The organism is Peterkaempfera bronchialis, from assembly GCF_003258605.2.
Classification (GTDB): domain Bacteria; phylum Actinomycetota; class Actinomycetes; order Streptomycetales; family Streptomycetaceae; genus Peterkaempfera; species Peterkaempfera bronchialis.
The window spans coordinates 507,808-565,478 of the sequence record NZ_CP031264.1; the positions used below are offsets into that span (position 1 = coordinate 507,808).

The window sequence follows — 57,671 nt, forward strand, 5'->3', positions numbered from 1 at the left end:
GGTGTCCGATCATCGTCAGGCCGTCGGCCGGGTACTCGACCGTGCGCGTCGTAATCGTCATGAGACTGGACGGTAGTGATTGTCGAGCTCGGTCGGGCCGGTGTTCTCCGCTGGCAGAAAAGCGCGGGTGTGCCTCTGAAATGCGGCGATGGTTGATTACCTGCCCTGGGCGCGTTGCTGGAGGTGGACCTGCCGGGTCTTCCGCCGAGGGACCAGCGCCTACACGACGAACAAGTCGGATGCGAAGGGGTTCGCGGAAGCGTTCGCTGAACTCGACGGCCAGTAGAGGGAGCCCCCGCGAGCGCAGAGCTGGGGCGAACCCAACTGGCGACAACATCGCGTGAGAATCAGTCTCCCCCCGGCCAACTGCGACAATGTCACCTGAGACGAGCCGCGAATCCAACAAGGTCACGTGAGACAGCGAGAACATCGCGAGAGACGGGGACAGTTCAAACCGTTTATGCAGGTCAGGAGCCACGGGGAAGTCACTTCACGGACATGGCGTTCGGCTGGGTGTCACGGTGACGGCGATCCGAACGCCATGCGAGGCGAATGGTGGATACTTGATCGGTGATCGATATCACCGCCGACCTCGTCCGCTCTCTGGTCCGTGCCCAGTTCCCGCAGTGGAGCGATCTGCCAGTGCGGCCTGTGCAGCGCCAGGGCTGGGACAACCGGACATTTCGGCTGGGCGACGAGCTGAGCGTCCGTTTGCCCAGTGCAGAGGGTTATGCAGCGGGCGTGGAGAAGGAGGACCACGTCCTGCCTCTCCTCGCCCGGCACCTGGCGGTTCCGGTTCCGGTACCTGTCGGAACGGGCCGGACGGCTGCGGGCTACCCGTTCCCGTGGTCGGTGCGGCGCTGGCTGCCAGGCGACACGGTGGATGCGGCGACGGACCTCGACCGCGTCCGGCTCGCCCGTGACCTGGGTGCTTTCCTCGTAGCGCTGCGGCAGACTCCGACGGAAGGCGGGCCGGTCGGCGGCAGGCACTCCTGCTTCCGGGGCTGCCATCCCAGCGTGTATGGAGACGAGGTCGAGCATGCTCTGGCCCGGCTCGGCGACTCGGTTGACGCCGATGCCTGCCGAGTGGTCTGGGCACGCGCGTTGACATCGGCGTGGCCGTCGGCGCCGGTGTGGTTCCACGGCGACGTGGCGGTCGGGAACCTGCTCACGACGGATGGGCGACTGTCGGCGGTCATCGACTTCGGCACCTGCGGTATCGGCGATCCTGCCTGCGACCTCGTCATGGCCTGGACCTACTTCACGGGTGAAGAGCGGCAGACCTTCCGTCAGGCCGTGGACCTTGACGATGACATCTGGCACCGCGCCCGCGGTTGGGCCCTGTGGAAAGCACTGATCACCCTGGCCGAACTGCCCGGCCCCCAGCCCGAGGGCTTCCACGAGCGTGTCCTGACCGCAGTGCTCAGCGATCCGGTCGTGCGCTGAGCCGCAGACCCATGCCGCGAGTGCGATTTCGGGTTGTGCGGTCGTTCCGGTGGTGCGGGTGAGGCGGCGGAGCATGAGGGTGATGACGCTCCACCGCAGGTGGGCTTCGGCGTGGGCGAGGAGGCGTTCGTAGTCTCGGCAGTTGCGGCGGGCGCGCATCGGTCCGCCACGGCGGAGGGAAATCAGCCGGCAGGGAGCGCCACTTCGCGCCGTTGTCGACCGCTCCGGAGGGCGGCCGCCACCCCCGGGCTGGGGCGGCTCCGTGGTGAAGGTGCGCTGGTCGCGTACGAGGGCCCACAGGACGTCGAGGGACGCCCGCCAGGCGGGTCGGGCTGCATCGGTCGATGCGCATCCGGCGGCAGGGTCCGCCAGGAGGGCACCGCACCGCCGAGCGCATCCCCCGTGAGAGCTACCGGCGCCGTCCGCTCGCGGGTGAATCGCGGATGCCGCGGTGCTCCTAGCGTGGTTGCCGGGTCGCCGCCTGGGCGGCCGACTACCAAGGGGAGGCCATGATGCACATGCCATCCGCCACGCACCACGAGGCCGGCCACGACCGGCTTGCGGACGTCTCCGGTCCGAGCGATGCCACCGGTCCGAACGTCGGCCGCATCGGCCGCATCGGCCGGATCTGCCGCTCTCCGCTCGGCTGGATGCTGATCGGAATCGTCGGCGTCGGCGCGGTCTCGGCTGTGACCACGACCGGCCCCGGACCGGTGCCGGTGCTGGGAGCGGCCGTTGCGGTGGCTGTCTACTGGGCGGTCATGCGCTTCGTCGCGCGACGGCCGATGCCGGAGATCGCCCGGCGCGGGGCCATGCGGGAAGCTTTGCTCGGCGGCGGGATCGGCCTGGGCTTCATCCTCGTGTCCGCCCTGTTGGTCACGGCGTTCGGAGGCTACTCGTTCTCCTGGGGCGGAAACGGTTTCTGGCGCGTCGTGGCGTCCGCGGTCGCCGTGTCGGCGTGCGCGGCGGTCACGGAGGAGCTGATGTTCCGCGGTCTTGCCTTGCAGGCCCTGGAACGGCTGTTCGGCAGCCGTGCCGCTGTCGGGATCACCGCGCTGTTCTTCGGCGCCGCGCACCTGGCCAACCCCGGTGCCACCGCGTGGAGCACACTGGCGATCGCCATCGAGGCGGGCACACTGCTCGGAGCGGCGTTCCTGTGGCGGCGCAGCATCTGGTTCGCCGCAGGTCTGCACTTCGCCTGGAACGCCACCGAGCAGCTGCTCGGCATCCCGGTCTCGGGCGACACTGCCAAAGGCCTGCTGTCCATGCACGCCAGCGGTTCAAGCCTGCTGACCGGCGGCACTTTCAGTCTGGAGGCATCGATCGTTACCGTCCTCATCGGTGCGGCGCTGGTGGTCCCGATGTTCGTCCTCGCCCACCGGCAGGGCGGTCTGCTGCCCCGTCAGCGCGTCGCACGCTGAGCTCTGTGCGCGGCACCACCCCGGCTGACCGCAACGGAACGGAGACGGAAGTGATGATGCGCAGGTGGTCTCGGAGACCACCGCTGCTGCGGAGGCCGGGTTGGCCGGCGGGACAGCAGCAAGGCACCTGGGACGCCGTTGTGGCAGTGGTTCTCACCGTGCTCGCCTTTGTACCGACCCTTTCGCAGGTCGGGGCGCAGATCGGCGACCTGTCCGGTCACCCGTCAAGCCTGGTGGGCCTCGGGCTGACCCTGGGGCAGACGCTGCCGCTGGCGGTACGCACCCGATGGCCCGCGGCCTGCCTCGCCCTCGTCGGCTGCTCCTTCGCGGTGCATCAGGCCCTGGGCTGTTCGGCGACGTTCGGGAGCGTCGGACTCTATGCGGCCCTGTACTCCGCCGGAGCCCACCAGACCTCCTTGCGTCGCACGCTCGCCGCCGCGGCGAGCGCGGGCTACGCCGTGCTGGCGGTCGTCCTGCACCGCCTCGGCTCACCGGGGCGGATCCCGGACTACCTCGCGTTCTTTCTGGTTCTGGCCGGGGTCTGGCTGGTGGGCCGTGCCGTACGCAGGCGTCGGGCGGAGGAGGCCGAGCGGCGGCGGCTGGCCGCCGGGGTGGCCGCGGCCGCCGAGCGCGCACGCATCGCACGCGAACTTCACGACGTGGTGACCCACCATGTGACGGCCATGGTGGTCCAGGCCGACGCGGCGCACTTCCTGCTCACGTCCGCGCCGGAACGCGCCGGTGACAATCTGACAGCTGTCAGCGACACCGGTCGCCGGGCACTCACCGAACTGCGGTACCTGCTCGGCGTACTGGAGGCGACCGGTCAGTCCGCCTCCGCCACCGCGGACCGGGCACCCACCCTGGGAAAGGTGGGGGACCTGGTTGCGCAGGCCCGCATGTCGGGCCAGCCTGTCGAGTTCACCGAGCGGGGCGAGTGGCGGGCGCAGAGCGTGGATGTGGAACTGGCCGCGTACCGCGTGGTGCAGGAGGCGCTCACCAACGCGATGAAGCACGCGGCCGGGCAGCGGACACAGGTCCTGGTCCAGCACGGCGACGACCACCTCGAGATCGAGGTGGCCACCGAGGGATCCGCCCCTTCCTCAGCGACCGCACCCGCCGCCCGAAAGGTGGACCGTGATGGCGGACGAGGACTGGCCGGGCTGCGTGAACGGGTGCGGATGCTCGATGGTGAACTGGTGGCAGCACCCCGGCCCGACGGCGGGTTCCGTGTCCGTGCCGTGATCCCCACCCAGCCCGCGCAGGAGTGACCCGTGAGCGACGCACCACCGCCGATCCGCGTACTCGTCTGCGACGACCAGGCATTGGTGCGCACCGGCTATGTCACCATCTTCTCCTCCCAGCCCGACCTGGAGGTCGTCGGGGAGGCCGAGAACGGGCACGCCGCAGTCGAGGCCGCGCGGCGGCTGCGCCCCGACGTGGTCGTGATGGACATCCGGATGCCCCTGCTCGACGGCATCGAGGCGACCCGCCGACTGGCCGGCCCCGGCGTCGTGGCACCACCGAAGGTGCTGGTCGTGACCACCTTCAACGTCGACGCCTACGTCTACGACGCGTTCCGGGCCGGAGCGAGCGGCTTCCTCCTCAAGGACTCGCCCCCTGCGGAGCTGGTGGCCGGGATCCGGACGGTCGCCCGGGGCGAGGCACTGCTGACACCGGCCGTCACCCGCCACCTCATCGGCCACTTCGCCGAACGGCTGCGCCCGGCGGACACCTCCCGGCCGGTCAGGGAGGAAGTCATGAGCGCGCTGACCGGCCGCGAACTGGAGGCGCTCCGATTGATCGCCGAGGGGCTGTCGAACGCGGAGATCGCTGCGGCGATGTTCATCACGCCCGAGACGGTGAAGACCTATGTGTCGCGGATCCTGACCAAACTCGACCTGCGCGACCGCGTCCAGGTCGTCGTCCTCGCCTACCGGATCGGCCTGGTATCCGCCACGTCCTGAGCCGTCGCGGCATCAGGAGTCCGTCACGCCTATCTTCTTCCCGGCGTGCCGCCCCTTCTCGAAGTGGCGGTAGACCGACGGCTGGGCCCGCCTCGGCGATCAGGTGGCCTGGCCTGAATCGTCGGTCAGAGCAGCCGCGGTCAGGGTGAGGTGCTGAACCAGGACCGCAGCTGCGGCCTCCTCCAGCCTGCGGTGTTCCTTGGTGCCGTCCCGGTCGGGGCTACGGTGCGCCGACCAACGGCGGGCCAGCTCGCTCGCGGTCCACAACCGGTCGAAGGTCTCCAACAGTGCGCGGTTGCCGCAACCCTCCAGCATCATTTGCTCCCTCGGAGGATACGCACCCTTCCGAGACTCAGGACACTAGACCTCGACGGGTCTGATGGGCCGACACGGATTGCCCACGGCGACGACGCCGGAGGGAATGTCCTTCGTGACGACCGAACCGGCACCGACGATGCTGTTGTCGCCGATCGTCACGCCGGGGGTAATGGTGACCGATCCCCCGAGCCACACGTTGTCTCCGATCACGACCGGTTCCGGGAGCTCCCACCCGTCGAGCCGACGCGTGATGTCCTGTGCGTGGTTGGGCGTGTAGATGCCGCAGCGCGGTCCGATGAGGCAGTCTGCGCCGATCGTGACCTGCCCGCCACCGATGATGAGGAAGTCCGCGTTGATGAACGTCCGGTCACCGATGACGAGGCGCATCCCGTAGTCGATGCTGATAGGCGGCCGGAAGTCGATGCCTTCGCCTGCGCCGGGGACGAGCTCGCGGAACAGCCGCCGCGCTTCGGCGGGGTCGTCGTAGAAGACCTGGTTGATCTTCGCGCACGTCGAGTGCGCTTCCCATGAGAGCTCCTGGAGCGCCGGGGACGTGCGGTAGCGGATCCAGTCGCCAGCGACCAGGCGCTGCAAGTCTTCATCGGCCGCGAGCAGGGCCTCCATCCTCTCATCGGCACGTCCGAGTTCGCGCTGAGTCATGCCGCCTCCCCTATTTGTTAATCCACCAAACTTATTGGCGCGGCCCGCTTGCGTCAAGCCTCGGTCGACATGGTCGACATGGTCGACCGCACCGTGACCTACATGGATATGGCGTGCCGCCAGGGGCGTGAGACCTCGGATGGTCGTGGTGGTCTTGGTCAGTGGTGCCTGCGGAGGGCTGCTGGTGGTTCCGGGATGGGCTGGGCGAGGATCCTCTGCACTTCGTCGTCGGTGAGGTCACCGCAGTCCCGGATGATGGCCAGGGCAGCGTGCCAGTGGGTGCGAGCGGCATCGGATTCGCCGAGGTCGTACAGCGCCTGTGCCAGCCCCCAGAGTTGCTGGGCCTCTCCGGAGCGATTGCCGACCTCACGGATGATGCGCAGGCTGTCCTGGTAGCGGCCAAGAGACTCGCGGAGGCGGCCGGCGAGCCGGACGGCCTCAGCAAGGTCGCCCAGGACGAGCCCGAGACGATACTGGTCGCCCAGCGCCCGGAAAGCCTCGGCCGCCCTCGCGTGTGCGGTGATCGCCCGGTCGTGGTCGCCGAGACGCTGATGGACGACGCCCAGGTTGGTGAGCGCCCGTGCCTGGCCGTTGGAGTCCCCGGCCTCCTGGAACAGCAGAATGCTGCGCTCATGGCAGCGCACCGCCTCGGGCAGGTCGTCGCGTAGCCGCGCGAGGACTCCTAGGTTGTTGGAAGCCCTGGCCATCTGCTGGCGCTCACCGAGCTCCTCCCACAGCCCTAGCGCATGCCCGAACTCGGCGAGACTCTCGGCAAACTGGCCGGTCTGGCCGTAGGCCAGACCGAGGACATTGCGGGCCCGTGCCTCCAGTACCGGCTGGACACTGCTGCGCGCCGCCTGGACGCCGACGGTGCTCAGCCGGATCAGCTCCGACCAGCGATCACGGATCACCAGCGCGGGATAGGCATCCAGCGCACACCGGGCGATATCGGCAGCAAGCTCAGGACGGTTGGCCAACCCTGCCATGAACACCGGCAGATGCGGGGCTGCGAAGTCGATCCAGGCACACGCCGTTGGGCGGTCAGCAAGCGTGAATCCCGCCGGATGGACGATCGGCGAAGCCGCCCCGACAGCGGCCCACTCCTCCGGGTCCAGCAGGCGGCTGGCTTGTCCTGCGAGGCTCAGGTAGTGATCCACCACGCGACGTCGGACGGCTTCTCGCTCTGTGGCGGCGACATGGAGACTTGCCTGCTCGCGGGCGTAGAGCCGGACCACGTCATGCATCCGGTAGTAGCCGGGCTCCGGTGAGTCGACGAGGCGGGCGTCGACGAGCTGCTCCAGGACTTCCTCGGCGTCAGTCGAGGACAGGCCCGCGAGCGAGGCTGCCAGCGGCAGGTCGATTTCCGTCGCATCGACCACCGCGAGCAGCGCGAAGACCCGTGTTCCCTCGTCACCCGCCTCACGTAGGCTCACCGCGAGACTCGCCCGCACACTCAACTCGCCGACCTGCAACTCGTTCAGACGCTGGTGCTCTTGGGCCAGCCGGTCAGCGATCGCGCGGACCGACCATCCGGGACGGGAGGCCAGTCGCGCGGCCACGATGCGTACCAGCAGCGGAAGGCGCTCACAGTAGCCCACGACGGCCCTGGCAGCTGCTGGATCGCAGGCCAGCCGCTCCTCGCCCGCCAGCCTCCCGAGCAACGCCACCGCCTCCGGCTCGGACGGTGGCTCCAGGTGCACGAACTCCGCTCCGTCCAGAGTCGACAGCACACTCCGGCTGGTCACCACGACCGCACACCCATGCTCCGCCGGAAGCAGCGGACGGACCTGCTCCGCCGAGGAGGCGTCGTCGAGCACCAGTAACAGGCGCCGTCCGGCCAGGAGGGAGCGCCACCGTGCGCTCGCCGCCCCCGTCTCCACGGGCACCTCGGAACCCGGCACGCCGAACTGCGGCAGCCATCGCACAAGGACCTCATGCGGTGTCAGCGGCACTGCCCCGGCTGCCGCCGCACCCTGCAGGTTGATGTAGAGCTGCCCGTCGGGGTACCGCTCAGCCACCCGGTGGCTCACATGGATCGCCAGCGCCGACTTCCCCACCCCGGCGACTCCGTCCACAGCGGCGACCCGGACATACCGCGCCCCGTCGGGGTTGAGTGCCTTACAGAGGACGTCCGTCTCCGCGTCCCGTCCGGTGAACATCGGCGGCGGTGCGGGGAGCTGCCGTGGGGCGCGTACCGGTTCGGCGGTGGTTACGGATCGGGGTGCGGGTGTGATGAGAGCCGGGTCGGCCATGAGGATCTGCTGGTGCAGCTGCCGCAGTTCGGGACCGGGGTCGGTGCCCAGCTCCTCCGCTAGTCGCCGCCGGACGCTCTGGTAGTGGGCCAGAGCATCGGCGGCTCGTCCGCTGCGGTACAGCGCCAGCATGAGCTGGCCGGCCAGCCGCTCGTCCAGCGGATACGCCTCCACCCGGGTGGACAGCCCGACCAGCAGCCCGGCGTGTCGTCCGAGCCGCAACTGCACGTCACCCAGGTCCAGCTCAGCGGTGAGCCGCTCTCGATGCAGGGACTCCCGCATCGCGTTGAACCACGGCGTGTCCAGTGCGGAGAAGGCATTCCCACGCCACAGCCCAAGTGCCTGCTCGAACAGCGCTGCGCCACGGCAGTCGTCCTCGGCTCTGCGGGCCCGGGCGAGCAATTCGCGGAAGCAGTGCAGGTCCACGGCAGAGGACTCGACCACGAGGGAGTAGCCGCCGGACCGCCGGTCGATGCCGACTTCCCCCGCGCCAGGAGCGAGCGCCTGCCGTAGGCGGGATATGTAGCTGTACAACGTCGCCTGGGCTCGCTGCGGAGGATGTTCTCCCCACACCCGGTCGACCAACTGATCGACGGACACCATCCGGTTCGCATCGACCAGCAGCACCGCCAGCACAGACCGCTGCCGCATGTGTCCCACGTCGATCGGCTCGACGCCGATACACGCCTCGATGCTGCCGAGCAAGCCGAACTCCACAGCCACCCCGGTCACCCCCTGACACACAGAAGCCTAAAGGCCAAGGCCGTGAGGGTACGGGCTGATCGGATCAAGGTGCCAATGGTGGCTTTTTCGGTGCGGCGGTCGACGCGGAGACCTGTACGCGTAGCGGGACACCCTCTGGCAGTCTCGGCTGAGACGCCCGGTATATCGGGTTGGTCTGTGTTGGCACGGCAGGAGCAACCCCCGGCATGGCCAGTGCCACCGACCCCGAGGTCGCCGGCCGGTACGTCGGAACGGTGTTGCGGATTCGCCGGTTCCAGATGCGATCCCAGAGGCGACAGTGCCCGTCCACGACGCTGCTCGGAAGGCGGAGCGCGCTGAAGCACCTTGACCGAGATATCTGTGAACGCAAACAATGACTGAATCAGGGAACGGAGAGCCATGACGCAGCCCCCGCAGGCCGCCGGACCGCGCCGGGCCCCCACCATGGCCGACGTCGCCCAGCGGGCGGGAGTGTCGCACCAGACCGTGTCGCGGGTGCTCAGCAGTCACCCCAACGTACGCGATTCCACCAGGGCCGAAGTGCAACGGGCGATCGAAGAACTGGGCTACCGGCGCAATTCCTCGGCGAGGGCGCTGGTGACGCGGCGCACCCTCACCCTGGGGGTGGTGGCATGCAATCCGACGCTGTTCGGACCGGCGAGCACACTGTTCGGGCTGGAAGAGGCGGCTCGCGACGAGGGTTACATGGTCTCCGCCGTGACCTTGCGCCGGTACACGGCCAAGGCACTGGAAGATGCCATCGACCACCTCAGCGACTGGGGGGTGGAGGGGATCGTGGTGATCGTCCCTCACCGGGCAGCGGTCGCCGCGCTGGCGGAACTGCGGCTTCCCTTCCCGGTCGTGACTGTGGAGGGCGGTCATGCGTTCCCCATCCCGGGGGTGTCGGTGGATCAGGAACTGGGCGCGTGCCTGGTGACGGGCCATCTGCTGTCCGGCGGACACCGTACGGTGTGGCACGTGGCCGGGCCGCCCGACTGGCTGGAGGCCGAGGCCCGTGTCGCCGGCTGGCGTGCCACTCTGGAAGAGGCGGGCGCCGAGGTCCCTCCCCCACTGGTGGGTGACTGGACTCCGCTGTCGGGTTACCGGGCCGGCCAGGAGCTGGCGGGCCGGGTCTCCGCGCGGATGTCCCGCCACGGTAACCCGCACGTCTCCGCAGTGTTCGTGGCGAACGATCAGATGGCCCTGGGCGTCATGCGGGCATTCCGGGAGGCCGGTCTCTCCGTGCCGGGTCAAGTGGCCATCGCGGGGTTCGACGACATTCCGGAGGCGGAGTTCTTCGCTCCCCCGCTGACCACGGTTCGGCAGGACTTCGCCGCCGTCGGCCAGGCCAGTATCCGTCTGCTGGTGAGCAGGGTGGGTGCCGGCCCCGACAGTAGCGACGAGCGGGTCGTGATCGAGCCACGGCTGATCGTCCGCAGCAGCAGCACACCTTCCTGACACCCGGTCCTGAATGTCCCGGCGGTCGGCCGCGACTTCTCATCGCTAACAGGAGACCCGGATGACGGCCGATCCACCCGCCGTCACCGTTGGTGTCGACTTCGGGACCCTGTCCGGCCGGGCCCCGGTCGTCGCCGTTGAGGACGGCCGGGAACTCGGCAGCGCGGTGCGCGAGTACACCCTTGGTCACGGGACCTGCGGCTCCCCATCTGCCAACCGGGCCGCGCGCGCCGCCAGTCTGCGCAGGCCGGCGTCATGCCGTCAGGGGAGGCGCCCGGTCGACGCACGGGGCCGGGTTGGCGGGAGCCTTGGCTTCGGGTCGTGCCGTCAGCGGCGCTCACTGCCTGCCAGCGAGGCGGCGGTGGCGGTGACGTCGATCGCGCCGGCAGACGTCTTGAATCCCCTGCTGATGAGCCAGATGGCCAAGGTCAGCTCCCAGGCGAACACCGGGATCGCGGTGAGCGCCCCCGCCCCGGAGACCTGCTGGTAGAGGCCGAACAGCTCGGCGATCGCGGAAGCGAAGATCAGCGGGCCGCCGACCAGCCCCAGCACAGCGATAAAGCGCGGCACGAGTTGCGAGCGGTACATCAGGTACGCCGCCACAGTCGTGTTGGCTCCGCAGACGAAGTTGGGCCCGAGCAGGAACGTCCAGTCGTGGACTGCGACCAGCGCTCCGCCCATGGCGAGGAGTGAGCCCTGATCCGCCCCCTGCGGAGGATGCTGGCGCAGCGTCACGACCGCGAGAAGGCTGACGATGCCGACGGTGATGACGGCGGCTTCCAGGGTGCGAAGGCCGACGTAACCGACGGCGAGGCCTTCACTGTGCCGCCGCGCGACGGGGAACAGCGTGAACGCGGTGCCGATGATCGCGATGGCGAGGACCACCTCGAATAGGGCGCCCAGGAGCACCCTGGTGTCCGCTCCGCGGCCGGCGATGTAGTCGGCGTTGTGCAGCACCGGGCTGTACAGGATGAGTCCGCCGATCGAGGTGACGTGGGTGATGAGGTAGCACACGCCCGCGACTGTCGCGAGCTTTCTCGGTGAGGCCACCAGGACTCCTTGGTTGATGGGTCGAGCCGCTCAGGTGTACGCCGTACGCCTTTGGTCGTGACGGTATTGTGTACTGCGTACACCCGTCAAGAACGGATCGGCCACGACCGATCGAAGGGAGGCGGTCAGCAGGTGACCCGACAGTCAGGACCGGCGCGCCGGACGCCCCTCAACCGGGACCGCGTGCTGCGTGCGGCCGTCGCGCTCGCCGACCGCTCCGGCAACGAGGGGTTCAGCATGCGCAGCCTGGCGCACGAGCTGAGCGTCGTGCCGATGGCGCTCTACAAGCACGTGGCCAACAAGGAGCAGCTCCTCGACGGCATGGTGGACGTCATCGTCGGCGAGATCGGACCTCCGGTTGGCGACGCGGACTGGAAGAGCGCGATCCGCCACCGCATCCTCTCGGCACGACGAGTGCTCCTGCGCCACCCCTGGGCCTCGCGCGTCATCGAGTCCCGGACCAGCCCCACCCCCGGTGTACTCGACTACCTGAACTCGATCATCGGCGTGTTCCGGGCCGGCGGCCTGTCCGCCGACCTCACCCACCATGCGATGCACGCCCTGGGCGGCCGCGTATGGGGGTTCACCCAGGAACTGTTCCCCGCCCCGCCGGTACCGGCTCCGGCCGACGCCCACCCGCAGGCGCCAGCGGCCATGCTCGGTGAGATGGCAACCCGGTACCCCCATATCGTCGAGATCGTGTTGGCTCGGCAACACGACAGCGGATCGGTCGTGGGCCAGGGCTGTGACGACCAGTTCGAGTTCGAGTTCGCCCTGGACCTCCTGCTGGACGGCTTCGAACGACTCCACCGGCAGGGATGGACGTCTGCCGAGCGATGCTGACGCGACGGCAGCACCTGCCCGCCACCCGGCAGCCCTCTGCCGTAGAAGGCTTCGGCGACACGATCATCACCGTCCATAGCCTGATCTGCCGTGCCTGGACCAGCCACCTATCTGCGTGGCTTCTTAAGCTCTGAGTTTCGAGGACTCTGCCACGCCCTCCGCCGGCGGCAGCCATCATCACGGCTTCTGCGCACTGCAGGTCCTGCCCCGCGCCGAACTCCCGTCCCTGTGGGATGTATTGACGCGCCCGGGTGGCCGTCCTATGGTTTTCCGAAACCTTCGCCACAATGACGAAACTTTCGGTACCGATTGAGTCGCTGTTCCGCCGATCGCGCTGGGGCTGAGAGTCGATCATTCCTGGCTCTGTGAGGCAACGCGAAGGTATCGGTTCCCCCTGCCCGCCGTCGGTCATATCACTCACGGGATGGGAAGCGCCAAAGATGTTATCGCTCACACCGAGGCGATCCCGGTTCCTCTACGAGCCCGGGCGTGCGGGCCGAGGACGCATCGCCGGAGCCACGGAGGCGCACACTCGGCCCCTGATATGGCCTATGAACCGCTGTGCCTGGGCATGGAGGCAGGTGACGCGCCCTCCCCATCCTGCTCCGCTGGCAGATTGTTAGCGCTAACTGCGGATAGCGCATACGGCCATCGCCGTCGGATACCGCCTGGGGCGGAAGGCGGTCGCGCCGACCGATTCCCGCGCTGACCCCGGCGTATGCGAGCGACTTCCGCCGCAGCCGCCCTCCCTTCACGCCGGAGTGCCCTGGCTTGGGCGGCATCTCCAGCGCGTCGGATGCAGTGCGGCACTTCCTTCTTGGTGGTGCCTTTCCGCCCCACACACAAAAGGAGAGCAATTCGTCATGTCGTGGCTCAACAGAGAACGAGGCCTCCGTAGGAGAGCGGTGGCGATGGTAGCCGGAACGGCGGTCGGCACCGCGATCGCGTTCGTCGGGATGACGACGGCTGCGACGCATGCGGTAGCGGGGACCGGGACGGGGACAGTCAAGGGTGTCGGCTCCGGGCGCTGCCTGGACGTGCCCAACTCCAGTACCGCCGACGGCACCCTGGTGCAGCTCTACGACTGCAACAGCAACAGCAACCAGCAGTGGACGTACACCGCGGACAATGAGCTGAAGGTCCTGGGCAGCAAGTGCCTTGACGCGGCAGGCAGCGCCAGCGGCGCCAAGGTGCAGACCTACGGCTGCTGGGGCGGCGACAACCAGAAGTGGCGCATCAACGCCGACGGAAGCATCGTCGGCGTCCAGTCCGGACTGTGCCTGGACGCCATCTCCGCAGGCACGGCCAACGGCACAAAGCTTCAGCTGTACTCCTGCACATCAGGCAGCAACCAGAAGTGGACCTTCAGCGGCGATGCCTCCACCACGACCGGAGGGACGACGGCGGGCACCACCACCGGGACCACCGGCGGCGGTACCGGCGGTACGGGCGGCACGTGTTCTCTTCCGTCGACGTACCGGTGGACGTCGACGGGCGTGCTGGCGGAGCCGAAGAACGGGTGGGTCGCGCTGAAGGACTTCACCAACGTCATGTACAACGGCAAGCACTTGGTCTACGCGTCGAACGTGTCGGGATCGACCTATGGCTCGATGGCGTTCACTCCCTTCACGAACTGGTCGGACATGGCCTCGACCGGCCAGACGGGGATGAGCCAGGCCACGGTGGCACCCACGCTGTTCTACTTCGCGCCCAAGAACATCTGGGTGCTGGCCTACCAGTGGGGTTCGTGGCCCTTCATCTACCGCACGTCCAGCGACCCCACCAACCCCAACGGCTGGTCCTCGCCGCAGCCGCTGTTCACCGGCAGCATCTCCGGCTCCAGCACCGGCCCGATCGACCAGACCCTGATCGCCGACGGCCAGAACATGTACCTGTTCTTCGCCGGTGACAACGGCAAGATCTACCGGGCGAGCATGCCGATCGGGAACTTCCCGGGCAGCTTCGGCTCGTCGTACACGACGGTCATGAGCGACTCGCAGAACAACCTGTTCGAAGCGGTGCAGGTCTACAAGGTTCAAGGCCAGAACCAGTACCTCATGATCGTTGAGGCGATCGGTGCGAACGGGCGCTACTTCCGCTCGTACACGGCCTCCAGCCTGAGCGGTTCGTGGACCCCGCAGGCCACCAGCGAAAGCAGCCCCTTCGCAGGCAAGGCCAACAGCGGTGCCACCTGGACCAACGACATCAGCCATGGTGACCTGGTCCGCGACAACCCCGACCAGACCATGACCATCGACCCCTGCAACCTCCAGCTCCTCTACCAGGGCAAGTCCCCCACCGCTGGCGGCAGCTACGACCAACTGCCGTGGCGGCCGGGCGTCCTCACCCTTCAGCACTGACCTGCCTGATCCGCGGTGACCGCGATCCGGCACCGTCTGCCAGCGCGTGAAGGGGCGGTCCACTACGCGGCAACACCACCTGCTGACCACCACGCACCGCACCCAGGAACCCCGGCCGTGCGTCGGCCGGGGTTCCTGGGCGTGTCCATTTGACGGCCGACTTACCAAAAAGTGCCCCGCCCCCTGCTGTCGCGGCCCTCCGCACCGCGAACCACAGCCTGACTCCGAGGGCCGCCTGGGCACGTCTGGGCACGTCTCCCGGACCGGGGCAGGGTCAGGGTCGGGGTTGTTCGCTGGAGGTGCGGGCTTGGGTCCTCCGCATCGCGGCGTACTCGCCGTCCTGGTGGAGGAAGGCGTCGTGGGTGCCTTCTTCCAGGAGTCGGCCGTGGTCCAGGACGATGACGCGGTCGGCCGCGCGGGCGGACTTCCTGCACCTCGCAGTGCGGTCCCGCGACCTGCTCGGCCGGCCGGTGCCGCCGAGGAGTTCGCCGCGCTGCTGCCCGATCGGAAGCGGGTCCTGGGACCGACCCACCCGCACACCTTCGCTACCCGGTTCAGCCTGGCCAACCTGACCGGCGAAGCGGGAGACCCCGGGCGGGCAGTGATGCTGCTGTCCGCACTCCTGGCCGACCAGACGGCCGCGCTGGGATCGAACCACCCCGACACGCTCGGCGCCAGGCGGGCCTTCGCCCGCTGGCGGGGGTGATTCCACTCCACCGTCGATGAACCGGCCGGTGTCGTGTATCAGCACACCGCCGCAGACTTCGCATTCTGTTGCGATCTTCACGCCATGAGTGATCACCACGTTCCTCGCCGTCGGCCCCTGTGGGTGCCGATCAGCGTCAGGTTGTCGGCACGGGACCCGTTGAGCCGCGAGCGATCAGCTCGGTGGCGAGTTCGACGTGCAGGGTCTCGACCGCATGGCCCTCCATCAGGCGCATCAGGAGGCTGACGGCCATCCTTCCGAGTTCCCCGAGGGGCTGGCGGACGGTGGTGAGCATCGGGACGGTGCTGCTGCTGAGGTAGACGTCGTCGAAGCCGGCGATCGACAGGTCCTCGGGCACTCGCAGCCCCCGCTCGTAGGCGGCGCGCAGGACGCCGACGGCGGCCTTGTCGTTGAACGTCACGAGGGCGGTGGGCCGGTCGGGCAGGTCGAGGAGCTGGGCTGCGGAGCTGTGGCCCCAGCCGGAGGTCGGCTCGATGCTGCTGTACAGCTCCGGGGAGGGCAGTACGCCCACCTCGGAGAGCGCGGAGGCGTGCCCGGCCAGGCGTGCCTGGCTGGCGAGCCAGTCCTCGGGGCCGCCGATCACCCCGATACGCCGGTGCCCCAGGCTCACCAGGTGCGCCGTGACGCTGCGGGCGCCGGAGAAGTGCGCGGCGGACACGGCGGCGATGTCGCGAGGCAGCGGCGTGCGGGGGTCGATCACCACAAACGGGAAGTCCCGGCGGCGAAGGGCCTCAAGGTCGCGGGCCGGCTCGGGCGGCAGGATCAGGATCGCCCCTCCGAGCTGCGCCCGGTCCGGCAGCCCGGCGAGCACCTCGGAGTCCCGCACGGCGTCCCCGGCGTTGAGGATCACCTGCCGCCCGTGCAGCTCCAGGGTCTCGGCCACGGCGGAGACGATGATGCCGAAGTAGTCGGTGAGCAGGTAGGGGCAGCGTACGAACACATCGCGCCCCGGCCTGCCGGAGCTGCGCCCACGTGCCTGCGGGGCGCCGAGGCGTGCCATCGCGCCCTCGACCGCCTCGCGGGTCTCCGCAGTCACGGCCACCTGGCCGTTGATCACCCGCGAGACAGTGGCGATCGAGACCCCCGCTGCGGTGGCGATGTCCCTGACCGTCACCTTCGACGACCTCGGCCTACCCATTTGTTTCATCCTTTTGTTTCATAGGGAGAGTGTCGCCGCCGGGCAACTTCCGCGCCGCTTCAGCGTTCGAACGCTTGACACTACGGCAACCGAGCCGTTTCCTATGACCCACCGAGAAAACCACGCACTCTTGTTACATTCTTTTTCACGGGGCCTTGTCCCAGCTCCGCTTCTCGGCCCGGCCGCCGACCACGGCCGCCCCACCCGGCATCCTATTTTCGAGGAAGCGATGAGAAGACGTGCCCTCGGCACGGCGACAGCCTCCGCCGTCGCCCTGAGCCTGGCCTGCGGCACCGGCGTCCAGGCCGCCGATGCGATACCCCACCAGGGTCCCGCCCGCACCGCCGACCGCGCCGCCGTCCGCACCGCCGTCCGCGCCGACGTATGGGTCACCACACCCGACCGCACCGAGATGCTGCACCAGCGCGACCCGGTCGCCTTCCAGCGCGGCGCCTCCACCCGGACCACCATCACGATCGACCCCACCCGCACCTTCCAGAGCATGGACGGCTTCGGCGCCGCGCTCACCGACTCCGCCGCCGCAGTCCTCTCCGGCCTCCCTGCCCGGACCCGCGACGACGCCATGCGCCGGCTCTTCGACCCCGGACAGGGCATCGGCGTCAGCTTCCTGCGCCAGCCCATCGGCTCCTCCGACTTCACCGCCGCGCAGCAGCACTACAGCCTCGACGACGTCCCCGCAGGCAAGACCGACCTCCCGCTCGCCCACTTCTCCATCGCCCACGACCAGCAGCAGATCCTCCCGCTGCTGCGCCAGGCCAAGCGCCTCAACCCGAAGCTCACCGTGATGGCGACCCCGTGGAGCCCGCCGGCCTGGATGAAGACCACCGACTCCCTGTTCAGCGGCCGTCTCAAGGACGACCCGAAGATCTACGACGCCTACGCCCGCTACCTGGTGAAGTTCCTCCAGGCGTACGCAGCGGCCGGCGTCCCCGTCGACTACCTGTCGGTGCAGAACGAGCCGCAGAACCGCAACGTCAACGGCTACCCCAGCGCCGACCTGCCGGTGGAGCAGGAAGCCGCCGTCATCAAGATCCTCGGCCCGCTGCTGCGCAGGGCCGGCCTGCACACCAGGATCCTCGGCTACGACCACAACTGGGTCACCCACCCCGGCGACGTGGGCACCACCCCGCCCGGCGAGGACCCGCAGACCGACTACCCGTACGAGATCCTCGACAGCGACGCCGCGAAGTGGGTCGCCGGCACCGCCTACCACTGCTACGCGGGCGACCCGAGTGCCCAGAGCGCGCTGCACGACGCCCACCCGGAGAAGGGCATCTGGTTCACCGAATGCTCCGGCTCCCATGCCCCCGGAGACACCCCCGAGCAGATCTTCCGTGGCACGCTGACCTGGCACGCCCGCACCCTGGCCGTCGGCGCCACCCGCAACTGGGCCAAGTCCGTCGTCAACTGGAACATCGCCCTCGACGCCGACGACGGCCCCCACCTGGGCGGCTGCGACACCTGCACCGGCCTACTCACCGTGCGGGGCGACGGCACGGTCTCCGCCGACGCCGAGTACTTCACCATCGGGCACCTGTCGAAGTTCGTGAAGCCCGGCGCCGTACGGATCGCCAGCACCAACTTCGGTACCACCGGCTGGAACGGCCAGCTCACCGACGTGGCCTTCCGCAACCCCGACGGCTCCACCGCCCTCATCGTCCACAACGAGAACGACGACCCCCGCTCCTTCGCGGTCGCCGTCGGCGAGCAGACCTTCGAGTACACCCTGCCCGGAGGGGCCCTGGCCACCTTCACCTGGCCCAGGTCCACGGCGTTGCGGACCTCCACGCACGAGGTGCCGCTCACCGGCGCGAAGGCCACCGCCCAGCCCGCCGGCGACGGCTCCGCCGCCCTGGCCGTCGACGCCGACGCCTCCACCCGGTGGTCCAGCGGCCAGGCGCAGGCACCCGGCCAGTACCTCCAGGTCGACCTCGGCCGCACCACCCGCTTCGACGAGGTCGCCCTGGACAGCGGCGACAACCTCGGCGACTACGCCCGTGGCTGGAAGCTCTCCACCAGCCTCGACGGCACCACCTGGCACGACGTACGCAGCGGCACCGGGACCGGACAGCTCACCACCGTCAAGGTCCCCGGCACCCGTGCCCGCTACCTGCGCGTGACCAGCACCGGCAGCGCCGGAGCCTGGTGGAGCCTCGCGGACCTCCGGCTCTACGGCTGAGCAGGCGTCCTGACAGGCCACTCCCCTCGCTGGCCTCCGCCGCGCCCGGGTGCACCCCCGCCCGCCATGGGTCCGTACGGCCGCGCACGGCCCGCCCGGACCGGCACACCCACCCGATCCCACCCCCGCTAGGAGCCGTACCATGCACGGATCCCCTCGCTCCCGTACCCACCGGGGCAGGCCGGCCGCCGTCGCGGCCATGCTCGCCCTGGCCGGCGCCGGCCTGGCCACCGTCGGCACCGCGCACGCCGCCGACACCACCGCCCAGGTCTGGATCACCACCGCCGACGGCAGCAGCAAGCTCGCCCGAAGCGCTGACGCCTCCTTCTCCTCCGGCAGCCCGCAGAGCACCGACATCAGGATCAACGCCTCCGACGTCCAGCAGCCGCTGGTCGGCTTCGGCGCCTCCTTCACCGAGTCCGCCGCCCACCTCGTCGCCGGCCTGGGCTCGACCACCCGTGCCACCCTGATGAACGACCTGTTCAGCACCGGCAGCGGCATCGGCCTGAACTACCTGCGCCAGCCGCTGGGCGCCTCCGACTTCATCGCCCAGCAGCCCTTCTACTCCTACGAGGACACCCGGGGCTCCTTCAGCATCGCCCGCGACCAGCGCGAGATCCTGCCCGCGATCAACCAGGCGCGCGGCGTGAACCCCGCCATCCGCATCATGGGCACGCCGTGGTCCGCGCCCGCCTGGATGAAGGACAGCAACTCGCTGAACGGCGGCAGCCTCAAGCCGGAGAACTACGGCGACTTCGCCGACTACCTGGTCAAGGCCGTCCAGGCGTACCAGGTGGCGGGCGTGCCGATCACCGACCTCACCGTGGCGAACGAGCCGAAGTTCCAGACCGGCTACCCGTCCATGGGCATGACCGCCAACCAGCAGGCCGACTTCATCAAGGTCCTCGACGCCAGACTCACCGCCGCCGGCCTGCCCACCAACATCTTCGCGTACGACCACAACTGGGACGACACCAACTTCCCGCTCTCCGTGCTCTCCCAGGACAGCGGCATCGCCCGCCTCAAGGGCGCGGCCTTCCACTGCTACGGCGGCCAGCCCGAGGCCGAGCAGTCGGTCGCGAACACCGGCAAGGCCGTCATGTTCACCGAGTGCTCCGGCACCGACTCGGCGAACAAGGCCGCCACCTTCTCCGACACGCTCAAGTGGCAGACCGAGAACCTGGTCATCCGCAACCTGCGCAGCGGCGGTCAGAGCGTCGTGCTGTGGAACATGGCCCTGGACGCGAACGGCGGCCCGCAGTACGGCAACTGCGGCACCGCCTGCAACGGTGTCGTCGAGATCGCCAACGGCACGTACACCAAGAACGCCGAGTACTACCTGCTCGGCCAGATCTCCAAGTTCGCCCGGCCCGGCGCCCACCGGATCGGCTCCACCAGCCAGGGCAGCGGCGGGCTGCAGAACGTCGCCTTCCTCAACACGGACGGCTCCCGTGGCGACCTGGTCCTCAACGCCACCTCCTCCGCCCAGCACTTCTCCATCACCGAGAACGGCCGCTCGCTGAGCTACGACCTGCCGGCCGGCGCGGTGGCCACCTTCATCTGGCCGGGCGCCCCCGCCACCGGCCCGACCACCCCGCCCACCACCCAGCCCAGCGGCCCGATCAACACCGCCGCCTGGTACAGGATCGCCAACACCAACTCCAACAAGTGCGTGGACGACGCGGGCACCGGCAACGGCAGCACCGTGCAGCAGTGGGCCTGCGGCACCGGAAACAACCAGCAGTGGCAGTTCACTGCCACCGACAGCGGCTACTACCGCATCACCAACCGCAACGCGACCAGCCAGGTCCTCGACGTCACCGACGTGTCCTCGGCCAACGGCGCCAAGATCCAGACCTGGCAGTGGGGCGGCGGCGCCAACCAGCAGTTCAAGCCCGTCCAGCAGGCCGACGGCGCCTACACCCTGGTCAACCGCAACAGCGGCAAGTGCCTGGACGTGACCGACGTCTCCACCGCCGACGGCGCGCGCCTCCAGCAGTGGGACTGCACCGGCGGCCCCGCCCAGTCGTTCCGCCTCACCACCGCCGGCTGACCGGCAACCGCGCGGTGGCCGACGCATCGTCGGACACCGCCCCGCCGCTTGGCCTGCTGATGGCCTGCAACAGCGGGGCAGCGGTTCCTCCGGACCGTCGAAGGGCCCCGCTTTGGCCCCGCAGCCTGCCCGCTCGGTGACGAGTGCGGCTTGGACCGGTACGAGGTCCGCCGCTACGTCGGCTGGTAAAAAGGTCCCTGACCAGGGCAAATGGAGAAGCGCGGCTGGAGTAGCGGGGACCGCGGGACAGGAGTGCGCCGGTGCGAGGTTGGCCGTCTCGCCGCCGCCGCGAGGGGCGACACCCAGACGATCGGCCGTGGCAGCACCACGGCGGTGAGCAGGAGTGCATGGCCTGAGGGTCGTAGGCGATGCGCACGGCAGCCAGTACCCCCGCGCCGGCACCGGGCATCCCCGAGCCACCCGACGGGCGGGTGGTCGGGGGCGGGGGCTCAGGTGTAGACGCGTGCCTGGAGGTCGTACAGCTCGGCGTAGAGGCCGCCGGCGGCGGCGAGTTGGGCGTGGGTGCCCAGCTCGGAGATCCGGCCCTGCTCCAGGACGACGATCAGGTCTGCCATCCGGACCGTCGAGAAGCGGTGCGAGACCAGCAGGGTGACCGCTCCGGTGTCGGTGCGGGCCTCGGTGGCGAGGTCCGCGAACCGTTCGAAGAGGGCGTGTTCGGCGGTGGCGTCCAGGGCGGAGGCGGGTTCGTCCAGGGCCACCAGCAGGGGGCGGCGGCGCAGCAGGGCGCGGGCGAGGCCCAGCTTCTGCCACTGGCCGCCGGAGAGTTCCGCACCGTCGCCGTAGCTGTGGCCCAGCAGACCGTCCAGCCCGCCGGGGACCTGGTCCGGGATCGGTCCCGCGTCGGCGGCGTCGATCGACTGCCGGAGCGCGGCGTCGTCGTCCAGCAGGTCGAGGTCCCCGATGCCGACGTTGTCCCGGAGCCTCAGCTCCAGCCGGGCGAAGTCCTGGAACAGCGTGGCGGTGCGCCGCTGCCACTCCTCGGGGCCGCCCTCGGCCAGGTCGACGCCGTCCACCAGGATGCGTCCGCCGGTCGGCCGGTAGAGCCCGCAGAGCAGCTTGACCAGGGTGCTCTTGCCCGCGCCGTTCTCTCCGACCAGGGCCAGCGCGGTGCCGGCCGGGATGTCCAGGGTGACCCGGTCGAGGATCTTGCGGTCGCTTCCGGGGTAGCTGAAGCTCACCTCCTCCAGCCGGATGCCCACGGTGAGCGCACTGGGCACCCCGGACGTCCCGGTGGAGGCCGCAGTGTCCGGCCGGTGTGCGACGCGGAGGCTGTGCAGCCGCTCCAGGGTGCGGCCGGCGCCCTGGAGGATGGTCAGCAGGCCGAGGGTGGTGGAGACCTGGAAGCTCACCTGGGCGGCCAGCGTGATGACCAGGATCACATCGCCGAGGCCGGACCCGCCGGAGAGCGCCTGCCGCACCACCAGGACGATCGCCCCTCCGTACGCGGCGGCGAAGACCAGCTGCCCGACCGCCCGCAGCAGCGCGGCGGACGCCTGGGCCCGCCACAGGGTAGCGGTGACGGAGCGCCAGTCGCGACGCTGCCGCTCGGTCAGCACCGCCTCGGCGCCGGACAGCCGGACCTCCTTGGCGGATGCCTCGGCGGTGGCGAGCTCCAGCAGATGGCGGCCCAGCCGGATGCGCGGGGCGGCGGTCTCCTTCGCCCGGTCGATCAGCAGCTGCGCCCGGTTGCCGGCCGCCACCGGGACCAGTGCGGCCAGGATCAGCAGCAGCAGCCAGGGGTTGAGCAGTCCCAGCAGCACGGTGGTGACGGTCAGTTGGAGCGCCATGCCGCCCAGTTGCAGTACGGCTTCCAGGGCCGCGCGGGTACGCGGCAGCTCCTCCCGGACCAGGGCGAGGGTGTCGGCGAAGCCGGGCCGGTCCAGCTGTTCCAGCCCGGTGGTGCCATGGGCGAGGGAGATCACCTCGTTCTGGAGGGCCAGCTCCTCCAACTCCCCCAGCTCGAAGTAGGAGAGGTGGGCGAAGTGGGTCATCATCAGCTCCAGGACCAGGAGCAGCGCGGTGGTCAGCGCGAGCCAGGTCCCGGTGGCGGCGGAGCGGGCGAGGGCGGCGGTGGTGAGCGACTTGAGGCAGACCGCGATCAGCGGGGTGGAGAGGTATCCCACCGCCAGCAGGGCCACCGCCCGGGTCAGCCGGCGGGCGTCGCAGCGCACCGCCAGCCGGAGCAGTTGCCGGATCGCCCGGAGCAGCGTGGTCATCGGGCACCGTCCAGGTGGGTGGCCAGGTCGTCCCGCTGCTCCTGGGCGAAGCGCTCCGCCTGGATGGTGAACAGCTCGGCGTAGCGGCCGCCACGCTCCATCAGCTGCTCATGGGTGCCGGACTCGGCGACCTTGCCGTCGGCCAGCACCACGATCCGGTCCGCGCGCCGGACGCTGGAGAAGCGGTGCGCGATGATCACGCTGGTGACGCCCCGGGTCATGTCGAGGAAGCGGTCGAAGAACGCGGCCTCGGCGCGGACGTCCAGTTGCGCGGTGGGCTCGTCCAGGATCAGCAGCGTGGCACCGGTCTGCACCGAGAGCAGCGCCCGGGAGAGGGCGATCCGCTGCCACTGGCCGCCGGAGAGGTCGGTTCCGCCGTCGTACTGGGCGGAGAGCACGGTGTCGAGGCCGTGCGGCAGCTTCTCCACCAGCTCCAGGGCACCGGCGCGTTCGGCGGCGGCGCGCAGGGCGTCGCGGTCGTGGAGCCGGTCGGGGCGGCCCATGCCGATGTTCTCCGCAGCGGTGAGCTGGTAGCGGGTGAAGTCCTGGAAGATCACCGCGATCCGGCGGTGCCAGGCGGCGGCCGGCAGTGCGGCCAGGTCCACGCCCGCTGCGGTGACCCGGCCCCGGGTGGGCTCATGCAGCCGGGCCAGCAGCTTGACCAGGGTGGTCTTGCCTGCGCCGTTGAGGCCCACCACAGCGGTGGACCGGCCGGGCAGCAGTTCCAGGTCGAGGCCGTCCAGCACCGCCCGTTCGCTGCCGGGGTAGCGGAAGGTGACGCCCTCGAAGCGGATCGGGCCGTCCGGCGGCGGGAGCACCGGCTGCGACACCGGCTGCGACACCGGCTGCGGCGCCGGGGTGCGGTGCTGCTCGGCGATCTCCTCCAGCCGGGCCAGCGCCTCGTATGCGGCCAGCCCGTCCCGGGTCTGCACATCGCTCTCGGGGAAGTACACCCCGAAGCGCATCGGGATCAGCACGGCCTGGAGCGCGACGGAGAGCTGGAGCAGCGAGAGTGAGCCGTCCGCGCCCCGGTCGGCCAGCAGCACCAGGGTGGTGCCGCCGCCGAGCAGCCCGACCCCGGAGAGCGCCACAAACGGCCAGAAGAGCAGCCGGCGGCGCCCGGCCCAGAGCGGTTCCAGGTAGCCGCGCGCGTCCTGGGTGTGCAGCCGGTGGAGCCAGGGCAGCAGCCCCAGCATCCGGGTCTCCTTGGCGATCGCCGAGCCCCCGGCGGTACGCCGCAGATAGGCGACCTTGCGGCGCTGACCGGCGAGGGAGCGCCGCAGCAGGCCGAAGCGGTCGAGCGACCCGCGCTGCCCGAACCTGATCAGCAGCGCGGTGACCGCCACCAGCGCTCCCGGCAGCGGGCCGAGGACCAGGGCCACCATCACGGCCGCCCCGGCCAGTTGGGCATAGCGGGCGGTCAGCGCGACGGCTCCGGCCGCCGCGTCGCCCGGGGTGGGGGCGACCCGCTCGAAGCCGCCCCGGGCGTCGGACAGGATGTCCAGCACCTCCTGCCGTTCCAGCTCGGCGACCGGCAGGTCGGTCAGCGCGCAGCCCATCAGCCGGGTGATGCAGGCGCCGTCCACCTGACGGGTGATCAGCTCTCCCAGTACCGACTGGAAGGGCGTGAGCAGCTGGTGCAGGACGAAGGCTCCCACCGCGAGCAGCGGTGCCAGGCCCAGCGCGGCCCAGTGGCCGCCCTGGCCGTGGGCCGCCAGGGCGGCGGGGACCCTGGCGATCAGCCGGCTGGTCCCGGCGATGAAGGCGATCGGCAGCAGCCCGACGGCGATATGCAGCGCGACGGTGGCGGTGAGCGTCCCGGGGTGGACGAGACGCAGCAGCCGACCGAAGGCGGTCCAGCGCCTGATGCGACGGGCGAGCGGTCCGACATCCGGGGCGGGATGTGCTGGTGGCACTCTGGAGCCCTTCTGGGTGGGTTCACGGCAGGGTGCGTGTACCTGGGCTGCATGCCGTGGCCGGATCCGCTGCTGCGGGGCGCGAACTCCCGGGGCGGGAGGCAGGGCGCGCGAGGGCAGCGAGGGAGGGTGCGGGTCGGCCGCCGGTCGCCGGACGTCACTGTCCTGGTCGGCGAGAGGTTCCCTACTCTCGATCAGCCCGGCGCGGACGTCAAGGACTTCACCGACTGTTCATCTCGGAGACCTGGACAGGCGGGCCCGGTCGACCCCCGTGCACGGCGGCGGGTCTGGACAGTGACCACGGAAGCGGCTAGCGTCCCGCCCCGGGCTGAGCCGACCTTCGCTGCCAGGATGCCGACCGGCCCGTCGGACGACCCCCGCCCCTGTCGGCCGGTGCACCGTCTGCGGTCCTGTGCGGAGGCCGTGGGGACCGGTCCTGACCTGCGACGGGGTGGTCCAGAATCCCGTTCCTCGCACCGTGTCTCCGTGTTGTGCCCGTCCTCGGCGCCATCCGTACCACGCTCGCCCGATTGGAGAGGAACGCTGACATGAACCGCCACCCCGTCGGCTCGGCACGGTTCTGCGGCAGCCGCCGCGATGGGAGCGCTCCCACAGCACTGTCCGCACCCCTGACCTGGGGCCAGCAGGCCATCTGGAGACCCCTCACCTGGTACGGGGAGAACGCGCACTACTTCAACATCCGCCGGGTGGTGGCCGTCCCCACCGGACGGACGGCCGAGCAGGTCGAGGCGGCACTCGGCGCGCTGCTCTCCCGGCATGAGGCGCTGCGCACCCTGTTCCGGGAGACCGGGCAGGGGCCGGTCCAGGAGGTCCTACCCGAGGGCACCCTGCCGGTCCCCCGCCATGAGGCCGGGCCGGACGGCGCCGACGCGGTCGCCGACCGGCTGCTGGGCGAACTCGGCGGGCGCGCGTTCCGGCACGCCGAGGAGTTACCGGTCCGCTGCGCCCTGGTGCTGGAGCAGGGGCGGCCCGCCTGTGTGGTGCTGGTCTTCTCGCACCTGGGGGCCGACTACTCCGGCAGCCAGGAGGCCCTGCGGGACCTGCGGGAGCTGCTGGCGGGCCGGGCGAGCCCGGCCCCCGCGTGGCAGCCGGTCGACCAGGCGCGGTTCGAGGCCGAGGGCGTCGGCGCGGCACGCGGCGCGGCGGCGCTGGAGTACTGGCGCAGGACCCTGCGCAGGGTGCCGCCGGCCATGTTCCCGATCCCGCCGGAGGACGACCGGCCGGACCGCTTCGTCAAGCTGCGGCTGGACTCCCCGGCCGCAGCGGTGGCCACCACGCTGCTCGCCGACCGCTGCCAGGTGAGCACCGGCACGGTGCTGCTGGCCGCCACCGCCGCCGTACTCGGCGCATACACCGGGCACGGTACGGCGGTGCTCCAGCTCATCGCCGCCAACCGGCACGACGAGCGCAGCCGCCGGCTGGTCGCCGCGATGGCGCAGGACGCGCTCTTCGCGCAGGACGTGGCCCGGGGCACCTTCGACGACCTGGTCCGGGGCACCTTCCTCACCGGGATGAACGCCTACCGCTTCGCCCAGTACGACCCGGCGGCCATGGACGAGGTGCTGGAAGAGGCGCGTACCGAGAGCGGCGGCAGGCTGCGGCTGGTCTGCTACTTCAACGACAAGCGGATGCTCGACCGCTGGGAGGACCTGCCCGGGACCGACGGCTCGGCCGAGTCCCTGCGGGCGCTCACCGAGAAGACCGAGGTGACCCTCGCCGGGACCTGGGAACGCCAGGACTCCGCCTTCTTCGTGAGCACCGGCTACGCGCCCGGGAGCTGCCTGCTCCACCTGCTGGCCGACACCGCGCTGATCCCCCGGCCCGAGGTCGAGCGGCTGCTGCGCGCCTTCGAGACGCTGCTGGTGGACGCCGCGACCGGGACGGTCGAGCTGGGCTCCTACTCCCTCCGGCCTTCCTGACCTTCCGTCAGTCCTCACCGCCCTGGTATGCCCTGCCCTTGCCCACCACAGCCACGGAGGAACCCGCGATGACCGCCCCCGCCCCGGAGTCCGTCTGGGACGAAGAAGTCAGCACCGCCGTGAAGCGACTCACCGCCGCCGCGGAGAACGACTACTACAACCCCTACCAGACCTTCGACTGGCCCGACGCCATCCCGGCGGACGCCCAGTGGATGAGCACCGACCTGATGACCGTGCACGGCACCCCGGCGGCCGAGGAGCTCAGCCGGGAGCAGTACCTGGCCCTGGCCAAGTGGGAGAGCGTCAACTTCTACAGCCTGAATGTGCATGGCATCCGCGAGCTGATGCAGGAGGTGGTGCGGCGCATCCACGCACCCGGCTATGAGATCCCCACGCCCTTCTTCCACCACTTCCTCGGTGAGGAGAACGAGCACATGTGGTTCTTCGCCGAGTTCTGCCTGCGCTACGGCGGGAAGCTCTACCCCAACCGCGCGATGGCGTTCCCCACCGAGGGGCAGTCCGCGCTGCTGGACAACTTCATCGTGTTCAGCCGCATCCTGATCTTCGAGCAGATCGTCGACCACTTCAACAGCCGGATGGCCGCCGACACCGCGCTGCCCGACACCATCCGGGCCATCAACCGGGTGCACCACCAGGACGAGTCCCGGCACATCGCCTTCGGCGCGCAGCTGGTCCGGGCGCTCTGGGAACGGCTCCGGGAGGCCGGCGACGACCGGGAGCTGGCCGCCGCGCGGCAGTACGTCGAGAAGTACATCACCGCCTCCGTCCAACAGCTCTACAGCGTCGACGTCTACCGGGACGCCGGTATCCCGGACCCGTTCGCCTTCCGCTCCCGGCTGCTCGCCGACCCGGGCCGCCGCCCCGTCCATGCCTCCATCACCCAGCGGACCGACGCCTTCTACCGCCGGATCGGCCTCCTCTCCTCCAGTGGCTCCCCCAGCGGCTCCCCCAGCGCCGGCTGACCCGCGCCCACCGTCCGACACCCCAGACAGGACAAGGACCCCGCATGGCACCGCGCACCGCACCGCCCGCCCTGCCCGACGGCGCCGTCACCCTTCAGGACCCCGGACCGGGCCTGGTCGTGCTCGACCCCGCCCGGGCCGCCCTGTTCCAGGAACTCGACGCGCTCTTCACCGGCCTGGCCGAGCAGCTCGGGGCGCCCGCCGTGGTCGGCCCACCGCTGCTGCCTGCCGAGGGCCTGGCCCGGCTGGACTACTTCCGCAACTTCCCGCATCTGGCCGTCTCCGCCGCCCGGTTCGCCGAGGACGCGGTGGAGGAGCTGGCGGCCGGGCGGGCGCCGGCCGAGCAGCCGGTGCGGCCCACCGGGTATCTGCTGCCCTCCGCCACCTGCTACGGACTGCTGCTGGCGCTGGCCGGGCAGGACGTCGGAGCCGAGCTGCGGCTGACTGCGGTCGGCCGCTGCTTCCGCAACGAGGACCACTACGACGGGCTGCGCCGGCTCTGGGGCTTCCATATGCGCGAGGTGCTCCATGTGGGCTCCGCCGACGGGGTCAGGGAGCATCTGGCCCGCTCCCGGGAGTTCATCGAGGGGCTGGCGGACCGGCTGGGCGTGGCGGTGTCGTACCAGCCGGCCAATGACCCCTTCTACGACAAGAGCGGTTCCCGGGCCAAGCTGATGGCCCTGGACCCGGTGAAGTACGAGTTCGTCGCGGTGGACGGCACCGCCATCGCCTCGGTCAACCGGCACCGGAACTTCTTCGGCGAGCGGCTGGGCATCCGCACCGAGGGCGGGACCGCGCACTCCGGCTGCACCGCCTTCGGGGTCGAGCGCTGGGTGCATGCGACGGTGCTGGCCCATGGCACGCCCGAACTGGCGCTGCGGCGGGTACGCGATGTCCGTGGCTGACCCCGAGGAGGCCGCCGCGCGCGGCTGCCGCGCGCTGGGGGTGGACTTCCCGCTGGTCCAGGCGGGCATGGGCGGGATCGCCGGTCCGGCGCTCGCGGCGGCGGTCAGCGACGCCGGGGCGCTGGGCACGGTCGCCCTCTACCGCAGCGACCACGGGCAGGCCGGGGCGCTGGTCGCGGAGACCGCCCGGCGGACGCCCCGGACCTTCGGCGTCAATGTGATCCCGGAGGTCGCCGGGCGGCTGCTGCCGGAGCAGATCCGGGCGCTGCTGGACACCGCAGACCGGCCGCTGCTGCTGAACAGCTACGGTCTGCCGCCGCAGCCGCAGGCGGCGGCGGTCCTCGGGGCGGGCCACCGGCTGCTGGTCCAGGTCGGCAGCGTGGCCGAGGCGGCGACCGCAGCCGCGCTGGGCGCGCATGCCGTCGTCCTCCAGGGCGTCGAGGCCGGGGGCCACCATCTGGGTGACCGTCCGGTCGGCGAGCTGCTGGGCGAGTTGCCGGGTGAGCTGCCGGGTGAGCTGTCGGGTGAGCTGTCGGCGTGCGGCCTGGAGGTGCCGGTGCTGGTGGCCGGGGCCGTCGCCACGGGCGGGGACCTCCACTCCGCGCTGTGCGCCGGGGCCTCGGGAGCGCTCTGCGGCACGGCGTTCGTGGCGACCCGCGAGTCGGCGGCGCATGCCGAGTACAAGCGGGCGCTGATCCGGGCGGAGGGCTCGGACACCGTGGTCAGCGACCGCTTCTCGATCGGCTGGCCCGGACGGCCCCACCGGGTGCTGCGGAGTCCGGTCACCGATGCCGCCGAGCCGCTGCCGGCCGTGTTCGTCGCCTGGACCACGGTGATGGGCGACCGCCGGCCGGTGCCGCGCGGCTCGGCCGCCGCGCCGACGGTGGAGGCGGAGGGGGCGGTCGCCGAGATGGCCCGCTATGCGGGGCTCGGCTGCGGGCGGGTCACCGCGATGGAACCGGCCGGGCAGGTGGTCGCCCGGTTCCGGGCCGAGTTCCGCGCCGCCCTGGCCGACTCCCCGACCGCGCCCGCTCACGGATGACCTCCGTGCCGGACGCCGACGCCGACGCCGAGGCCGCCGAGGGGCAGAGCCTGCGGGCGATGCTGGCCGGGCTCGTCGGCGCCGACCCCGGTGGCCCGCTGGAACCGCTGGTCGGGCTCGACCTGGTGCATGTCCCGCGTGTACGGCGGCTGGTCGAGCAGCATGGTCCGCGCTGGCTGGCGGACCACTTCAGCGAGCGGGAACGGGCCGAACTGTCCGTGGTCCGCGGCGGCCGGGCCGCCACCGTGGCCGGGCGGCTCGCCGCGAAGGAGGCGTTCATCAAACTGCTGGCGCCCACGGACCGCCTGGTGCTCACCCGTGACATCGAAGTGCTCCGCGCCCCGGGCGGGACCCCGGTCGCCCACCCCCGGGCGAGTGCCCTGCGGGAGCTGCGCCGCCGAGGCGTCGGCCGGTGGTCGCTGAGCATCACCCACGAGGGCGACTGGGCCGTGGCCGTCGCGGTCGGCTGCCGCCCCGCTCCCCCGTTGTCCCCGCCGTCCCCATGACCCAAGGAGTCAGCCATGCAGCAGATCGCCGAGTGGATTCGCAGCAAGAACCCCGAACTCGACCGGGAGCCCGGCCCGCAGGACGACCTCATCGAGGCCAGACTGATCGACTCCCTGGACTTCCTGGAGTTCATCTACCTGCTGGAGAGCGTCTCCGGACAGGTCATCGACCTCCAGCATGTGAGCATCGACGACTTCCGCACCCTGGAGCGCATCGAGCAGCGCTTCCTGACCCAGCGGACCGAGGAGGCCGCCCGGTGACGGTACGGTTCGGCAGCTGCGACGCCGAGCGCCACTGGAGACCGACCGGTGTCGCCGTACTGCCCGCGGTCCCCGACCCCCGCACCGAGCAGCTGCTCCGTGGCATGGACGAACTGCTCGCCGTGCTCTGCGGCCCCGAGGACGTCCTGCTCACCCACAACCCCCCGGCTGCGGCGTTCACCGAGCTGATGCGGGCCGCCGGCTTCGGCGCCCGGCACCACGCGGTGCCCGGCGACCCCGCGCTGACGGTCGAGGAACGGCTGGCCGCGCACGGCCTGCCGGGCTTCGAGGGCGGCACGGCGGAACCGTACGCGGTACTCCCGGGGACATCGGCGGCGGCCGGACGGCTGGGGCTGGACGGACCGCTGCCCGACCCGGAGGCAGTCCGGCTGGTCAACTCCAAGAGCTGGACGACCCGGCTCGGACTGCCCGGCTCCGGACAGGTCGTCACCTCGCTGGCGGAGCTGGACCGGGCCGCCTCGGAGCCCTGCGTCGTCAAGGACCCGTACGGCGTCGCGGGGCAGGGCAACATCGTGGTCGACTCACCGGCCAGGCTGGCCCTGGTGCGGCGCGGCCTGGAACGGGAGCAGGGGCGGATCGAGCTGGTGGTGCAGCCGCTGTACCAGCGGGCCGCCGACTTCGCCGCCCATCTGGTGATCGGCCCCGGCGGTGGCATCACCTGGCTGGGCATCGGGCAACTGGAGAACGACCGTCACTCCTTCCGGGGGTCGGGCGCCCCCTCCGGGGAACTGCTCGACCAACTCGACCGGGCGGGGTACCGGCAGACCGTGGAGCAGGTCGCGGCGGCCGTCGCCGAGGAGGGCTACTTCGGCCCGCTGAGCGTCGATTCCATGACCACCACGACCGGCGACCTCATTCCCGTCCTGGAGGTCAACGCCCGGTTCTCGCCGGGTCTGATCTCGTCGATGCTGGCGGGGCGGGCGGGCCGGGCAGGCCGGGCAGGCCGGGCGGGGCGGCTGCGGATGTCCCTGGTCCCGGTGCGGGACGAGGGCTTCTTCGAGCGGCTGGTCAATGCGCTGGCCGAGACCGGCCGACTCGCTGTGGACGGCCGACCGGGAATCCTGCCGCTGGCCGCGAGCACCCTGGCGCCGCCGCGCGGCTGGCTGTTCCATGCGGTCGTCGGTGACGCGGAGCCCGATCTGACGGGCATTCTGGAGAAGCTGTGACCAGCTGGGAACCGAACGGACACTGGAGGACGGACAGATGGCAGGGACCGACTACGACGCCCGGGTCGCCGAGGAGTACCGCCTGGCCCGGGAGGTCCCACGGCAGGGGCTGGGCGCCTGGCGCGAAGCCGTCGCCGACGCGGCGGCCCTCGCCCCGGGGATGACGCTGCTGGACGTGGGCGCCGGGACCGGCGCCTTCGCCTCCGCGTTCCACGACTGGTTCGGCGTACGGGTCCTGGCCGTCGAGCCGGCGGAGGCTATGCGCTCGCTGATCCCCCGGGTCGAGGGCATCGAGGCGCTGGACGGGCACGCCGACGCCCTGCCCGTACCGGACGGATGCGCGGACGCCGCCTGGCTGGGCTCGGTCGTCCACCACCTGCCCGACCTGGCCTCGGCCGCCCGCGAACTGCGCCGGGCACTGAAACCGGGTGCCCCGGTGCTGATCCGCAATGTCTTCCCGGGCCGCTGCGACCGGGATCTGCGGGTGCGCTTCTTCCCCGAGACCGCCCGGAGCATCGACACCTACCCGACCGTGGAACGGACCTGCGACGCCTTCGCCACGGCGGGGTTCAGCCGGGTCGTCCTGCGGGCCGTGCCCCAGCAGAGCGCCGCCAACCTGGCCGAGTTCGCCGACCGCATCCGCCGAGACACCGACTCCAAGCTCCGCAGCCTCACCGACGACGAGTTCAACCGGGGCATGGACCGCCTCCGAGCCTCCGCCGCCATCGTCCCCGACCAGCCCGCCACCAGCTGGATGGACCTCCTCGTCCTGGCCTGACCCGCCCATACCCCCGAAAGGCCCAGGCCGCGCCCTCCCCACCCGCCCCGGCGAACGGCCCTGTAAAGCAGGCCGAACAAAGCCACCATCCCCGCACGCTTCGGGTCATCGGCTCGGAGCGCACGTTCAAGGGCCACTCGCGCAGGCCAATGGGTGCAGCAGGGTCGCCGACTTGCAATGGAAGGCTTCGACAGGCAACCATGCCAGGAATCGAAGCCAGGGACTGGCCCAAGCCTGGGCCTTGCAGGTCGGGCGGAGAACGGGACGGGGCGGTCGGAGTCGCCCGTTCCAGCCGAAGCGACGCGGAAGTCGAATGAACGCACGAAAATCGGGGAACCGGTCGTGCGTCCTCTCGGGCAGTCGGCCGACGGGGCCGTGGGGGTACCGCGAGGAGGAGGATTCGATGAGGGCAGTCACCAGGTGTGCGTCCACCGCCCGGCTTCACCGCAATGCCCGCCGAACCGTACTGCTGCTGGCGACGACCCTGGCCGTGGCCGATTGCAGCAGCCAGCCGGGGCAGGACGGCGGCTCCGCCCCGGCCTCGCGGATCGACGGGGGCGCCACGGCTGCGGCAAGCCCTTCGGGCGTCGGTGCCAAGGACCCCAGGGCGGCCACGACCAGCGCCGCGAGCTGCGTCGACCGGGTGTTCTCGGCCATGACCGTCCCGCAGCGGGTCGGGCAGTTGTTCATGGGCGGTGTCACGGTGCCCACGGCGAACCAGGCGAAGGTGCAGACGCTGCGCACGTACCACGTGGGGTCGGTGTTCCTGGTGGGCCGCAGCAAGGCCGGCACCGCATCGACCAAGACGCTGGTCAGCGGACTCCAGAGCAAGGCGGACCTGGTGTCGGGCAAGCGGGTCGGCCTGCTGGTCTCCACCGACCAGGAGGGCGGCCAGGTGCAGGCACTCAGCGGTCCCGGATTCTCCACCATGCCGAGCGGGCTGGTGCAGGGCGGATGGTCGACCTCCAAGCTGCGCAGTCAGGCGGCCACCTGGGCGAAGCAGCTGAAGTCGGCGGGCGTCAACCTCAACCTCGCCCCGGTCACCGATGTGGTGCCGGCGAGCCTGGGCACCAGGAACCCGCCCATCGGGCGCTACGGCCGGGAGTACGGCCACACGGCGGACGCGGTCGCGTCGCATGTCAATGCGTTCACCGCGGGGTTCACCCAGTCCGGGGTGCTGACCACGCTCAAGCACTTTCCGGGGCTGGGCCAGGTGCTGGCCAACACCGACACCACCGCGAACGTGGTGGACTCGGTGACGACGAGTACCGGAGCGAGCGTCAGCGCATTCCGCTCCGGCGTCAAGGCCGGGGCGCCGCTGGTGATGATCTCGCTGGCCACCTACACCAAGATCGACTCCAAGCACAAGGCCGTCTTCTCCTCGGCGGTCATCAACGGGCTGCTGCGCAAGAACCTCGGGTTCAAGGGCGTGGTGGTCTCGGACGACCTGGGCAACGCGGTCTCGGTGAAGTCCGTGGCCCCGGCGCAGCGCGCGCTCAACTTCCTGGCGGCCGGCGGCGACCTGGTACTCACCGTCGAACCCGCGTACATCCCGGCCATGGTCACCGCCGTGCGGAGCCGGGTGGAGAGCAACGCCGCCTTCCGTACGCAGATGTACCAGAGCGTCCACCGCGTCCTGGCCGCCAAGCAGCGCGCGGGTCTGCTCTCCTGCGGATGACCGCTCGGCACGGGTTGTCCGTAAGCGGCGGCGCCGGAGTGGTCAGCGGAGCGCCTTCACCATCACACCGGTGCCAGTCCGCGAGCCGGGACTTGAAGGCGTGCGGCGCGTCGGCCAGCGCGGCGAGGCGGACCTCCCGTAGGCGCACCATGGCGACGAGTCTGCCGCGACGCCACACCGGACGGCTACCGGGCCAGGAGGGCGCGCAGGGCCTTGACGACGTCGGCGGGGGCTTCCTCGGCCATGAAGTGGCCGCAGGAGACGGTGGTGTGTTGCAGGTCGGGGGCCCATGCCTGCCACCGGGCGGCGGCGTCGAAGCCGAGGGCCGCGCCCCAGTCCTGCTGGAGGACGGTCACCGGCATGCGCAGGCGGTTTCCGGCCCGGCGGTCGGCCTGGTCGTGGGCGACGTCGGCGACGGCGGAGGCCCGGTAGTCGGCGACGATGGAGTCGACGGCTCCTCGGGATGCCTTGAGGTAGGCGGCCCGGATGTCGGCGGGGATCGCCTCCGGATTCCGGGCCCAGATGTCCAGGAAGTGGCCGAAGAAGGCGTCTGCGCCGGCGTTGATCAGCTGCTCGGGCAGGCCGGGCGGCTGGGCCATCAGGTAGAGGTGGAAGCCGACGGCGGCGGAGGTGCCGTGCATCACGTCCCACATGTCCAGCGTCGGCAGGACGTCCAGCGAGGCGAGGTGGGTGATGGTGCCGGGGTGGTCCAGCCCGGCGCGGATGGCGACCAGGGCGCCCCGGTCGTGCCCGGCCAGGGCGAAGCGCTGATGGCCGAAGGCGCGCGCGAGGGCGACGACGTCGGCGGCCATGGTGCGCTTGGAGTAGGTCTGCCCGTCGGTGTCGGCCGGTTTGTCGCTGTCACCGTAGCCGCGCAGGTCAGGGCAGATGACGGTGTGGTCGGAGGCCAGGTCGGCCGCGACGTGCCGCCACATCAGATGGGTCTGCGGGAATCCGTGCAGCAGCACGATGGGGCTGCCCGAGCCTCCCACGGCGGTGTTGAGTGACACGCCTGCGGCGACGGTGACGCGCTGGTAGTCGAATCCGGTGATCCTGGGTTCCACGACGGGCCCCTTTCCTCAAGTCGGCACTCGGGTGCCGGTCGTGGGACCAGCGTCCCCATCGGCGCTGAGCATCCGGTCAGCAGCGACTGAGCGTTGCCTGCACAACGCTGCTGACCAGGGCGTACATCAGGCGGCCGGTACATTGGGGGGCATGACCGGCAAGGCGACGGCACCAGCGGTGACCGGCCCGGTTCCCCATGCACCGGGCCGCCGCCGCCCACCTGGCCGCGACAGCGGCCCGAGGGCCGGTGCTGCTGGTCTTCGACGACCTGCACCGGGCGGCGGAGGAGACCCTGGACCTGCTGACCGCCCTGGTCTCGGACTCCGTGGCCGGGCCGGTGCTGCTGGTCGGGACCTACCGGGCCACCGAGGTCTCCCCCGGTCTGACCGCCGCGCTCGCCCGGTTCGCCGGTGCGGAGCCGACCCGGGTGTATGTGGGCGGCCTGCCCGAGGCCGCCACGGGTGAACTCGTACGGGCCGTCCTCCAGCGGGCCGTGGACCCACGGACCGCCCAGGTCATCCACCGGCGCAGCGGCGGCAACCCGTTCTTCGTCCGGGAGCTGGCGCGGTTGGTCGGCACCGAGGGGAACGCGGCGCTCGGGGCCGTCCCTGCGGGCGTACGGGATGTCATCCGCCACCGGCTGGCGCGGCTGCCGCAGCCGGCGCGGGCGGTGCTGCGGCAGGCCGCCGTGCTCGGCCGCGAGATCGACGTGGAGGTGCTGACCGCCGTGGTGGGCGACGCGGACGGGGTGGTCGACGCCCTGGAGGCGGCGCTGGCCGCGGGCTTCCTGGTCGAGCAGCAACCGGGTCGGCTGGGGTTCTCCCACGCCCTGGTGCGCGACACGCTGTACGACGACATCTCCCGGCCACGCCGAGCGCGCTGGCACGCCGCCGTCGCCGAGGCGATCGAGCAGTTGGATCCCGGTGACGTCGGCTCGCTCGCCCACCACTTCGGCCGTGCCGAGAGCCGGGCCACAGCTGTCCGGGCGGCCCGCTACGCCCGTGCGGCGGCCCTGCTGGCCGAGCGAGGATTCGCCCCGCATGAGGCGGCGCGGCTCTGGTCCGAGGCCGTCGCCGCCCACGACCGGGCCGGAGGGGGCGAGCTGCGCGGTCGGCTGGAGGCGGTCATGGGCCTGGTCCGGGCAGAGGCCGTGACCGGCCGCCTGGAGAGCGCCCGGAAGCACCGTGCGGAGGCGGTCGCCACCGCCGAGGAGCTCGGCGACCCGCAGCTGACCGCCGAGGTGATCAGTGCCTTCGATGTCCCCGCGAGCTGGACCGCCAACGACGACGAGGGCCTTTCCCGGCGGATCGTCGCGGCCACCGAACGGACCCTGGCCGCCCTGCCCGAGGAGCAGGCGGTGCACCGCAGCCGCCTGCTGAGCACCCTCGCCCTGGAACTGCGGGGCGACCCCGGCGACCGTGGAGAGCGGGCGGCGCGGGAGGCGGAGGCCATCGCCCGCCGACTGGCAGACCCGGCGCTGCTGGCCTTCGCCCTCAACGGCCGCTTTATGCAGTCCTTCGCACGGGCCGGAACGGCCCCGCAGCGGGCCCGGATCGGCGCCGAGCTGGTCGAGCTGGCCGCCCGGCACCAGCTGGTGACCTTTGAGGTCCTCGGGCACCTCATCCTGATCCAGGCCCATTCCGCACGTGCCGACTTCGCCACGGCCGACGCGCATGCCGCAGCCACGGACCGGCTCGCCGAGCGGTACGACATCCCGCTCGCGGGCGTGTTCACCCGGTGGTACGCGGCCCTGCGGCTGACCGTTGCCGGCCGCTCCGCCGAGGCGGAGGCGGCCTACCGCGCCGCCAGTACCTTGCTCGCGGGCAGCGGCATGCCGGGCATGGAGCAGGGCCTGCTCCCGCTGGCCCTGCTCTGCCTGCGCATCCAGCGCGGCGGGCGACCGGAGGCGGACGAGCAGCCGGACCGGGGCCCGTACGAGCCCTGGGCCCGCCCGCTGGTCCTGCTCGCCGCAGGGCGCCGCGACGAAGCCGAAGCCGCCGTGAGCGCCGTTCCCGAGTCGCCCCGCGACCTGCTCTACGAAGCCCGTACCTGCCTCACCGCGCTGGCCGCCGTCGGCCTCGGCGACCGGCCGGGGATGGAGCGCGCCTATGCCCGACTGCGACCAGCCGCCGGGGAACTGGCCGGAGCGGGCAGCGGCCTGCTCACGCTCGGCCCTGTGGCCCTCCACCTGGGCGATCTCGCCGCCGCTCTCGGAAAGTACGGCAGCGCCGCAGGCCACTACCGGCAGGCGCTGACGATCGCCGGGAAGGCCGCTGCGCCGCACTGGACGGCCGCCGCCTGCGATGCCCTGGACCGGCTGGGCAGCGGACAGCCGGGCGGCGGTGCGTGACCGGCTCGACTCCGGGCAGACGGGGGCTGGTACCGGGGAGGGACGGTCACGAGATACCTTGATATCAAGACGTTGTAGACGTGAAGCGGAGTACCGGTGACTGACTCGACCATCATCTATACGCACACTGACGAGGCCCCGGCCCTGGCAACGTATTCGTTCCTGCCGGTGGTCCAGGCCTACGCCTCGACGGCGGGTGTCCGTGTGGAGACGCGTGACATCTCCCTGGCCGGGCGCATCATCGCGAGCTTCCCGGAGCGTCTCGACGAGAGCCGGCGCATCGACGACGCCCTCGCCGAGCTGGGCGCCCTCGCCAAGGCCCCCGAGGCCAACATCATCAAGCTGCCGAACATCTCCGCCTCCGTCCCGCAGCTCAAGGCGGCCATCGCGGAGCTTCAGCAGCAGGGCTACGCGCTCCCGGACTACCCGGACGACCCGCAGTCCGACGAGGAGCGGGACGTCCGCGCGCGGTATGACAAGGTCAAGGGCAGCGCCGTCAACCCGGTCCTGCGCGAGGGCAACTCCGACCGGCGTGCGCCCGCCTCGGTGAAGAACTACGCCAAGGCGCACCCGCACCGGATGGGCGCGTGGACGGCCGACTCCAAGACGAACGTCGCCCACATGGAGGCCGACGATTTCCGCTCCACCGAGCGGTCGGCGGTCATCGCCGAGGCCGGCTCGCTCCGTATCGAGCTGGCGGGCGCCGACGGCAGCACCACGGTCCTGCGCGAGTCGGTGCCGGTGCTCGCCGGTGAGGTCGTGGACGCGTCGGTGATCCATGTGGCGGCGCTGCGCGCGTTCCTGACCGCCCAGATCGCCCGGGCCAAGGCCGAGGGGGTGCTCTTCTCGGTGCACCTCAAGGCCACCATGATGAAGGTCTCCGACCCGATCATCTTCGGCCATGTGGTGCGGGCCTTCTTCCCGGAGACCTTCGCCCGCTACGGCGCGGTGCTCGCCGCCGCCGGTCTGAGCCCCAACGACGGGCTCGGCGCCATCCTCAAGGGCCTGGACGCGCTGCCCGAGGGCGCCGAGATCAAGGCGTCCTTCGACGCCGAGCTGGCCGAGGGCCCTGCCCTGGCGATGGTCGACTCCGACCGGGGCATCACCAATCTGCACGTCCCCAGCGATGTCATCGTGGACGCCTCCATGCCGGCCATGATCCGCACCTCCGGCCACATGTGGGGCCCGGACGGCAAGGAGGCCGACACCCTCGCCGTCATCCCCGACAGCAGCTACGCGGGCGTCTACCAGGTCGTCATCGACAACTGCCGCGCGCACGGCGCCTTCGACCCGGCGACCATGGGCTCGGTGGCCAACGTCGGCCTGATGGCGCAGGCGGCCGAGGAGTACGGCAGCCACGACAAGACCTTCGAGATCCCCGCCGACGGCACGGTCCGGGTCGTCGACACCGCCGGTGATGTCGTCCTGGAGCAGCCGGTGAGCACCGGCGACATCTTCCGGATGTGCCAGACCAAGGACGTGCCGATCCGCGACTGGGTCAAGCTCGCGGTCAACCGCGCCCGTGCCACCGGCGACCCGGCGGTCTTCTGGCTGGACGAGGGCCGCGCGCACGACGCCAACCTGATCGCCAAGGTCCGGGCGTACCTGCCCGAGCACGACACCGAGGGCCTGCAGATCGAGATCATGTCGCCCGAGCAGGCGACCGCCTTCTCGCTGGAGCGCATCCGCCGTGGCGAGAACACCATCTCGGTCACCGGCAATGTGCTGCGCGACTACCTGACCGACCTGTTCCCGATCCTGGAGCTGGGCACCAGCGCCAAGATGCTCTCCGTCGTCCCGCTGATCAACGGCGGCGGGCTGTTCGAGACGGGCGCCGGCGGCTCCGCGCCCAAGCACGTCCAGCAGCTGCTCAAGGAGAACTACCTGCGCTGGGACAGCCTGGGCGAGTTCCTGGCGCTGGCGGTCAGCTTCGAGCACCTGGCGCAGAGCACGGGCAACGCGCGCGCCCAGGTGCTCGCCGACACGCTCGACCGGGCGACCGGCACCTTCCTCAACGAGGACAAGTCGCCGAGCCGCCGCCTGGGCGGCATCGACAACCGGGGCAGCCACTTCTACCTGGCGCTCTACTGGGCGCAGGAGCTGGCCGGGCAGAGCGACGACCCGCAGCTGGCCGAGGCGTTCGCCGGGCTCGCCAAGACGCTCGCCGAGCAGGAGCAGACCATCGTCGACGAGCTGATCGCGGTCCAGGGCTCGCCGGTCGACATCGGCGGCTACTACCAGCCGGTCGCCGCCAAGGCGGCGGCAGTGATGCGTCCGTCGAAGACCTTCAACGAGGCCATCGCGACGCTCGGCTGAACCACGGAGTGAAGTGAGCGGAGAGGTCCCCGGGCCGGGTTGGCCCGGGGACCTCTCCGCTGAACTCACAGGTCGAGAAGGAGGCGTTCGCCCCGGCAGCGGGAGACGCAGATCAGCATGGTGCGGCCGGCGGCGTGTTCACCGGGGGTGAGCAGGTCGTCCCGGTGGTCGGGGACGCCGTCGAGCACGGTGGTCTCACAGGTGCCGCAGATCCCGGCCTCGCAGGAGGAGGGGGCGTCCACCCCGGCGTCGCGGATGGCGTCCAGGACGCTGGTGCCGACGGGCACGGTGACGCTCCGTCCGCTGCGCGCCAGCCGGACCTCGAAGGGCCGGTCGCCGTCGTCCGGGGCGGGGGCGGGCGCGGTGAAGCGCTCGGTGTGGACCGGGCCGGGGTGCAGGGCGCGGACGGCGTCCAGCAGGCCGCCGGGTCCGCAGGCGTACACCGTGGCGCCGGACCGGCCGGCCAGGAAGGCGGCCAGGTCGGGGCGGCCCGCCTCGTCCTCGGGGACGACGGTGACCTGGCGCGGGGGGAGTTCGCCGAGGAAGGCCATCGTGGCGCGGGTGCGACCGCCGTAGAGCATCCGCCAGGGCCTGCCGAGGGCGGTCAGCCGGTGGGCCATCGGCAGCAGCGGGGTGATCCCGATGCCGCCCGCCACCAGCAGGTACTCCTCGGCGTCGACCAGCGGGAAGTGATTGCGCGGGGCGGAGACCGCGAGGGTGTGGCCGGGGCGGACCGTGTCATGGACGCGGGCCGAGCCGCCGCGCCCCTCGGGCACCCGCAGCACCGCGATCCGGTAGTGGGTGCGGTCGTCGGGGTCGGAGCAGAGGGAGTACTGCCGGACCAGGTTGGGGCCCAGGTGCAGGTCCACATGGGCACCCGGGGTCCAGGGCGGCAGGGCGGCGCCGTCGGGGTCGGCCAGGGTGAGGGCGAGCACGCCGTCGGCTGCGGGCGCGGTGTGCGCCACCCGCAGCGGGCGGGTGCCATCGGGGTGGTTCATCGCGGTCATGTCCGGGCGGGGCCGCCCTCGCCGGACAGCAGGCGCTCGGTACGGTTCATCAGTTCGCCGAACGCCCGCCGGTAGTTGAGGGTGAAGAGGTCGGCGGGCACCGAGAACTCGGGCACCTCCGCATCCCAGGGCACCTCGCGGGGCTGGAGGTTCGCCACCACCGGCATGTCCTCCAGGTAGACCATCTCCTCGACCCGCAGGCACTCCTCCAGGGAGTCGCCACGGAAGTCGCGGTCGTTGGCCACCCCCCAGAAGATCTTCACCTGCTCATAGGAGACGGGCGAGGGGAAGCCGGCGACCACCCGCAGCCCCGCGTTTGCGTACCGGTAGCTGATGCTGGCGAAGCCGGGCGCGATGCAGTGGTACGCCATCAGGCAGTCGCCCTGGGCCGCCCAGTCGCCGGAGCCGGCGTCGAGCATGCGCTCCATCCGGACGTCGATGCCGTCCCGGCTCACCTCCAGGGGCTCGACGACCTCGGGGGTGGGGCCCATCGAGACCTGGTGGACAAAGGGGAAGTGGGCCACGTCGCGGAAGTTCTCGATCGCGGCGGCGACCCCGGTCGGGGAGTCCAGCGGGTCGGCGGCCAGCCACACCAGGTCGTGGCCGTGCCATTCGGCGGGGTCGTACAGCTCGGTGACCGGCTCCTCCAGCACCGTCCACACATGCCCGAAGCGCTCCACCGCCGGGTATGCGCGGATGGCGGCCTTGGGTGGGATGCGGCTCGGGTCGGCCAGCGACGGCACATGGGTGCAGCCGCCGTCGGCGCCGTCGAACCGCCAGCCGTGGTACGGGCAGCCGATCGAGCCGCCGTGCACAATGCCCAGCGACAGGTCGGCGCCACGGTGCGGGCAGCGGCGCGCGGTCACCCTGGCGGCACCGGAGCCGTCGCGGAAGACCACGAGCTGCTCGCCGAGCAGCACGGCCGGCTGCGGGGTGGCCAGGTCGACAGACCGGGCCACCGGGAACCAGGAGTGGCGCATGGCGCGCTCGGCCTGGTCTCGTCTGGTCAGGGGGGCGGTGGTGGGGGTGGACATGGCGGGCGGTCCTCGCTTCATGGTGAGGGGCGGCTGCGGGCCTGGGCGCGGGCCGGTCGGGGACCGGCTCAGATGCCGACCAGCAGGGCGCCGCCGTTGACGGGGATGGTCTGGCCGGTGACGAAGGCGCCGGTGTCGGCGGCCAGGAACGCGACCACCTCGGCGATCTCCCACGGCTGGCCCAGTCGGCCGACCGGTACGGCGGCGACCTCGGCCTCGTGGTTCTCCGGCGGGACCATGCGGGTGGCCACGGCGCCGGGCGCGACCGCGTTGACCGTGATCCGCTCCGCCGCGAACTCCTTGGCCAGGGTCTTCATCAGGCCCAACTGCGCCGCCTTGGACACCATGTAGCCGTAGCTGTGGCCGTCGGGGACCTGGCCCCACTGCGAGGAGACGAAGACCACGCGGGCGGCCGGGCTTCGCCGCAGATGCGGCAGTGCGGCGCGGGTCAGGTAGAGCGGCGCGCGGACGTTGACGGCGAGCAGCCGGTCGAAGTCCTCGTCGTCGGTGTCGGCGAGGCCGGTCATGGCGAACATCAGCCCGGCGTTGTGAACCAGGACGTCAAGTCCGCCGAAGTCGGCGGCGACCGCCTCGATCAGGGACTCGGCGGCGGTGCGGCTGGTGATGTCGGCGGTGAAGACGGCCGCCCGGCCGCCGGCGGCGGCGACCTCGGCGGCGGTGGCCGCCAGTTCTGCCTGGTCCAGGTCGGCCAGTGCGACCCGGGCGCCGCGCGCGGCCAGCGCCAGGGCGTGGGCGCGGCCCATGCCCCGGGCGGCGCCGGTGATCAGGGCCGTCCGGCCGGTCAGGTCATGGGCGCCGCCAGGGGCGTGCGCGCCGGGGGTCTGCACGGGGGCGGGGGTGTTGACGGCTGGGCTGTTCACGCGGCGGCGCCCTGGTGCGGCTCGGTGATGTAGAGCATGTTGCCGTCGGGGTCGTAGAACGGGCGGTAGCGGTACCAGACGCCGCTGGGGTGCTTCCAGACGATCTGCTCCCGGGTGACCCACTCGACCCTGCCGTCCAGTGCGGCGACGGCCTCGTCCAGGTCGTCCACCTCGAAGGCGAAGGAGTCCAGGCCGGGCGGGTTCTCCGGGTTGACCTCGGTGCGGCGCGGGGCGTGCTCGCCGACCTCGGACTTGAAGACGTACAGGGTGAGGTTGCCGAAGTCGATCGCCGCCCACTCCTCCTCCGCCGCATAGGGCAGCAGAAACGGCAGGCCCAGGGTGCCGTGGTAGAAGTCGACCAGCCGGGGCACGTCATGGGTGAGGATGTCCATATTGTCGATGCGCTTCAGTCGCAGCACGGGGTGACTCCTTGCACGGGGGCTTCGCAATGCGCAGTGAAGAGGAGATCTGACTGCGCATCGCCGCATGCGACTCAACATACGGTGCGCGATAAATCATTTCAAGAGCTTGGCACGCATGTAACGCGAACCCATCCGACACCGGGCTGCGCATTACCCACCCGGAGCCGTCCAGCGACTACGCGATGCGTGGCCACGGCGGGTCGCGGCAGCCCTAGGATCGGTTCCATGACCGAACTGGACGACCTGGACCACGCGATCATCACCGCACTCGAACAGGACGGACGCCGCGCCTTCCGCGAGATCGCCCGCTCGCTGAGCGTCTCCGAGGGCACCGTGCGCGCCCGCTTCCGCCGCCTGGAGGAGGCCGGCGTACTCAAGATCGCCGCCTTCGCCGACCCCGGACGCTTCCGCGCCGGGCGGCTGGCGCTGCTCTTCCTGCGGGTCGCCCCGGAACACCATGACGCCGTCGTCGCCGCCCTGTGCTCCCACTCCGAGGTCAGCTACGTCTCGACCATGCTGGGCCGCGCCGATGTCTTCGCCCAGGTCCTGGTCGCCGACGACAATGAGCTGTGGGCCTTTCTGCAACGCCAGGTCCGGCCACTGGAAGGCGTCCTGGACACCGAGGCCGTCCTGGAGGTCGCGGTGCACAAGCTCTGGTTCGACGGCCGCACCCCCGTGCCGCCGACGCTGGGATGACCAGCCCGATCCCCCGCAGCACACCGCCCGGCGCCGTGCGGGAGACTGCTCCCGCACGGCGCCGGGCACGCACTCAGACCCGGTCGGCAGCCGACTCCACAGCGGGCTCCCCGGCAGGCTCCTGCTGCGCGGTCGCGGCCGACTCGCGCCAGACGAACGTCTCACCGTCCTGGACGATGCGGCGGTAGGCGTAGAGCACCACCGAGAGCGACAGCACGATCAGCCCGATGATCAGCTCCTTGGTGCTGCCATAGCCGGTGATCTTGGCGCTGAGGGCGCCGACCACCAGCAGCACCGTGTCCACGGCGGCGAGCAGGGCGGCCACATAGACCCACGGTCTGCCCAGTCTGATGGGACGTTCGGCATCCGGCTCGTCACGGCGCAGGTGGAGGAACCCGGTGAGCGACAGCACATGGCAGAGGAGGTAGCCGAGGATTCCGGCGACGATCACGGCCAGGGCCTCGCCGACGAAGAGGATCAGGATGACATTGACGACCAGGTCGAGTGACATCGCCCGGCCCGGCACCTTGAAGCGGTTCAGCTCGCCGAGCTGCTTGACGGTCAGCCCTTCGAGGGCACTGCCGTGCAGGACCCGACCGCCGTCGGCGGTGGTCATCACCATGAGCAGCATCAGACCGGCGATGAGGCAGATCGTCATGATGACGTCGCCGCCGGGGAACAGCCGCTGGAAGGCGCCGAGGTAGAACGAGACGGGGTCGGCGGCGACCTTCGCCTGGTCGACCATGCCGCCGACGCCGAACGGCACCAGCAGATAGACGGCGATGACGAAGATGCCGGCCAGCCGCAGGGCGATGCGGCTGTCCCGGACCGTGTCGCGGAACTCGGGGACGAACGACGCCACCGCCTCGATGCCGTAGACCGACCACGCCAGCACAAACATCCAGGCGATGGCCGTGCGCCAGCCGGGGAAGCCGCTCGCGGCCAGGTTCCAGTGCAGATTGCCCAGGGACCAGTCGCCGGAGAACAGCGGCACCAGGGCGAAGACGACGATCGGGACAAGCACCAGCACCCCGGTCACGTACATGATCCACATCGCCGGGCGCATGCCGAGCACATTGAGCAGCCAGCCGAGCACCAGCACGCCGAGCGCGACGACATGCGGAAAGCCGATGTCGGCGAGCCCGGTGGAGAACGTCCAGGTCTGGTGCGGGAACCACTCGGCCTGGACGAGCCTGCCGATCTGGAGGCCGTAGATGGCCAGCGAGCTGGACCAGGCGAACCAGTAGCCATAGGTGGCCAGCGGGCCGACCAGGGTCGAGCGGGTGCGCCAGCCCTGGTGCGCGTACATCGAGATGCCGCCGACCTTGTCGGGGAACATGCTGGCCATCTCGGAGTAGATGTAGTTCTGCAGGCAGGCGATGACCGCGACGGAGCCCAGCAGCGCCAGCGCGGTCCAGGCTCCGATGTAGCCGATGGCATAGCCCATGCCGACGAACAGGGCTGCCGGTATGGAGAGGCTGATGGTGAACCCGTCCCACCACCGCAGGGTCTTCTCATACGCGTGATCAGCGACGATCGCATCGTGAGCACTCATGGCACCAGTTCTCCTTGGTCGAGCCGTCGTCGGCACGAGATCATTCGCATTGCGCATCAGGAGCGCGGAAGTGCCGCGCTACCACCAGAGCGCCGAACCTAGCCCTACGCATCGCGCAGCACAATGGCTTGAACAAGACCGTTTGCGCAGAGCCGGCGCCGATCGCCCGCGCCGCTGTCCGGTTTGCCTGCGTACGGCCCATGGGAACGCCGGCGCCAGGCCTGGGCCGCTCCCGGCGCAAGCTGCGCTGCGCCGGGGGCGCCGATGCGTTTACATGCCTGTCATGCACGGGTAATCTGCCGAAAAAGCTTGCAGCAAGTTGCGCAAGCCGCAGCAACCACCCCTCTGCCCTGCCCCGCGGCCCCACCCCCAAGGAGCACCCCCATGAAAAAAATCAGACCACCCCTGAGGAGACGGACCGGCGCCGTCGTCCTCGTCTCGGCAGCCGGCCTGGTGATGAGCCTGCTGACCGCCACTCAGACCGCCACCCCCGCCGCTGCGGCGGCGGCGACCGGCGAGAGCACCGCGACGGTGTTCTACTACACCAAGACGCGCAGTTGGAGCAGCTACTACCTGCACTACGCGCCCAACGGCGGCGCCTGGACCAACGTGCCGGGCGTGACCATGGAGGCCGCCTGTACGGACTGGGTGAAGAAGACCGTCGACCTGAACGGCGCCAACGGTCTCCAGGCCACCTTCAACAACGGCTCCGGCACCTGGGACAACAACGGGGGCAGGAACTACGACCTGGGTACCGGCACCATCACCGTCAAGGACGGGGTGATCGCCCACAGCGACCCCTGCGGCGGCGACTCCGGCGGCGGCCCGTCGCCCAGTCCGTCACCCGGTCAGGACGGCAACAGCGCCACGGTCTTCTACTCGACCACCAGCGTCGGCTGGCGGACCGTCAATCTGCACTATGCGCCCAACGGCGGTGCCTGGACGGCGGTGCCGGGTGTCGGTATGGAGGCCGCCTGCCCCGGCTGGGTGCGGAAGACGGTCGACCTGGGCAAGGCCACCGGGCTCGCCGCCACCTTCAACAACGGCAACGGCGTCTGGGACAACAACAACGGCAACAACTACGCGCTGCCCACCGGCGTCAGCACGGTGCAGGACCGCAAGGTCACCCAGAACGCCAAGGACCCGTGCGCCGCCGTGGTCCCCGACACCACGGCGCCCACCGTGCCCACCTCGGTGAAGGCCTCGGCCACCGACACCTCCATAGTGCTGACCTGGGAGCCCTCCACCGACGACACCGGGGTGACCGGCTACCAGGTCACCCGCACCGGCGGCAGCAGGGGCACGGTGGTGCTGGACACCGCCTCCACGGTCTACGCCGACTCCGGTCTGGAGGAGAAGACCGCCTACACCTACACCGTCCGGGCGCTGGACGCGGCCGGCAATATCTCCGCCGCCTCCGCCCCGGCCACCGCGACCACCGGCTCCAAGCCGCCGGCGGCCAAGCCCGGTGAGATGATCGGCACCGATCCGCGCAAGGACCCGATCTACTTTGTGCTGACCGCCCGCTTCTACGACGGCGACAGCAGCAACAACCGAGGCGGCAACCAGCATGTGGCCTCCGGCAACGCCGCCAACAACGACCCGATGTTCCGGGGCGACTTCAAGGGCCTGGTCCAGAAGCTCGACTACGTCAAGGGCCTGGGCTTCTCCGCGATCTGGATCACCCCGGTGGTGCTCAACCGCTCCGACTACGACTTCCACGGGTACCACGGCTGGGACTTCTACCGGGTCGACCCGCGCCTGGAGTCCGCCGGGGCCTCGTACCAGGACCTGATCAACGCCGCCCATGCCAAGGGCATCAAGATCTACCAGGACGTGGTCTACAACCACAGCTCCCGCTGGGGCGCCAAGGGCCTCTTCGTGCCCACCGTCTACGGGGTGCGCGACTCCCAGTGGTCCTGGTACTACGACGAGAAGCAGCCCGGCTTCGAGTACGACGGACTGACCATCGACCCCAGGACCGGCAAGTCGTACTACAACGGCGACCTCTGGTCGACCGCCGAGCCGACCGGCAACACCTGCCTCAACTGGGGCAAGCCCACCGGTCAGCGGAGCCCCGAGGGCTACACCCTCTACAACTGCCAGTGGCCCAACCCGACCTCCGGCATGTTCCCGGCCGCGTACTACCACCAGTGCTGGATCGGCAACTGGGAGGGCGAGGACTCCCGCAGCTGCTGGCTCGCCGACGACCTGGCCGACTTCAACACCGAGAACGCCACGGTGCAGAACTACCTCATCGGCGCCTACGACAAGTACATCGACATGGGCGTCGACGGCTTCCGCGTGGACACCGCCGTGCACATCCCCCGGGTCACCTGGAACCGCCGCTTCCTGCCCGCCATCCAGCAGCGCGTCACCCAGGACTGGGGAGCGGAGAAGGCCGCCGGCTTCTTTGTCTTCGGCGAGGTCGGCGCCTTTGTCAACGACAAGTGGAACCGGGGCTCGGTCAACCACTCCGCGCAGTTCTACACCTGGAAGGAGCGCCGGGAGTACAGCGCCGACGACACCCGGGCCGCCCTCGACCAGTACACCTACGAGGAGCAGTTGGGCACCGGCAACCAGCCCACCTCCACCAACGCCTTCCTCAACGGCAACAGCTACCACGCCCCCGACCACAGCATGTTCTCCGGCATGAACATCATCGACATGCGCATGCACATGAACTTCGGGGACGCGCACAACGCCTTCAACAACGGCAAGGACTCCGACGACTCCACCAATGACGCGACCTACAACGTGGTCTATGTGGACAGCCATGACTACGGACCCAACAAGTCCTCGGTCCGCTACACCGGAGGGCAGGACGCCTGGGCCGAGAACATGGCCCTGATGTGGACCTTCCGGGGCATCCCGACGCTGTACTACGGGTCCGAGATCCAGTTCCAGGCCGGCCGGACCATCGACTGCGGGCCCTCCTGCCCGCTGGCCACCACCGGCCGGGCCTACTACGGCGACCACCTGGAGGGCACCGTCACCGCCTCCGACTTCTCCACGGTCGACAGCGCCACCGGTGCGGTCGCCACCACCCTGGCCCAGCCGCTGGTCAAGCACCTCCAGCGGCTGGGCAGGATCCGCCGGGCCATCCCCGCACTCCAGATGGGCCAGTACTCCACCGAGGGGGTCTCCGGCGGCGGCATGGCCTTCAAGCGCCGCTACACCGACGCGGCCACCGGGGTGGACAGCTTCGCCCTGGTCGCCGTGACCGACGGGGCCACCTTCACCGGTATCCCCAGCGGTACCTACAAGGACGCCGTCACCGGTGACGTGAGGACCGTCACCGACGGCACCCTGGCCATCGCCGCCCCCGGCAAGGGCAACCTGCGGGTCTATGTCCTCGACCTGGGCGGCCGGAACGCCGCCCCGGGCAAGATCGGCACCGACGGCCCCTACCTGCGGTAACCGGAAGCACCGGTAGCCGGGACCACCGGCTCTTCGGGCGGGCAGCTACGGACCGCCCGCCCGGAGAGCCGGTCAGGCGGCCCTCGGTATCCGGGGCTCCGAGCCCGGGAGGTCCACGGCCAGCTCGCCGCCATGGGCGTCGACCCGGACCGTGACGCCTTCGTGCACATCGCCCGCGATCATCGCGCGGCCGATCCGGGTCTCCACCTCGTGGGCGATGAAGCGGCGCAGCGGCCGGGCACCGTAGACCGGGTCGAAGCCCTGTTCGGCGATCAGGCGGCGGGCGCTCTCGGTGAGTTCCAGGGTGATGCGCTGCTCGGCGAGGCGGCGGCGCAGGTCGCCGAAGAGGAGGTCCACGATCCGCTCGATCTGCTCCAGCCCCAGCGGCCGGAAGAGCACCACGTCGTCGACCCGGTTGAGGAACTCGGGCCGGAAGTGGCTGCGCAGCTCGCCCATCACCAGGGCCCTGGCCTCGGGGGAGATCTCGCCCTCCTTGGTGGAGCCCTCCAGCAGGTACTGGGAGCCGATGTTGGAGGTCATGATCACCACGGTGTTGCGGAAGTCCACCGTGCGGCCCTGGGCGTCGGTGATCCGGCCGTCGTCCAGCACCTGGAGCAGGGTGTTGAAGACATCGGGGTGGGCCTTCTCGATCTCGTCCAGGAGCACCACCGAGTACGGCCTGCGGCGGACCGCCTCGGTGAGCTGGCCGCCCTCCTCGTACCCCACGTATCCGGGCGGGGCGCCGACCAGGCGGCTGACGGTGTGCCGCTCCTGGTACTCGCTCATGTCGAGGCGGACCATGCTCTCCTCGGAGTCGAAGAGCGCTTCTGCCAGCGTCTTGGCCAGCTCGGTCTTTCCGACGCCGGTGGGGCCGAGGAAGATGAAGGAGCCGATCGGCCGGCGGGGGTCGCGGATTCCGGAGCGGGCCCGGAGCACCGCGTCCGCCACCAGTCGGACCGCCTCGTCCTGGCCGATGACGCGCTGCTGGAGGATCTCGTCCAGGCGCAGCAGCTTCTCCCGCTCCCCTTCGGTCAGCCGGGAGACCGGGATGCCGGTCCAGGCGGCGACGATCTCGGCGATCTCGTCCTCGGTCACCACCTCGCGCAGCAGCCGCTGCTCGCCCTGTTTGAGGACCAGCTGCTGCTCCTCCGCGCCCAGCCGCCGCTCCAGTTCGGTGAGCTTCCCGTAGCGCAGTTCGGCGGCCCGGTTGAGGTCGTAGGCGCGCTCGGCCTCCTCGGCCTCCATGCGGACCTGCTCCAGTTCCTGGCGCAGCGCCTGGACCTTGCGGATCGCCTGGCGTTCGGCGTCCCACTGGGCGTGCTTGGCGTCCGCCTCGGCCCGGAGGTCGGCCAGCTCCCGGCGCAGTTCGGCCAGCCGCTCCCGGCTGGCGGGGTCGTCCTCCTTGGCGAGTGCGGCCTCCTCGATCTCCAGCCTGGTCACCCGGCGGGTCAGCTGGTCGAGTTCGGCGGGCATGGAGTCGATCTCGGTCCGCAGCCGGGCGCATGCCTCGTCCACCAGGTCGATGGCCTTGTCAGGCAGGAAGCGGTCGCTGATGTAGCGGTGGCTGAGGGTGGCGGCGGCGACCAGCGCCCCGTCCTGGATCTTCACACCGTGGAAGACCTCCAGGCGCTCACGCAGACCGCGCAGGATGGAGATGGTGTCCTCGACCGAGGGCTCGTCGACCACCACCACCTGGAAGCGCCGTTCCAGGGCGGCGTCGGACTCGATGTGCTTGCGGTACTCGTCCATCGTGGTGGCGCCGATCATATGGAGCTCACCGCGGGCGAGCATCGGCTTGAGCATGTTGCCCGCGTCCATGGCCCCCTCGGCGGCGCCCGCGCCGACCACGGTGTGCAGCTCGTCCACAAAGAGCAGGATGCGTCCCTCGGCCGCCTTGACCTCGCCCAGCACGGCCTTGAGCCGCTCCTCGAACTCGCCCCGGTACTTGGCGCCGGCCACCAGGGAGCCCATGTCGAGCCCGAAGACGGTGCGGTCGCGCAGTCCCTCGGGGACGTCGCCCCGGACGATCCGCTGGGCCAGCCCCTCCACGATGGCGGTCTTGCCGACGCCGGGGTCGCCGACCAGCACCGGGTTGTTCTTGGACTTCCGGCTGAGGATCTGGATCACCCTGCGGATCTCGGCGTCCCGGCCGATCACCGGGTCCAGGGTCCCCTTGCGGGCCTCGGTGACCAGGTCGCGGCCGTACTTCTCCAGCGCCTCATAGGCGCCTTCGGGCGTCGCCGAGGTGACCCGCTGGTGGCCGCGGACTCCGGCGAGCGCGGCGAGGAAGGAGTCCCGGGTGACGCCGTACTCCTTGAGCCGGCGGCCGGCCGGGGTGGCGCTGCCCTCCTCGATGAGGGCCAGCACCAGGTGTTCCACCGACACATACTCGTCCTTGAGCCGCCCGGCGTCGCGCTCGGCCGTGTCCAGCAGCCGGGCGAGGCGCTGCGTGACGAAGACCTGGCCCGGGGTGGCGCCGGGGCCGGTGGCCCGGGGTCGGCGGGAGAGGTCCTGCTCGACGGCCGAGCGCAGGGCCGGGGTGTCCGCACCGGCCTGGGCCAGCAGGCGCGGTGCCAGGCCGTCGGGCTGGTCGAGCAGGGCGAGCAGCAGGTGTTCCCCGTCCACCTCGGTCTGCCCGAGGCGGGAAGCCGTGGTCTGCGCCTCCTGCAACGCCTCCTGGGACTTCTGGGTGAGGCGGTTCATGTCCACGGCGGTTCACTCCTTGCTCCGGCCCACGGCGTCCGGTGGGGGCGGCGGCGCAGTTCGGCTTCCAGGTGGTCGATGTGGTCGAGCAGGTCGAGGACCAGTCCGATCGAGGCGTAGTTGAGGCAGAGTCCGGCCCGCAGCCGCTGGATGCGGGCGAGTTGGTACGGCGCCCCGGGCGGGAACCAGAGGCGGCCGGTGGCGTCCCGCTCGGCGTCGAGCAGGCCCAGTACGGCGAATCGGCGCACCAGGTCGGGGTGGACCCCGCCGGTCCTGGCGAGCGATTCGGCGCTGAGCCGGTGGGGGCGGGCGAGCGGGTAGCGCCTCTCCGGCGGCTGCTGCCCGGCCCGGGTGGACCGCGTGGTCACGGCTGCCTCCTGGGGTCGAAGGACGACTCGGCGGCCAGTTCCTGGAACAGCTCGCGCTCGCGCGGGCCGAGGGAGGGCGGGACCATGACGCGGACCTCGGCGTAGAGGTCTCCCGGGGCGCCGTGCGGATTCGGCATGCCCTGACCGCGCAGCCGCAGCCGGCGGCCGGTCGAGGAGCCGGCCGGGATGTGCACCTTGAGCGTGCCGCCGGGGGCCTCCAGCGGAACGGTGGCACCGAGCGCCGCCTCCCAGGGGGTCACGGGCAGCGGAACGTGGATATTGCGGCCGTCCAGCCGGTAGCGGGGGTGCGGGGCGATCCGCACCACCAGGTAGAGGTCGCCGGAGGGTCCCCTGCCGCTGCCCCGGCCGCCCTCTCCGGCCAGTCGGATGCGCTGCCCGTCGACGGTGCCGGGCGGTACCTCGACCTCATAGCCGCCCGACCGGCCCGGTCCCCGCAGGGTGACCCGGTGGCGGCCACCGCGATAGGCCTCCTCGACGGTGAGCGGGAGTTCGGCCTGCTGGTCGGCGCCCGGGATCGGGCCGGTCGCGCCCCGGGCGCCGAAGAAGCCCCCGAAGAGGTCGTCGAGGTCGATGCCGCCGTCGCCGCCCCCGCCCGTCCAGACCCGGCCGCGAGCTCCGCCGAACGGCCCCCGGCCGCCGGGACCCGCACCGGCACCGGCACCGGCCGCCACCCGTTCCTCCCAGTCCTCCGGGACCTGCCGGAAGTTCTCCCCGAACCGGTCGTAGCGCGCTCGGGTCGACGGTTCGGAAAGCACCTGGTACGCCTCGTTGATCTCCTTGAACCGCTCCTCGGCGGCGGGGTCGCGGTTGACGTCCGGGTGGTGGCGCCGCGCCAGGCGGCGGAATGCCTGCTGGATCTCGTCCGCGCTCGCGCCGCGGGGGACGCCCAGTGCCTCGTAGTAGTCCCGTGCCATGGCTGCTCACCCCTGCCGCCGGTTGACCACCACGGCTGCCGGGCGCAGTTGCCGACCGGGCTCGCCATAGCCCGGGCGCACCACCTTGACCACGGTGTTGGGGTCCGCGCCGGGCTCGTCGGCCAGGCTCACCACCTCGTGCCGGGCCGGGTCGAAGGGCACATCCGCCTCCTCGTGGCGCCGGTAGCCGAGGGCCGCCAGCAGGTCGACGGCCTGGTCGCGTACCGCGCGCACGCCCGCGACGATGGTCTCCGGGTCCGCCTCGGCGTGTTGCAGCGCCAGTTCCAGGTTGTCGAGCACCTGCAACCAGGCCCCGGCGACCCGGTCCCGTTCGGCCTCCCGCTCCTGCCGGGCTTCGCGGGCACAGCGTTTGCGCAGGTTGTCGAGGTCGGCCAGGGCCCGCCGGAGGCGGTCCTCCGCCTGCTCGTACTCCCCGAGAGGCACCGTGCGGGGAGCGTCCTCGGGCTCTGCGGCGGCGGTCTCGCCGGGCGGGCCGACCGCAGGCTCCGCCGGTGCATCCTCGCGCTGCTCGGACATGGGTCTCCTCAGCCACGGTCGAATTCGGCGTCGATGACGTCCTCGTCGGGTCCGGTGCCCCCGGTGGAGCCCTCGGCGGGGCCGGACTCCGGGGGTCTGCCGTCGGCCCGGGTGCCCGGCTGGACCGCCGCGAGGCCGTGGTAGACCTGCTGGAGTTCGGAGGCCAGGCTGCGCACCCGGTCCAGCGGCGCCTGCTCCTGGACGGCCGTGCGGGCGTCGGAGACCAGCAGTCCGGCGCGGGCCCGCTCGTGTTCCGGTGCGGCGTCGCCCAGTTCGGCGAGGCGGCGCTCCACCTGGTACGCGACCGCGTCCAGCGCATTGCGGGCGTCCACGGCCTGCCGCAGGTCCTGGTCCTCGGCCCGGTGGCGTTCCGCCTCCTCGATCATGCGGTCCACCTCGGAGCGGTCCAGGTTGGAGCTCTCGGTGATGGTGATGCCCTGTTCGGCGCCGGTGTCCTTGTCCCGGGCGGTGACATTGACGATGCCGTTGGCGTCCACGTCGAAGGTGACCTCGATCTGCGGCTCGCCGCGCGGCGCGGGGCGGATGTTCTCCAGGCGGAACCGGCCGAGGACCCGGTTGTCGGCGGCCTTCTCCCGCTCGCCCTGGAGCACCACGATGTCCACGGCGCCCTGGTTGTCGTCGGCGGTGGAGAACACCTCCGTACGGCGGGCCGGGATGGTGGTGTTCCGCTCGATGATCTTGGTCATCACGCCGCCCTGGGTCTCCACGCCCAGCGACAGCGGGGTGACGTCCAGCAGCAGCACATCGTGGACCTCGCCCTTGAGCACGCCCGCCTGGGTCGCGGCGCCCAGCGCGACGACCTCGTCCGGGTTGACGCTCATATTGGGGTCCTTGCCGCCGGTGAGCCGGCGGACCAGCGTCTGCACGGCGGGGATCCGGGTGGAGCCGCCCACCAGGATGACCTCGTCGATGTCGCTGTCGGTGACCTTGGCGTCCGCCATGGCCTGCTTCACCGGGCCCAGGCAGCGCTCCACCAGATCGGCGGTGATCTGCTCGAAGGTGGCCCGGCGCACGGTCTCCGTCAGGTGCTTTGGCCCGGAGGCGTCGGCGGTGATGAACGGCAGGCTGACCTGCGTCTGGGTCACCGAACTCAACTCCGTCTTGGCCTTCTCGGCCGCCTCGAAGAGCCGTTGCAGCGCCTGCGGGTCCGCGCGCAGGTCGATGCCGTTGTCGCGCTGGAAGCCGTCCGCGAGGTGGTCCACCAGCCGGCGGTCGAAGTCGTCGCCGCCCAGGTGGCTGTCGCCGGCCGTGGACCGGACCTCCACCACGCCGTCGCCGACGTCCAGGATGCTGACGTCGAAGGTGCCGCCTCCCAGGTCGAAGACCAGCACGGTCTCATGGCCCTTCTTCTCCAGCCCATAGGCGAGGGCGGCGGCGGTCGGCTCGTTGATGATGCGCAGCACCTCAAGGCCGGCGATCCTCCCCGCGTCCTTGGTGGCCTGGCGCTGGGCGTCGTTGAAGTAGGCCGGCACGGTGATCACGGCCTCGGTGACCCGCTCGCCGAGCGACTGGGCGGCGTCACCGGCGAGCTTGCGCAGCACCTGTGCGCTGATCTCCTCGGGTGCGTACTGCTTGCCGCGCACCTCGAAGCGCGCGGTCCCGTTGGCTCCCTCCACCACGTCGTAGGCCACCGCCTTGGCCTCCTCGGCCACCTCGTCGAAGCGGCGGCCGATGAAGCGCTTGGCGGAGTAGATCGTGCCCTTGGGGTTGAGGATCGACTGGCGGCGGGCCAGCTGGCCGACCAGCCGCTCGCCCTCCTCGGTGAACGCCACCACGGAGGGGGTGGTGCGGGACCCCTCCGAGTTGGGGATCACGCGCGGCTCGCCGCCCTCCCAGACGGCGATCACCGAGTTGGTGGTCCCCAGGTCTATTCCGACTGCCTTGGCCATCACGTGCTCCTTGTCCGGGGGCGGATCACGCCGGACGGTCTCCCGGCTCAGCGGGTGGTGCCACCGGGGTGCAGGACGACCTTGGTCCAGCCGTCGTCACGCGCGTCGAAGTGCCGGTACGCCTCGGGCGCCTCCTCCAGCGGGATCTCATGGGAGACGATCCAGGACGGCTTGGCCTTGCCCGAGTGGACCAGGTTGCGCAGTCGGCGGTTGTACGCCTTGACGTTGCACTGGCCGTTGCCCACGCTCTGCCCCTTGAACCAGAACAGGCCGTAGTCGAAGGCGACTTCGCCCTGCCGGTAGAGCTGGTCCGGGCTGTGCGGGTCCTGGGGGACGAAGACCCCGACCACGCCGATGCGGCCGGCGAAGCGCACCGACTGGACCAGGTTGTTGAGGGTGAGGTTGGGGTGCTCCTGGCCCTGCGGATCGTGGGCCTGGTACCCGACGCACTCGCAGCCGCAGTCGGCGCCGAGCCCGCCGGTCTCCTCAAGCACCCGGTCGATGGGGGAGACCTTGGAGTCGTCCACCGGGATCGCGCCGATCTGCTCGGCCAGGGCCAGGCGGTCCGGGTGCCGGTCCACCACCAAGACCTTCTCGGCGCTCTTCAGGGTCGCGGACAGAGCGGCCATCAGGCCGACCGGACCGGCGCCGTAGATCACCACGGTCTCGCCGGGCAGCACCCCGGCCAGCTCGGTGCAGTGCCAGCCGGTCGGGAAGATGTCGGAGAGCATCACATAGTCGGTCTGCCGCTCCCGTGCGTCCTCGGGCAGCACCAGGCAGTTGTGGTCGCCGTAGGGCACCCGCAGCAGCTCCGCCTGGCCGCCGGAGTACGGTCCCATGCCCGCGAACCCGTAGGCGGCACCGGCCATCCGGGGGTCGGGGTTGGTGCTCAGGCAGAAGGCGGTCAGGCCCTGCTCGCAGTTGCGGCAGAAGCCGCAGGAGATGTTGAACGGCAGACAGACCAGGTCGCCCACGCGCACCCGGTCGACGGCGTCGCCCACCTCCACGACCTCGCCCAGGTTCTCGTGGCCGAGGGTGCGGCCGGTCTCCATGTCGGTCCTGCCCTCGTACATATGCAGGTCCGAGCCGCAGATATTGGTGGCGGTGATTCTCACCAGCACATCGGTCGGCCGTTCTATCCGCGCGTCGGGCACGTCCTTGACCTTGACGCTGCGCGGCCCTTCGTAGACCAGTGCCTTCATGGGATTCCCCTTCGCTTGCGTCACGCGCGTACGCGGTGCGGCCACCGATGGGCCGGGCGTACCGAGACAGGCGAGAAGGGCTGTCCCGCCGCGTCTGCGCGGCGGGCCGGCGAGTCGGCGGCGGTTGAACGCCGTGCCGCTGCTCGCCCGTTGCCACTGCTCACCTCTTTCAGGCTGTCACCCTCAGGAGGTATGTCAAACGGGGGGAAAGGGCATGCCGCCGTCCCGCCGCCGCCCGTCTCGGGACGGGCAGCGGCGGGACGGCGGCGGCACGGCGGCGGTACGGCGGCGGGACGGCGGCGGGACGGCAGCGGGACGGCGGGGTGTCAGGACGCGGTGAGCGGGAGGGAGCGCAGAAAGCGGAGCTGCTCCAGGTCCTGGTAGTAGCCGCCGCCCTCGTGGCGGTTGTACGGCCAGAGGCGGATGTCCTTCTCGCCGGCGTAGTGGTTGTACGCGGCGAAGACCGTCGAGGGCGGGCAGATGTCGTCCATCAGCCCGGCCGAGAAGAGCGCCGGGGCGGTGGCACGGGCGGCGAAGTTGACGCCGTCGAAGTAGGACAGGGTGCGGAAGACCGGCTCCACGGCCTCGCGGTGGGTGCGCAGATAGGTCCAGATCTCCCGGTAGGCGTTGCCCTCCACCACATGCAGCGCCCGCCGGTAGTGGCAGAGCGACGGCTGGTTGACCAGGGCCGCGCCGACGTCGTCGGCCAGCGCGGCGGCGGCCAGCGCGATGCCGCCGCCCTGGCTGCCGCCGGAGACGATGATCCGGGCCGGATCGACGGACGGATGGGCGCGGGCCGCGTCCACCGCCCGGACGGCGTCGGTGAAGACCCGGCGGTAGTAGTAGTCGGCCGGGTCCTGGATGCCCCGGGTGACCATCCCTGGCGAGGACGGCCCCGAGCTGCCGTAGGGATCGCCGGTGGCGCCCGGTTGCAGCGAGCCGCCCTGGCCCCGGGTGTCCATCAGCAGATGGACATAGCCGGCCGCGGGCCAGGTCAGCCACTCATACGGGAAGCCCCGCCCGCCGCCGTAGCCGAGGAAGCCGACCACGCACGGCAGCGGCCCGGTGGCGGAGGCGGGGACCAGCAGCCAGCCGGCCACCGGGTCGCCGCCGAAGCCGGGGAAGCGCACATCGAAGACGTCGACCTCGCTGAGGCAGGCGTCATAGGGGTGGAACTCCGGCGGGCGGTCGTGGGTGCGGGCCTCGGCGAGGGTCTCCGCC

43 protein-coding genes and 1 pseudogene (2 of these 44 only partly in view) are annotated in these 57,671 nt (G+C 71.0%); 23 read left to right on the plus strand and 21 right to left on the minus strand.

Annotated elements, in window-relative coordinates; all coding sequences use genetic code 11:
• Positions 1–61 carry the 5' portion of a dienelactone hydrolase family protein gene (locus C7M71_RS02325; protein WP_111489281.1) on the minus strand. It extends 662 nt beyond the left edge of the window, so the window shows 61 of its 723 coding nt (coding positions 1–61); the start codon lies at positions 59–61; the stop codon falls past the left edge of the window.
• 509 nt (positions 62–570) lie between these two features.
• Between C7M71_RS02325 and C7M71_RS02330 the strand changes: the two genes are divergently transcribed.
• The 4 genes from C7M71_RS02330 to C7M71_RS02345 all read left to right on the plus strand — a co-directional run bounded on the left by C7M71_RS02330 (position 571) and on the right by C7M71_RS02345 (position 4,834).
• Positions 571–1,446 carry an aminoglycoside phosphotransferase family protein gene (locus tag C7M71_RS02330; RefSeq protein WP_111489282.1) on the plus strand — a complete coding sequence of 292 codons (876 nt, stop codon included), beginning with the start codon at positions 571–573 and terminating at the stop codon, positions 1,444–1,446.
• A gap of 509 nt (positions 1,447–1,955) precedes the next feature.
• Entirely contained in the window at positions 1,956–2,867 is a 912-nt protein-coding gene (locus C7M71_RS02335) for a CPBP family intramembrane glutamic endopeptidase (RefSeq protein WP_229758483.1), read from the plus strand.
• Between the two features lie 53 nt (positions 2,868–2,920).
• Entirely contained in the window at positions 2,921–4,138 is a 1,218-nt protein-coding gene (locus C7M71_RS02340; protein ID WP_111489283.1) for a sensor histidine kinase, read from the plus strand.
• 3 nt (positions 4,139–4,141) lie between these two features.
• Positions 4,142–4,834 (plus strand): response regulator, encoded by a 693-nt coding sequence (locus C7M71_RS02345; protein WP_111489284.1) that lies wholly within the window; start codon positions 4,142–4,144, stop codon positions 4,832–4,834.
• A 99-nt stretch (positions 4,835–4,933) separates the two neighbouring features.
• Here C7M71_RS02345 and C7M71_RS02350 read toward each other — a convergent pair.
• The 3 genes and pseudogenes from C7M71_RS02350 to C7M71_RS02360 form a co-directional block, all read right to left on the minus strand.
• Positions 4,934–5,149, minus strand: a pseudogene (locus C7M71_RS02350) (GntR family transcriptional regulator); the annotation flags it as partial.
• A gap of 45 nt (positions 5,150–5,194) precedes the next feature.
• Positions 5,195–5,812: a sugar O-acetyltransferase gene (locus C7M71_RS02355; RefSeq protein ID WP_229758485.1), complete on the minus strand. Its 618-nt coding sequence runs from the start codon at positions 5,810–5,812 to the stop codon at positions 5,195–5,197.
• A gap of 158 nt (positions 5,813–5,970) precedes the next feature.
• A complete protein-coding gene (locus C7M71_RS02360) occupies positions 5,971–8,787 on the minus strand; it encodes an AfsR/SARP family transcriptional regulator (RefSeq protein ID WP_111489285.1) in 2,817 nt (938 codons plus the stop codon).
• Positions 8,788–9,186: 399 nt separating this feature from the next.
• Here C7M71_RS02360 and C7M71_RS02365 point away from each other — a divergent pair, with 399 nt between their 5' ends.
• On the plus strand, positions 9,187–10,245 hold the full coding sequence (locus C7M71_RS02365) for a LacI family DNA-binding transcriptional regulator (protein ID WP_111489286.1): 1,059 nt from the start codon (positions 9,187–9,189) through the stop codon (positions 10,243–10,245).
• 327 nt (positions 10,246–10,572) lie between these two features.
• On the opposite strand, the gene C7M71_RS02370 is transcribed toward C7M71_RS02365, so the two are convergent.
• Entirely contained in the window at positions 10,573–11,295 is a 723-nt protein-coding gene (locus C7M71_RS02370; protein WP_111489287.1) for a DUF4386 domain-containing protein, read from the minus strand.
• 132 nt (positions 11,296–11,427) lie between these two features.
• Between C7M71_RS02370 and C7M71_RS02375 the strand changes: the two genes are divergently transcribed.
• The 3 genes from C7M71_RS02375 (at position 11,428) to C7M71_RS02385 (ending at position 15,204) form a co-directional block, all read left to right on the plus strand.
• Complete coding sequence (locus tag C7M71_RS02375; RefSeq protein WP_111489288.1) at positions 11,428–12,138, plus strand: TetR/AcrR family transcriptional regulator; 711 nt, start codon at positions 11,428–11,430, stop codon at positions 12,136–12,138.
• An 863-nt stretch (positions 12,139–13,001) separates the two neighbouring features.
• On the plus strand, positions 13,002–14,498 hold the full coding sequence (locus C7M71_RS02380) for a non-reducing end alpha-L-arabinofuranosidase family hydrolase (protein ID WP_407675848.1): 1,497 nt from the start codon (positions 13,002–13,004) through the stop codon (positions 14,496–14,498).
• A 307-nt stretch (positions 14,499–14,805) separates the two neighbouring features.
• Positions 14,806–15,204 carry a hypothetical protein gene (locus C7M71_RS02385; RefSeq protein ID WP_162824106.1) on the plus strand — a complete coding sequence of 133 codons (399 nt, stop codon included), beginning with the start codon at positions 14,806–14,808 and terminating at the stop codon, positions 15,202–15,204.
• Positions 15,205–15,340: 136 nt separating this feature from the next.
• On the opposite strand, the gene C7M71_RS02390 is transcribed toward C7M71_RS02385, so the two are convergent.
• Positions 15,341–16,363, minus strand: coding sequence for a LacI family DNA-binding transcriptional regulator (locus C7M71_RS02390; protein ID WP_111489291.1), 1,023 nt, complete (start codon positions 16,361–16,363; stop codon positions 15,341–15,343).
• Between the two features lie 229 nt (positions 16,364–16,592).
• Between C7M71_RS02390 and C7M71_RS02395 the strand changes: the two genes are divergently transcribed.
• Positions 16,593–18,563 (plus strand): discoidin domain-containing protein, encoded by a 1,971-nt coding sequence (locus C7M71_RS02395; protein ID WP_111489292.1) that lies wholly within the window; start codon positions 16,593–16,595, stop codon positions 18,561–18,563.
• A 142-nt stretch (positions 18,564–18,705) separates the two neighbouring features.
• Entirely contained in the window at positions 18,706–20,616 is a 1,911-nt protein-coding gene (locus C7M71_RS02400; protein WP_111489293.1) for an RICIN domain-containing protein, read from the plus strand.
• Between the two features lie 449 nt (positions 20,617–21,065).
• On the opposite strand, the gene C7M71_RS02405 is transcribed toward C7M71_RS02400, so the two are convergent.
• Positions 21,066–22,853, minus strand: coding sequence for an ATP-binding cassette domain-containing protein (locus C7M71_RS02405; protein WP_111489294.1), 1,788 nt, complete (start codon positions 22,851–22,853; stop codon positions 21,066–21,068).
• A complete protein-coding gene (locus C7M71_RS02410) occupies positions 22,850–24,769 on the minus strand; it encodes an ABC transporter ATP-binding protein (protein ID WP_229758486.1) in 1,920 nt (639 codons plus the stop codon). The genes C7M71_RS02405 and C7M71_RS02410 overlap by 4 nt, the downstream gene beginning before the upstream one ends.
• Positions 24,770–25,317: 548 nt before the next feature.
• On the opposite strand from C7M71_RS02410, the gene C7M71_RS02415 reads away from it, so the two are divergent.
• The 9 genes from C7M71_RS02415 (at position 25,318) to C7M71_RS02455 (ending at position 34,049) form a co-directional block, all read left to right on the plus strand.
• A complete protein-coding gene (locus C7M71_RS02415; protein WP_111489295.1) occupies positions 25,318–26,709 on the plus strand; it encodes a condensation domain-containing protein in 1,392 nt (463 codons plus the stop codon).
• 68 nt (positions 26,710–26,777) lie between these two features.
• On the plus strand, positions 26,778–27,692 hold the full coding sequence (locus C7M71_RS02420; RefSeq protein ID WP_111489313.1) for a diiron oxygenase: 915 nt from the start codon (positions 26,778–26,780) through the stop codon (positions 27,690–27,692).
• A 44-nt stretch (positions 27,693–27,736) separates the two neighbouring features.
• Complete coding sequence (locus tag C7M71_RS02425) at positions 27,737–28,597, plus strand: aminoacyl--tRNA ligase-related protein (RefSeq protein WP_111489296.1); 861 nt, start codon at positions 27,737–27,739, stop codon at positions 28,595–28,597.
• The gene (locus tag C7M71_RS02430; RefSeq protein ID WP_162824107.1) at positions 28,590–29,639 is read left to right on the plus strand and encodes an NAD(P)H-dependent flavin oxidoreductase; all 1,050 of its coding nucleotides are present in this window, start codon (positions 28,590–28,592) and stop codon (positions 29,637–29,639) included. Before C7M71_RS02425 ends, C7M71_RS02430 begins: the two co-directional genes overlap by 8 nt.
• A gap of 5 nt (positions 29,640–29,644) precedes the next feature.
• Positions 29,645–30,145: a holo-ACP synthase gene (locus C7M71_RS02435; protein WP_162824108.1), complete on the plus strand. Its 501-nt coding sequence runs from the start codon at positions 29,645–29,647 to the stop codon at positions 30,143–30,145.
• Between the two features lie 15 nt (positions 30,146–30,160).
• Positions 30,161–30,406: an acyl carrier protein gene (locus C7M71_RS02440; protein WP_111489299.1), complete on the plus strand. Its 246-nt coding sequence runs from the start codon at positions 30,161–30,163 to the stop codon at positions 30,404–30,406.
• The gene (locus C7M71_RS02445) at positions 30,403–31,593 is read left to right on the plus strand and encodes a hypothetical protein (RefSeq protein ID WP_111489300.1); all 1,191 of its coding nucleotides are present in this window, start codon (positions 30,403–30,405) and stop codon (positions 31,591–31,593) included. Before C7M71_RS02440 ends, C7M71_RS02445 begins: the two co-directional genes overlap by 4 nt.
• 37 nt (positions 31,594–31,630) lie before the next feature.
• On the plus strand, positions 31,631–32,371 hold the full coding sequence (locus C7M71_RS32455) for a class I SAM-dependent methyltransferase (RefSeq protein WP_111489301.1): 741 nt from the start codon (positions 31,631–31,633) through the stop codon (positions 32,369–32,371).
• Positions 32,372–32,774: 403 nt separating this feature from the next.
• Positions 32,775–34,049, plus strand: coding sequence for a glycoside hydrolase family 3 N-terminal domain-containing protein (locus tag C7M71_RS02455; protein WP_111489302.1), 1,275 nt, complete (start codon positions 32,775–32,777; stop codon positions 34,047–34,049).
• Between the two features lie 185 nt (positions 34,050–34,234).
• Here C7M71_RS02455 and C7M71_RS02460 read toward each other — a convergent pair whose 3' ends face one another.
• Positions 34,235–35,113 carry an alpha/beta fold hydrolase gene (locus tag C7M71_RS02460; protein WP_111489303.1) on the minus strand — a complete coding sequence of 293 codons (879 nt, stop codon included), beginning with the start codon at positions 35,111–35,113 and terminating at the stop codon, positions 34,235–34,237.
• Between the two features lie 197 nt (positions 35,114–35,310).
• On the opposite strand from C7M71_RS02460, the gene C7M71_RS02465 reads away from it, so the two are divergent.
• The gene (locus C7M71_RS02465; protein WP_111489304.1) at positions 35,311–37,464 is read left to right on the plus strand and encodes an ATP-binding protein; all 2,154 of its coding nucleotides are present in this window, start codon (positions 35,311–35,313) and stop codon (positions 37,462–37,464) included.
• Positions 37,465–37,560: 96 nt separating this feature from the next.
• A complete protein-coding gene (locus tag C7M71_RS02470) occupies positions 37,561–39,780 on the plus strand; it encodes an NADP-dependent isocitrate dehydrogenase (RefSeq protein WP_111489305.1) in 2,220 nt (739 codons plus the stop codon).
• Between the two features lie 65 nt (positions 39,781–39,845).
• Here C7M71_RS02470 and C7M71_RS02475 read toward each other — a convergent pair whose 3' ends face one another.
• The 4 genes from C7M71_RS02475 to C7M71_RS02490 all read right to left on the minus strand — a co-directional run bounded on the left by C7M71_RS02475 (position 39,846) and on the right by C7M71_RS02490 (position 43,121).
• The gene (locus C7M71_RS02475) at positions 39,846–40,778 is read right to left on the minus strand and encodes a PDR/VanB family oxidoreductase (protein WP_111489306.1); all 933 of its coding nucleotides are present in this window, start codon (positions 40,776–40,778) and stop codon (positions 39,846–39,848) included.
• Positions 40,779–40,783: 5 nt separating this feature from the next.
• Positions 40,784–41,821 carry a Rieske 2Fe-2S domain-containing protein gene (locus C7M71_RS02480; protein WP_111489307.1) on the minus strand — a complete coding sequence of 346 codons (1,038 nt, stop codon included), beginning with the start codon at positions 41,819–41,821 and terminating at the stop codon, positions 40,784–40,786.
• 68 nt (positions 41,822–41,889) lie between these two features.
• The gene (locus C7M71_RS02485; protein ID WP_229758487.1) at positions 41,890–42,702 is read right to left on the minus strand and encodes an SDR family NAD(P)-dependent oxidoreductase; all 813 of its coding nucleotides are present in this window, start codon (positions 42,700–42,702) and stop codon (positions 41,890–41,892) included.
• Positions 42,699–43,121, minus strand: coding sequence for a VOC family protein (locus C7M71_RS02490; RefSeq protein WP_229758488.1), 423 nt, complete (start codon positions 43,119–43,121; stop codon positions 42,699–42,701). The genes C7M71_RS02485 and C7M71_RS02490 overlap by 4 nt, the downstream gene beginning before the upstream one ends.
• 228 nt (positions 43,122–43,349) lie before the next feature.
• Between C7M71_RS02490 and C7M71_RS02495 the strand changes: the two genes are divergently transcribed.
• Entirely contained in the window at positions 43,350–43,820 is a 471-nt protein-coding gene (locus C7M71_RS02495; protein WP_111490789.1) for an Lrp/AsnC family transcriptional regulator, read from the plus strand.
• A 73-nt stretch (positions 43,821–43,893) separates the two neighbouring features.
• On the opposite strand, the gene C7M71_RS02500 is transcribed toward C7M71_RS02495, so the two are convergent.
• Positions 43,894–45,375, minus strand: a complete 1,482-nt coding sequence (locus tag C7M71_RS02500; RefSeq protein ID WP_111490790.1) for an APC family permease — start codon at positions 45,373–45,375, stop codon at positions 43,894–43,896.
• Between the two features lie 384 nt (positions 45,376–45,759).
• Between C7M71_RS02500 and C7M71_RS02505 the strand changes: the two genes are divergently transcribed.
• On the plus strand, positions 45,760–48,795 hold the full coding sequence (locus tag C7M71_RS02505) for a carbohydrate binding domain-containing protein (protein ID WP_175607620.1): 3,036 nt from the start codon (positions 45,760–45,762) through the stop codon (positions 48,793–48,795).
• A gap of 72 nt (positions 48,796–48,867) precedes the next feature.
• Here the strand turns inward: C7M71_RS02505 and clpB are convergent, their stop codons facing one another.
• From clpB to C7M71_RS02540, 7 genes are all read right to left on the minus strand, one after another.
• A complete protein-coding gene (clpB, locus tag C7M71_RS02510) occupies positions 48,868–51,504 on the minus strand; it encodes an ATP-dependent chaperone ClpB (protein WP_111490792.1) in 2,637 nt (878 codons plus the stop codon).
• Positions 51,495–51,866: a chaperone modulator CbpM gene (locus tag C7M71_RS02515; protein WP_111490793.1), complete on the minus strand. Its 372-nt coding sequence runs from the start codon at positions 51,864–51,866 to the stop codon at positions 51,495–51,497. The genes clpB and C7M71_RS02515 overlap by 10 nt, the downstream gene beginning before the upstream one ends.
• Entirely contained in the window at positions 51,863–52,801 is a 939-nt protein-coding gene (locus C7M71_RS02520) for a DnaJ C-terminal domain-containing protein (RefSeq protein ID WP_111490794.1), read from the minus strand. Before C7M71_RS02520 ends, C7M71_RS02515 begins: the two co-directional genes overlap by 4 nt.
• Positions 52,802–52,807: 6 nt before the next feature.
• Positions 52,808–53,338 carry a nucleotide exchange factor GrpE gene (locus C7M71_RS02525; RefSeq protein ID WP_111490795.1) on the minus strand — a complete coding sequence of 177 codons (531 nt, stop codon included), beginning with the start codon at positions 53,336–53,338 and terminating at the stop codon, positions 52,808–52,810.
• 8 nt (positions 53,339–53,346) lie between these two features.
• On the minus strand, positions 53,347–55,248 hold the full coding sequence (dnaK, locus tag C7M71_RS02530) for a molecular chaperone DnaK (RefSeq protein WP_111490796.1): 1,902 nt from the start codon (positions 55,246–55,248) through the stop codon (positions 53,347–53,349).
• A 47-nt stretch (positions 55,249–55,295) separates the two neighbouring features.
• Complete coding sequence (locus C7M71_RS02535; protein ID WP_111490797.1) at positions 55,296–56,450, minus strand: glutathione-independent formaldehyde dehydrogenase; 1,155 nt, start codon at positions 56,448–56,450, stop codon at positions 55,296–55,298.
• Positions 56,451–56,776: 326 nt separating this feature from the next.
• Positions 56,777–57,671: the 3' portion of an acetylxylan esterase gene (locus C7M71_RS02540; RefSeq protein ID WP_111490798.1), read on the minus strand. The gene runs 83 nt beyond the window's last position; the window shows 895 of its 978 coding nt (coding positions 84–978); its start codon lies off the right edge, out of view — the gene reads right to left on this strand; the stop codon is at positions 56,777–56,779.

Bases quoted from the DNA above. Each gene is read 5' to 3' on its own strand.
- C7M71_RS02520 (WP_111490794.1), bottom strand. From the start codon at position 52,801: ATGGCACGGGACTACTACGAGGCACTGGGCGTCCCCCGCGGCGCGAGC.
- C7M71_RS02380 (WP_407675848.1), top strand. From the start codon at position 13,002: ATGTCGTGGCTCAACAGAGAACGAGGCCTCCGTAGGAGAGCGGTGGCG.
- C7M71_RS02465 (WP_111489304.1), top strand. From the start codon at position 35,311: ATGCACCGGGCCGCCGCCGCCCACCTGGCCGCGACAGCGGCCCGAGGG.
- C7M71_RS02415 (WP_111489295.1), top strand. From the start codon at position 25,318: ATGAACCGCCACCCCGTCGGCTCGGCACGGTTCTGCGGCAGCCGCCGC.
- C7M71_RS02335 (WP_229758483.1), top strand. From the start codon at position 1,956: ATGATGCACATGCCATCCGCCACGCACCACGAGGCCGGCCACGACCGG.
- C7M71_RS02455 (WP_111489302.1), top strand. From the start codon at position 32,775: ATGAGGGCAGTCACCAGGTGTGCGTCCACCGCCCGGCTTCACCGCAAT.
- C7M71_RS02355 (WP_229758485.1), bottom strand. From the start codon at position 5,812: ATGACTCAGCGCGAACTCGGACGTGCCGATGAGAGGATGGAGGCCCTG.
- C7M71_RS02420 (WP_111489313.1), top strand. From the start codon at position 26,778: ATGACCGCCCCCGCCCCGGAGTCCGTCTGGGACGAAGAAGTCAGCACC.
- C7M71_RS02500 (WP_111490790.1), bottom strand. From the start codon at position 45,375: ATGAGTGCTCACGATGCGATCGTCGCTGATCACGCGTATGAGAAGACC.
- C7M71_RS02425 (WP_111489296.1), top strand. From the start codon at position 27,737: ATGGCACCGCGCACCGCACCGCCCGCCCTGCCCGACGGCGCCGTCACC.
- C7M71_RS02505 (WP_175607620.1), top strand. From the start codon at position 45,760: ATGAAAAAAATCAGACCACCCCTGAGGAGACGGACCGGCGCCGTCGTC.
- C7M71_RS02390 (WP_111489291.1), bottom strand. From the start codon at position 16,363: ATGGGTAGGCCGAGGTCGTCGAAGGTGACGGTCAGGGACATCGCCACC.
- C7M71_RS02340 (WP_111489283.1), top strand. From the start codon at position 2,921: ATGATGCGCAGGTGGTCTCGGAGACCACCGCTGCTGCGGAGGCCGGGT.
- dnaK (WP_111490796.1), bottom strand. From the start codon at position 55,248: ATGGCCAAGGCAGTCGGAATAGACCTGGGGACCACCAACTCGGTGATC.
- C7M71_RS02395 (WP_111489292.1), top strand. From the start codon at position 16,593: ATGAGAAGACGTGCCCTCGGCACGGCGACAGCCTCCGCCGTCGCCCTG.
- C7M71_RS02525 (WP_111490795.1), bottom strand. From the start codon at position 53,338: ATGTCCGAGCAGCGCGAGGATGCACCGGCGGAGCCTGCGGTCGGCCCG.
- C7M71_RS02535 (WP_111490797.1), bottom strand. From the start codon at position 56,450: ATGAAGGCACTGGTCTACGAAGGGCCGCGCAGCGTCAAGGTCAAGGAC.
- C7M71_RS02475 (WP_111489306.1), bottom strand. From the start codon at position 40,778: ATGAACCACCCCGATGGCACCCGCCCGCTGCGGGTGGCGCACACCGCG.
- C7M71_RS02480 (WP_111489307.1), bottom strand. From the start codon at position 41,821: ATGTCCACCCCCACCACCGCCCCCCTGACCAGACGAGACCAGGCCGAG.
- C7M71_RS02365 (WP_111489286.1), top strand. From the start codon at position 9,187: ATGACGCAGCCCCCGCAGGCCGCCGGACCGCGCCGGGCCCCCACCATG.
- C7M71_RS02495 (WP_111490789.1), top strand. From the start codon at position 43,350: ATGACCGAACTGGACGACCTGGACCACGCGATCATCACCGCACTCGAA.
- C7M71_RS32455 (WP_111489301.1), top strand. From the start codon at position 31,631: ATGGCAGGGACCGACTACGACGCCCGGGTCGCCGAGGAGTACCGCCTG.
- C7M71_RS02440 (WP_111489299.1), top strand. From the start codon at position 30,161: ATGCAGCAGATCGCCGAGTGGATTCGCAGCAAGAACCCCGAACTCGAC.
- C7M71_RS02400 (WP_111489293.1), top strand. From the start codon at position 18,706: ATGCACGGATCCCCTCGCTCCCGTACCCACCGGGGCAGGCCGGCCGCC.
- C7M71_RS02405 (WP_111489294.1), bottom strand. From the start codon at position 22,853: ATGACCACGCTGCTCCGGGCGATCCGGCAACTGCTCCGGCTGGCGGTG.